The sequence below is a fragment of the Blautia sp. AF32-4BH genome, from assembly GCF_003460565.1.
GTDB lineage: Bacteria > Bacillota > Clostridia > Lachnospirales > Lachnospiraceae > Fusicatenibacter > Fusicatenibacter saccharivorans.
On record NZ_QTVL01000012.1, the window covers coordinates 1 to 44790 of the forward strand.

38 protein-coding genes, 2 tRNA genes and 1 other RNA gene are annotated in these 44790 nt (G+C 47.1%); 7 read left to right on the forward strand and 34 right to left on the reverse strand.

Translation table 11 applies throughout. The features are described from left to right. Nucleotides 1-548: 548 nt before the first annotated feature. From DWZ44_RS13510 to pheA, 11 genes are all read right to left on the reverse strand, one after another. On the reverse strand, nucleotides 549-2105 hold the full coding sequence (locus tag DWZ44_RS13510; RefSeq protein ID WP_117510290.1) for an ABC-F family ATP-binding cassette domain-containing protein: 1557 nt from the start codon (nucleotides 2103-2105) through the stop codon (nucleotides 549-551). A gap of 408 nt (nucleotides 2106-2513) precedes the next feature. Beyond that, nucleotides 2514-3338 carry an HAD-IIA family hydrolase gene (locus DWZ44_RS13515; RefSeq protein ID WP_243002091.1) on the reverse strand — a complete coding sequence of 275 codons (825 nt, stop codon included), beginning with the start codon at nucleotides 3336-3338 and terminating at the stop codon, nucleotides 2514-2516. Then, nucleotides 3335-4063 carry a glycerophosphodiester phosphodiesterase gene (locus DWZ44_RS13520; protein WP_117805100.1) on the reverse strand — a complete coding sequence of 243 codons (729 nt, stop codon included), beginning with the start codon at nucleotides 4061-4063 and terminating at the stop codon, nucleotides 3335-3337. The genes DWZ44_RS13515 and DWZ44_RS13520 overlap by 4 nt, the downstream gene beginning before the upstream one ends. A gap of 320 nt (nucleotides 4064-4383) precedes the next feature. Then, nucleotides 4384-5802: an ABC transporter substrate-binding protein gene (locus DWZ44_RS13525; RefSeq protein ID WP_117761796.1), complete on the reverse strand. Its 1419-nt coding sequence runs from the start codon at nucleotides 5800-5802 to the stop codon at nucleotides 4384-4386. Nucleotides 5803-5855: 53 nt separating this feature from the next. Beyond that, nucleotides 5856-6668 carry a carbohydrate ABC transporter permease gene (locus DWZ44_RS13530; RefSeq protein ID WP_416388118.1) on the reverse strand — a complete coding sequence of 271 codons (813 nt, stop codon included), beginning with the start codon at nucleotides 6666-6668 and terminating at the stop codon, nucleotides 5856-5858. Between the two features lie 101 nt (nucleotides 6669-6769). After that, entirely contained in the window at nucleotides 6770-7597 is an 828-nt protein-coding gene (locus DWZ44_RS13535) for a carbohydrate ABC transporter permease (RefSeq protein ID WP_117802586.1), read from the reverse strand. Nucleotides 7598-7652: 55 nt separating this feature from the next. Continuing rightward, nucleotides 7653-8807: an ABC transporter ATP-binding protein gene (locus DWZ44_RS13540; protein WP_117805076.1), complete on the reverse strand. Its 1155-nt coding sequence runs from the start codon at nucleotides 8805-8807 to the stop codon at nucleotides 7653-7655. 604 nt (nucleotides 8808-9411) lie between these two features. Further along, nucleotides 9412-11598 (reverse strand): RNA degradosome polyphosphate kinase, encoded by a 2187-nt coding sequence (locus tag DWZ44_RS13545; RefSeq protein ID WP_022462391.1) that lies wholly within the window; start codon nucleotides 11596-11598, stop codon nucleotides 9412-9414. Nucleotides 11599-11611: 13 nt separating this feature from the next. Further along, nucleotides 11612-13153 carry a Ppx/GppA phosphatase family protein gene (locus DWZ44_RS13550; protein WP_022462390.1) on the reverse strand — a complete coding sequence of 514 codons (1542 nt, stop codon included), beginning with the start codon at nucleotides 13151-13153 and terminating at the stop codon, nucleotides 11612-11614. 83 nt (nucleotides 13154-13236) lie between these two features. Next, nucleotides 13237-14565, reverse strand: a complete 1329-nt coding sequence (locus DWZ44_RS13555) for an ATP-binding protein (RefSeq protein ID WP_055222098.1) — start codon at nucleotides 14563-14565, stop codon at nucleotides 13237-13239. Between the two features lie 76 nt (nucleotides 14566-14641). After that, nucleotides 14642-15772 carry a prephenate dehydratase gene (gene pheA / locus DWZ44_RS13560; RefSeq protein ID WP_055222099.1) on the reverse strand — a complete coding sequence of 377 codons (1131 nt, stop codon included), beginning with the start codon at nucleotides 15770-15772 and terminating at the stop codon, nucleotides 14642-14644. Between the two features lie 413 nt (nucleotides 15773-16185). On the opposite strand from pheA, the gene pyrB reads away from it, so the two are divergent. Next, a complete protein-coding gene (gene pyrB, locus DWZ44_RS13565) occupies nucleotides 16186-17106 on the forward strand; it encodes an aspartate carbamoyltransferase (protein ID WP_022462762.1) in 921 nt (306 codons plus the stop codon). A gap of 19 nt (nucleotides 17107-17125) precedes the next feature. Further along, on the forward strand, nucleotides 17126-17563 hold the full coding sequence (locus DWZ44_RS13570; protein ID WP_117805077.1) for an aspartate carbamoyltransferase regulatory subunit: 438 nt from the start codon (nucleotides 17126-17128) through the stop codon (nucleotides 17561-17563). Between the two features lie 60 nt (nucleotides 17564-17623). On the opposite strand, the gene DWZ44_RS13575 is transcribed toward DWZ44_RS13570, so the two are convergent. Beyond that, entirely contained in the window at nucleotides 17624-18805 is a 1182-nt protein-coding gene (locus tag DWZ44_RS13575) for an MFS transporter (RefSeq protein WP_117761765.1), read from the reverse strand. Between the two features lie 194 nt (nucleotides 18806-18999). Here DWZ44_RS13575 and DWZ44_RS13580 point away from each other — a divergent pair, with 194 nt between their 5' ends. After that, nucleotides 19000-19284 carry an autorepressor SdpR family transcription factor gene (locus DWZ44_RS13580; RefSeq protein ID WP_022462759.1) on the forward strand — a complete coding sequence of 95 codons (285 nt, stop codon included), beginning with the start codon at nucleotides 19000-19002 and terminating at the stop codon, nucleotides 19282-19284. Continuing rightward, a complete protein-coding gene (locus tag DWZ44_RS13585) occupies nucleotides 19268-19900 on the forward strand; it encodes an SdpI family protein (RefSeq protein ID WP_055267355.1) in 633 nt (210 codons plus the stop codon). Before DWZ44_RS13580 ends, DWZ44_RS13585 begins: the two co-directional genes overlap by 17 nt. 141 nt (nucleotides 19901-20041) lie before the next feature. Here DWZ44_RS13585 and nadC read toward each other — a convergent pair whose 3' ends face one another. From nadC to DWZ44_RS13605, 4 genes are all read right to left on the reverse strand, one after another. Further along, nucleotides 20042-20896 (reverse strand): carboxylating nicotinate-nucleotide diphosphorylase, encoded by an 855-nt coding sequence (nadC, locus tag DWZ44_RS13590; RefSeq protein WP_117761766.1) that lies wholly within the window; start codon nucleotides 20894-20896, stop codon nucleotides 20042-20044. Beyond that, nucleotides 20862-22238, reverse strand: coding sequence for an L-aspartate oxidase (locus tag DWZ44_RS13595; RefSeq protein WP_117761767.1), 1377 nt, complete (start codon nucleotides 22236-22238; stop codon nucleotides 20862-20864). The genes nadC and DWZ44_RS13595 overlap by 35 nt, the downstream gene beginning before the upstream one ends. 40 nt (nucleotides 22239-22278) lie before the next feature. Continuing rightward, on the reverse strand, nucleotides 22279-23187 hold the full coding sequence (gene nadA, locus DWZ44_RS13600; RefSeq protein WP_117761768.1) for a quinolinate synthase NadA: 909 nt from the start codon (nucleotides 23185-23187) through the stop codon (nucleotides 22279-22281). 380 nt (nucleotides 23188-23567) lie between these two features. Next, complete coding sequence (locus DWZ44_RS13605) at nucleotides 23568-24782, reverse strand: AI-2E family transporter (RefSeq protein WP_243002094.1); 1215 nt, start codon at nucleotides 24780-24782, stop codon at nucleotides 23568-23570. A 275-nt stretch (nucleotides 24783-25057) separates the two neighbouring features. On the opposite strand from DWZ44_RS13605, the gene DWZ44_RS13610 reads away from it, so the two are divergent. After that, nucleotides 25058-26212 carry a DUF4317 domain-containing protein gene (locus tag DWZ44_RS13610; RefSeq protein ID WP_022462754.1) on the forward strand — a complete coding sequence of 385 codons (1155 nt, stop codon included), beginning with the start codon at nucleotides 25058-25060 and terminating at the stop codon, nucleotides 26210-26212. A gap of 94 nt (nucleotides 26213-26306) precedes the next feature. Here the strand turns inward: DWZ44_RS13610 and DWZ44_RS13615 are convergent, their stop codons facing one another. From DWZ44_RS13615 to DWZ44_RS13700, 18 genes are all read right to left on the reverse strand, one after another. Next, a complete protein-coding gene (locus tag DWZ44_RS13615) occupies nucleotides 26307-26729 on the reverse strand; it encodes a flavodoxin (RefSeq protein WP_022462753.1) in 423 nt (140 codons plus the stop codon). Between the two features lie 91 nt (nucleotides 26730-26820). Further along, on the reverse strand, nucleotides 26821-27375 hold the full coding sequence (locus DWZ44_RS13620; protein ID WP_117805078.1) for a DUF3793 family protein: 555 nt from the start codon (nucleotides 27373-27375) through the stop codon (nucleotides 26821-26823). An 18-nt stretch (nucleotides 27376-27393) separates the two neighbouring features. Further along, nucleotides 27394-27684 carry a DUF2325 domain-containing protein gene (locus tag DWZ44_RS13625; RefSeq protein ID WP_022462751.1) on the reverse strand — a complete coding sequence of 97 codons (291 nt, stop codon included), beginning with the start codon at nucleotides 27682-27684 and terminating at the stop codon, nucleotides 27394-27396. A 364-nt stretch (nucleotides 27685-28048) separates the two neighbouring features. Then, entirely contained in the window at nucleotides 28049-30136 is a 2088-nt protein-coding gene (locus DWZ44_RS13630) for a heavy metal translocating P-type ATPase (protein WP_022462750.1), read from the reverse strand. A gap of 97 nt (nucleotides 30137-30233) precedes the next feature. Continuing rightward, the gene (locus DWZ44_RS13635) at nucleotides 30234-30545 is read right to left on the reverse strand and encodes a DUF6110 family protein (RefSeq protein ID WP_022462749.1); all 312 of its coding nucleotides are present in this window, start codon (nucleotides 30543-30545) and stop codon (nucleotides 30234-30236) included. Nucleotides 30546-30721: 176 nt separating this feature from the next. Further along, entirely contained in the window at nucleotides 30722-31177 is a 456-nt protein-coding gene (locus DWZ44_RS13640; protein WP_022462748.1) for a transcriptional repressor, read from the reverse strand. Between the two features lie 33 nt (nucleotides 31178-31210). Then, a complete protein-coding gene (locus DWZ44_RS13645; RefSeq protein ID WP_022462747.1) occupies nucleotides 31211-31345 on the reverse strand; it encodes a FeoB-associated Cys-rich membrane protein in 135 nt (44 codons plus the stop codon). 97 nt (nucleotides 31346-31442) lie between these two features. Further along, entirely contained in the window at nucleotides 31443-33593 is a 2151-nt protein-coding gene (gene feoB / locus DWZ44_RS13650) for a ferrous iron transport protein B (protein ID WP_022462746.1), read from the reverse strand. Between the two features lie 116 nt (nucleotides 33594-33709). Continuing rightward, on the reverse strand, nucleotides 33710-33931 hold the full coding sequence (locus DWZ44_RS13655; protein ID WP_022462745.1) for a FeoA family protein: 222 nt from the start codon (nucleotides 33929-33931) through the stop codon (nucleotides 33710-33712). A 19-nt stretch (nucleotides 33932-33950) separates the two neighbouring features. After that, nucleotides 33951-34160 (reverse strand): FeoA family protein, encoded by a 210-nt coding sequence (locus DWZ44_RS13660; RefSeq protein WP_022462744.1) that lies wholly within the window; start codon nucleotides 34158-34160, stop codon nucleotides 33951-33953. A 233-nt stretch (nucleotides 34161-34393) separates the two neighbouring features. Continuing rightward, nucleotides 34394-36568, reverse strand: coding sequence for a M3 family oligoendopeptidase (locus DWZ44_RS13665; RefSeq protein WP_117805079.1), 2175 nt, complete (start codon nucleotides 36566-36568; stop codon nucleotides 34394-34396). A gap of 16 nt (nucleotides 36569-36584) precedes the next feature. Continuing rightward, nucleotides 36585-37181 carry a Maf family protein gene (locus DWZ44_RS13670; RefSeq protein ID WP_117805101.1) on the reverse strand — a complete coding sequence of 199 codons (597 nt, stop codon included), beginning with the start codon at nucleotides 37179-37181 and terminating at the stop codon, nucleotides 36585-36587. A 183-nt stretch (nucleotides 37182-37364) separates the two neighbouring features. Then, nucleotides 37365-37715, reverse strand: an RNA gene (rnpB, locus tag DWZ44_RS13675) — RNase P RNA component class A. A 91-nt stretch (nucleotides 37716-37806) separates the two neighbouring features. After that, complete coding sequence (locus DWZ44_RS13680) at nucleotides 37807-39462, reverse strand: nucleoside kinase (protein ID WP_243002096.1); 1656 nt, start codon at nucleotides 39460-39462, stop codon at nucleotides 37807-37809. A 117-nt stretch (nucleotides 39463-39579) separates the two neighbouring features. Beyond that, nucleotides 39580-40278, reverse strand: a complete 699-nt coding sequence (locus DWZ44_RS13685; protein ID WP_117805080.1) for a tRNA (adenine(22)-N(1))-methyltransferase — start codon at nucleotides 40276-40278, stop codon at nucleotides 39580-39582. 29 nt (nucleotides 40279-40307) lie between these two features. Next, nucleotides 40308-41450 carry an RNA polymerase sigma factor RpoD gene (gene rpoD / locus DWZ44_RS13690; RefSeq protein ID WP_022462739.1) on the reverse strand — a complete coding sequence of 381 codons (1143 nt, stop codon included), beginning with the start codon at nucleotides 41448-41450 and terminating at the stop codon, nucleotides 40308-40310. A gap of 105 nt (nucleotides 41451-41555) precedes the next feature. Next, entirely contained in the window at nucleotides 41556-43334 is a 1779-nt protein-coding gene (gene dnaG, locus DWZ44_RS13695; RefSeq protein ID WP_055228390.1) for a DNA primase, read from the reverse strand. A gap of 16 nt (nucleotides 43335-43350) precedes the next feature. Further along, complete coding sequence (locus DWZ44_RS13700) at nucleotides 43351-44358, reverse strand: deoxyguanosinetriphosphate triphosphohydrolase (protein WP_117805081.1); 1008 nt, start codon at nucleotides 44356-44358, stop codon at nucleotides 43351-43353. Between the two features lie 203 nt (nucleotides 44359-44561). Between DWZ44_RS13700 and DWZ44_RS13705 the strand changes: the two genes are divergently transcribed. Together DWZ44_RS13705 and DWZ44_RS13710 are read left to right on the forward strand one after the other, a co-directional pair. Beyond that, a tRNA-Leu gene (locus tag DWZ44_RS13705) sits at nucleotides 44562-44646 on the forward strand. Nucleotides 44647-44670: 24 nt separating this feature from the next. After that, nucleotides 44671-44755: transfer RNA gene (locus DWZ44_RS13710), tRNA-Leu, on the forward strand. Nucleotides 44756-44790 lie beyond the last annotated feature (35 nt).

Here is a 44790-nt window from a genome sequence, read left to right on the forward strand (position 1 = left end):
TATTCAGAACTTTCGAGGATGTGTTTCACTGTTTAATTATCAAGGATCTTTGCTGTTCCGACTCAGATCAGCTCGTTTATTTTATCACAGAACTTTTCGTTTGTCAAGAACTTTTTTAATTTATTTTTCGAAGCTCTTTCGAACTTTTTTGCTGTTCTCTCGATCAGCAATTCGTTTATTTTATCAAACTCATTTGCTTTTGTCAAGAACTTTTTTCAAGTTTTTTTGAAGCAGTTTTTGTAACCCGCGGCAGCCACCCGGCTCCGAACTAGGTTTTTCTGTTTCAAAGAAACTCATTCGCATCAGCTCTCGCTGACAGCTTAGTTATAATAACACCGCCCAAAGCAAAAGTCAACACCTTTTTTCGAATTTTCTTATTTTTAGAAAAATACATGCAATTCTGTATTTAAAATATATTATCTGATTTTTTAAGTTGCAGTAAAACAGCCACAAACAATCTCGCTCACTCTCTGTTTGTGGCTGTTTTTTTCAATATATAAATGTCAAGCGGATATTCGCAATGGAACCAGAGGACTTACTTGATTCGGTTAAATCACTTTTGTTGTCCACTCCGAGCAGTCCCATACACTCGTTGCCAGACCGTCGTAGAATTCCGGTTCGTGGCAGACCATAAGAATGGTTCCTTTATATTCCTTCAACGCATTTTTTAACTCATCTTTTGCGTCTACATCGAGGTGGTTGGTCGGCTCATCGAGGACAAGAAGATTGGTTTCGAGATTAATCAGTTTGCAGAGGCGAACTTTTGCCTGTTCTCCTCCTGAGAGCACACGCACCAGGCTTTCAATGTGCTGTGTGGTAAGACCGCATTTGGCAAGCGCTGCGCGGACTTCATACTGGGTATAGGATGGAAATTCTTCCCAGATTTCCTGGATACAGCTGTTGGTGTTTCCTTTTGGCATTTCCTGCTCGAAATATCCGATTTCCAGATAATCTCCAAGCTCCACGTCTCCGCCAAGGGATGGGATCAAACCGAGGATGCTCTTTAAGAGTGTTGTTTTTCCGATTCCGTTGGCACCGGTGAGCACGATTTTTTCGCCACGCTCGATCGCAAAGGTCAGCGGTCTGGAGAGCGGTTCTTCATAGCCGATCACAAGTTCTTTTGCAGTCACAACGAAACGGCCCGAAGTGCGCGCAGTGCGAAAATGAAATTCCGGCTTTGGTTTTTCTTTCGCAAGCTCGATCACATCCATCTTATCCAGCTTCTTCTGCCGTGACATAGCCATATTTCTGGTTGCCACACGGGCTTTGTTTCGTGCCACGAAATCCTTCAGCTCACTGATCTCCTGCTGCTGGCGGTTATAGGCAGCTTCCTTCTGCGCTTTTTTGACTGCATAAACCTCCTGGAAGTGGTCGTAATCACCAACATAACGATTCAGCTCTTTATTTTCCATATGATAGATCAGATTGACAACACTGTTCAGGAATGGAATATCGTGAGAGATCAGAATGAAGGCATTTTCATACTCTTCAAGGTATCGTTTCAGCCAGGTGATATGTTCCACATCCAGGTAGTTGGTCGGCTCATCCAAAAGAAGGATGTCCGGTTTTTCCAAAAGTAATTTTGCCAGAAGTACTTTCGTTCTCTGTCCGCCGGAAAGTTCGGTGACATCGCGTTCGAGACCGATCTCTTCAAGGCCAAGCGCGCGGCCAATCTCTTCTATTCTGGAATCCAAAATATAGAAGTCATGTGCATCCATCATTTCCTGGATCACACCAAGTTCCTCCATCATCTGATTCAGCTCGTCCTCGGAGGCATCGCCCATGGAATCGCAGATCGTGTTCATCCGCTCTTCCATCTCGTACAACCAGGAAAAAGCGCTTTTTAACACATCACGGATCGTCATACCTTTTTCCAGAACGGTATGCTGGTCCAGATAGCCGACACGGACGTTTTTTGCCCACTCAACCTTTCCCTCATCCGGCATCAGCTTTCCGGTGATGATGTTCATAAAGGTTGATTTTCCCTCGCCATTTGCGCCTACCAGACCGATGTGTTCCCCCTTTAACAGGCGGAACGATACATCTTCAAAAATCGCACGGTCGCCGAAACCATGAGACAGATGCTCTACATTCAAAATACTCATGCATAAATTCTCCTTCTTCTGTTGTATTGGAATCTTCCGATCTCCTGATCGTTTTCTTTTTCATATGTAACGATTCAGAGCCATGCGAAATGGAAGAAAATTGCGAATCATGCTTGCATGAATGAGCGGTTTTCTTCCTTTTCATATGGCGAGAAGCAACATCGAGATGCAGCGTAAGCGGAATCGAGATGGGGCTCTGAATAGTTACTTTCCTATTATAGTCTGAATCATTATATAGGGAAATTCCCTCTTTTGGCAAGCTTTTTCTATACCGTCCCAGACTTTTATCCCGTATCCGAAAAGTATCCTTTTCCACAACAAAAAAGAAGAGCTCCTTCGGAAAAAGGTTCTCCTCTCAGAATTCTTCTTTTTGTTTTTTTGTTCCAAAACCATAACCATTTCGGAATTTTAAGAGCATTTCTTTTTTTGTCCATACACCCAATCCGCATACATTTCCTTCACGGATGGATAGACATACTCCACAAGATACTGCGAGTTCTGCATTTCTTCGCGTGTAGATTCGCCTGAAAGCACAAGGGCTGCAGAAATATCCGCCATGTTTGCGCACGCAATGTCCGTATAGAGACGGTCTCCCACAAGAACAGCCTCATCGCGGGTTCTGCCTGTCATATCAAGTGCCATCTCAACCATCCGTGTACCTGGTTTTCCGATATAAGTCGGCATACGATGGATCGCATGACCGATCATCTCGCAGATGGAACCGCAATCCGGCACGTAGCCGAATTCAATCGGACAAACATAGTCCGGGTTCGTTGCAGCGTAATCGAGCTCCGGGCGCTCTGTCAACAGCCGACAGATATCCGTCAGTTTTTGATACGTCAGTTCATTGTCATAGCTTGCAAGCACACACGCAATTCCTTCTTTCTCCGGATCGTGGGTGGTACACACACCGAAGCTCTCCAATTCCCGGATCAGAGAGTCCGTTCCCAGCACATAGACGGGACGGGATCCATATTTCTGCTTCAGATAATGCGCTGTTGCAACAGAAGCCGTCAGAAAGTTCGCGCTTGTTGTCGGGATGCCCAGCTTTGCAAATTTTTTCCGGTAATCTGCTACGCTCATCGTCGTATTATTTGTGATAAACACATAATCTCCGCCGTACTCGGACAGTCCGTTTAAAAACCGGTCTGCTCCCGGAATCAGACGGTTCCCCACGCAGATGGTTCCGTCGATATCCAAAAGGAACAGCTTTTTTTCTCCAATCGGTATCACTTCGCGTTGCGGCAGGAAACGGCCACATCCGGATAATTAGTGATGACTGCGTCAACACCGGCCTCCATCAGACGCTCGATCTCCGCCTTATCATTGACCGTCCACACATGCACCGCAAGATCGCTTTCCACATACTGCTGAAGAAAGTCTGCCATCTGCACATGAAAGGTTGCCGGATGAAGAGCTCCTGTTCCGATTTTTTTCGCATAATTCACGACATCATAAATAATATCTGCGTAGAGGATGCCGGTGCTGGCTTTCGGATCCAGTTCCAGAATTTTTGCAATGCTGTAATGGTTAAAGGAAGAATAAATCACGCGATCTTCCATCCCCATCTCTTTTGTCAGCTCGAGTACCTTTTTTTCCAGGTCTTTATACCAGAAAATACCGGTTTTCAGCTCTACATTGATCGTCATTCCCGTTGGTTTTAATGCTTCATATACTTCGCGAAGCGTCGGAATTTTTACATCCTGATACTCCGGATGTGTCTTATTAAAGTTCAGGATCTTTAATTCCGCAAGCGTATAATCTTTGACAAATCCGCTTCCGTCACTGACCCGGTCGATTTCCTCATCGTGGACAACAACCATCTCGCCATCTTTTGTCAGCTGTACATCCAGTTCCACACCGTCTGCTCCCTGCTCTGCTGCAAGAAGAAACGCTTCCAGTGTATTTTCCGGTGCATATGCACTGGCTCCTCTGTGTGCCCATACTTTTGTTTTCATCTCGTATCTGTCCTCCATTTTCCGTTCCCATTTCCAAATCTGCACTCTTTTCTATCTTTTGTCCCGACTGCAGCTTTTTTCCTTTTATCGTAAGCCTGAAAACAAGTGAAAAAAGCGGTGCTGATTTTTTTACATCTTCTGCGGGATTGCTATAGATTCGGAAGCGCGCCGGATTTTTGTCTCCGACGCATTTCCAGTCATATCTGAAAAATCATTTCCGTAACTCGGATCTTCCCCTTCATAGAAACCGTTCAAACACGCTTTGGGAACTCGTTTTTCTTCACTATAGGACGAAATCTTATTTTTGTAAAGCCTGTCTCTTATTCATTTACCAGATTATAGTCCTCGATGGAGCTGTTGATCTGGGAAGCCATTGATTCTACTGCTTTCTCCGGAGTCTCGTTTCCGTTGATCATATTCTCGATTTCTGTTTCCACAATCTGTCTTGCCTCCGGGAATACAGAGAGAAGTGCGCCGGCGTACTGCGGCTTGGAATCGTGCAGCTGGTCGATTGCGGTCTGGAACTGCGGATACTGTGCTACATTATCTTTAAAGGTCTGCTCCTCATCAGCAGCTGTTGTTACCGGGAAGTAACCCGTCTCGGCATTCCAGTATGCCTGAGATTCCGGGGAAATCAGGAATTTAATAAATTTCCAGGTAGCTGCTGCTTTCATATCATCGTTGTTGTTCAATGCCCAGAGAGAGGCTCCTCCGATGGAAACACCGCCCTCATCGCCGTCCTTGATTGTCGGGAAATATGCGGTTCCAACTTCGAAGCTTCCATTGACATCCTGTAAAATCTGCTTCAGAGATGCGGTAGAGCCAAGGGTGATCGCTGCTTTTCCGGAAGTAAAGTCTGTCGTTGCGGTATCACTTCCGGCACGGCCTACGTTTGGTGCAACGTCGGCATCGTTCAGGGCTTTCCACTCATTTAAGATGTTGAGCGCTCCGCCGTTGGAATCAAATTCAACTGCAGTAGCAGCGGCATCACGGCCATTTCCATTATCCGCATAGGAAAGTCCCTGTTTACAGAGCCACTGTTCGAAATACCATCCATAGATGGAGAGTGCCAGCGGTTCACCGGCTCCGCCCTTTGTTTTCAGATCATCACCGATAGCAAGAATTCCTTCCAGGCTTGTCGTAACCTCAGTGATCCCTGCTTTTTCAAACATATCTTTGTTGTAATACAGAATCGGTGTGGACGAATTGAATGGCATCGAGTACAGCTCATTGTTTACCGTATAATAAGCAGCGATATTCGGCTCGATCTGGGAAATGTCATAGCCATCTGCATTAATCAGCTCCTGCATCGGAATGACCCAGCCGGAATCAATCATAAAGCGTGTTCCGATATCATAAATCTGTACCAGGTCTGCTCCCATATTTCCGATCTGTGCACTTTTCAGTTTGTTAATCGTATCATCATATTCTCCCTGATAAACCGCCTCAACGGTAATGCCATCGGTATTCTCTTCATTGAATTTATTGACAAGATAATCCATTGCCTCGCCATTGACACCGCCCATGGAATGCCAGAAGGTAATCGTGGTTCCCTTCGTATCCTGGTTTAAATCCGGTGCTTCTGCGCCATCTGCCGTACTTCCTGCCTCTGTGCTGGCTGTGGTTTCATCTGTTGTCGCACTCTGTGCCTCACTCGTTGTTTTTCCGCCTCCGCATCCGGTAAGCGCCATAGCTGCCATAGAAGCCGCAAGAATCGATGCAATCACTTTTTTCTTCATTTTTTTCTCCTCGTTTTTCATACAGTTTTCTATTCTTTTTTCTGTCACAGGAATCAGCCCTTGACTGCTCCTGAAAACATTCCTTTGATTAAGGCCTTCTGGCCTACGATAAAGATGGAAATGGATGGAATGATAATCATTACCACGCCCGCCAGCATCAGGGTAATCGACTGTGCATCGACGCTGTTCAGCATACTGATACCAATCTGTACGGTACGCTTGCTGTCCGAACCTGTAACCAGCAGCGGCCACATGTACATATTCCATGCATTGATAAAGGTGTAAACCGCCATTGCTCCCATTGCTGACTTTGTCAGCGGCATCAGGATTTTTACGATAAACCGCAGATTCCCGCAGCCGTCCAGCTTCGCCGATTCATAAAGAGAAACCGGAAAAGTCATGTAGAACTGGCGGAACAGGAAAATTCCCATTGCAGAGGTAAGAGAAGGCAGAATCAGAACAATATAGGTATCGAGCAGTCCGAGACTTCCTACCGTCAGATAATTGGAAATAATGGTTGCCTCACCCGGCACCATCATGGTCGCCATGACCAGCATAAACAGAATATTTTTCCCTTTGAAATCCAGGAAAGAGAAGGCAAATGCCGCAAGAGAACACGTTACAATCTGACCCAGCGTAATGCTGCCCGCAACCAAAAATGAGTTCAGGACAAAGCGTACCAGCGGAATTTTATGAAATGCTTCCACGAAATTTTCCAGCGTCGGATGTTTTGGCACGATGTTCATTGCCATTGTGTAAAGCTCGCCGGACGGCATAAACGCTACACTGATGGTATAAAGCAGCGGAAACAGCATAAACAGACAAACGATCAGGTTCATGGTAACCAACGCTGTTTTCTGAAGCATTTTCTTTCTTTTTGCTTTTGCATTCATTGCCAGATGCAGTGCCTGCAGCTCCTCTGCAGAATAAGTTTTTGGTCCGGCAATCGTAGTTGCTATTGTAGACATCAGTATTTTACTCCTCTCTTTTCCATGCGGAACATAACCAGGGTAAGCGCCATGACAATCAGAAACAAAACAACGGACTGTGCGGCTGCGCTTCCAAACCGGTAATTAAAAAACGCATCACGGTATATCGAATATACAATCAGGTTCGTGGATTCTCCCGGTCCTCCCTGTGTCAGGATTTTCACCTGTCCGAATGACTGGAATGCCTGAATAATGTTAACAACCAGTGTGTAGAACATGATCGGAGAAAGCCCCGGCAGTGTCAGCTTAAAAAATTTCTGTACTGCATTCGCTCCATCTACAGAAGCACGCTCATAAATCGAATCATCAATGTTTCCAAGTCCCGCCGAAAAATACAGGAAATTGATGCCACTGTTCAGCCATGCCGTAAGGACAGCCACACAGATCAGCGCATATTTCGGATCACTGACCCAGTTAATGCTCACATGCAGCAATTTGTTTACGATACCGATCGTGGGATTTAAAATAATCTTGAAAATCATGGCGCCTGAGCTCGATGCTACTGCCATTGGGAGTGCATAGGAAGTACTGAATACCCGGATTCCCGGGAAAGCCTTGCTGCAAAGAACTGCTCCCAGAAGGCCAAGCGCCATACTTCCGACTACAACAATCGCCACAAATTCCAGTGTAACCCAGAGACCGTTGTAAAAGGATGGATTCGATAATAAGCTTTTATAGTTGTCCAGTCCCACATACAATTTCGCTTCTCCAAGCTTGTTTGTCTTATACAGGCTCAGATAAATGGTTTTAAAAAACGGATAAAACAGAAAGATGCTAAAGATCACCATACTCGGGATTAGATACATATAAACTTCTGCTTTTTTACACTTTTCGATTACTTTTTTCACTTCTTGCTCCTTCTTATGCTGTTGCACGTTCTTCTTTTTCAACCGGCAGAGATAAAATATTTTCTTCTGTAAACGGATCAAAGATCTGTGCTTTCTCCATATCTGCATACAATGTAATGCTTTCCTTTACAGTAACCGGCACCTCGGAAGGCACTCTTGCTGTAATCAGATTTTTTCCGGTATTCATATGCAGATACGCTTCTGCACCGATCATCTCCCGCAGGTCAACAAATGCCTTCAACTGATTCTCTTCGTAACAGATCCGATGTGCGGAAGCGGTTGTTTCGTCCTGTAAATCCTCCGGTCTCAGACCTAAGATCACCATTTTTCCGAGATAAGCGCGACGAAGCACCATTTCGTTCTCTCCTTTTGCACGAAGGGTAACTCCTCCGTCTGCCTCCAGATAAACCGCTCCGTTTCTTTCCGTCACCATCGTTTCCATAAAATTCATACTCGGAGCTCCGATAAAACCGGCCACAAATTTGTTTGCCGGATGGCGGTAAATCTGCCCCGGTGTATCCGCCTGCTGCACAACACCGTCTTTCATAACAATAATTTTTGTACCAAGCGTCATCGCCTCCGTCTGGTCATGTGTAACATAAATCACCGTCGTTTTCAGTTCCTTATGTAATTTTGCCAGCTCCACCCGCATCTGTGCCCGCAGCTTCGCATCCAGATTCGAAAGCGGCTCATCCATTAAAAATGCTTTCGGCCGTCTCATAATTGCGCTTCCAATCGCAACTCTTTGTTTCTGACCGCCGGAAAGGGCTGCCGGTCTCCGGTCAAGTAAATGCTCAATTCCAAGCATTTTAGCTGCCTCATGTACCTTTTTATCAACTTCATCCTTGGGCTGTTTCCGGATTTTCAGAGAAAACGCCATGTTTTCATATACCGTCATATTCGGATAAAGCGCGTAGTTCTGAAATACCATCGAAAGATCGCGATCCTTTGCTTCTACATAATTACAAAGCTGTCCATCAATCCAAAGCTCCCCGCTCGTAATCTCCTCAAGACCGGCAATCATCCGAAGCGTCGTCGATTTTCCGCAGCCGGAAGGTCCAACAAAAATCACAAACTCCCGATCCGGTATTTCAAGCGAAAAATCCTGAACCGCATAATGTTCCTTATCATAAGATTTACAGACATTCTTCAACACAATATTTGACATTCGTTTTTCTTCCTCCTCGTCTTGTCGAGATTCATTATACCTTTCCTTCCGTAAAGCCCACTACCACCGCTTTGTAAAATACCCGTTAATAAAATAACCGGCTACTTTACAAAAAATGTCCACATTTTCCCTTATCTCCATCCCCTTCTTTTCCAGCCACTCTTCCAGATCACTCTTTGTAAAATCCCCGAAAATCACCCGCAAAACCAATTTTCAAAACAAATTCTGAATAGCCATTCCTTTTCCCAATATCCAACAGATTATTTTTGACACAAAAAAACGCCGCAACTCTCAAAGCTGCAGCTCTTTCTCATCACAACATACCATATTCTTCTTTCATGTCAACGCAGTGGGCGCTCCCGCTCCCACATCCGTGTCCGTCCTTCACACAGCCCCGTAACGCACACAAGGGTGATGCGCGGTTTCGGGAGCGTGTAATTCTTAGGTTCTGGCATTTTGCGTTATGCGCCAAAAATCAACTGTCTGAGCGACAGCGAGTTTTGATTTTTGGCGCATGGTTTTAGCAAAATGACAGAGCCTTAGAATTACTAGCTCCCGAAACCGCGCATCACCCTTGTGTGCGTTACGGGGCGTCCGTCCAAACCTATTCCACCGGTTCCGCCGGCACAAACACCCTGCTGTTTTCCTGTTCTTTCGGTTTTTCCGCTCTTTCCGTTGCCTCCCTGCAGAAATACTCCTGTGAATTCACCAGCATCTTTCCGCGCTTATCCGGCTTTGTATACGTTCCGTCTGCCTGTAAAATACTGGCTTTCACATTATCCTTCATCTGGATATCAAGAATATGCATTACTTCTTTCTTGATCTGCTCATCCTCAACCGGGAACACAATCTCCACCCGTTTTTCCAGATTTCGCGGCATCCAGTCCGCGCTTCCCATAAACACCTCTTCATTTCCACCACTGTAGAAGTAGAAAATCCGCGCATGTTCCAGGAAATTGCCGACAATCGAGCGAACGGTAATATTCTCGCTGACACCCGGGATTCCAACCTTCAGACAACAGATTCCCCGGATAATCAGGTCAATCTTTACTCCGGCTGCCGAAGCACTGTAAAGCGCCGCAATAATATCGCGGTCGCATAACGAGTTCATCTTCGCAATAATATGCGCTTTCTGTCCCTTCTTCGCGTGTTCCTCCTCCATAGCAATCAGATGCAGGAATCTGTCTTTCATCCAGAGTGGCGCAACCACCAGTTTGTTCCAGTGATCCGGCTCCGAATAGCCCGAAAGCATGTTAAATACTGCTGTTGCATCCTCACCGATCTTTGCATTGCATGTCAACAGGCCACAGTCCGTATACAGCTTTGCCGTAGAATCGTTATAGTTTCCCGTGCCAAGATGTACATATCTGCGAATGCCTGTCTCCTCGCGCCGAACCACCAGTGTAATCTTACTGTGTGTTTTCAGTCCCAGAAGACCATAAATCACATGGCATCCCGCCTTTTCCAGCATCTTCGCCCAGACAATATTGTTTTCTTCGTCGAACCGTGCCTTTAATTCCACCAGTACGGAAACCTGTTTGCCATTTTCCGCCGCCTGAGCCAGTGCTGCAATAATCGGAGAATTGCCGCTCACACGGTACAGTGTCTGTTTGATCGCCAGTACATCCGGATCCTTTGCTGCCTGCTGTACAAATTGCACGACCGGATCAAACGTCATATAAGGATGATGCAGTAAGATGTCTCCTTTTCGGATGTTTGTAAAAATGTCATCCTCATTCATCAGCGCCGGAACTGCTGCTGGAATGTATTTTGGAATTTTATACTCATCAAAGCCGTCGAGCCCATACATTTTCATTAAAAACGTCAGATCGAGCGGTCCCGGAATCCGGAACAGATCGTCTTCATCGATGTCAAACTCTTTTTCCAGCATCTTCAGGAGCCGCTTATCCATCTTATCTTCCACTTCCAGACGGATCACTTCTCCCCACTGACGTTTTTTAAGCTGCTTCTGGATCTCTTTTAACAGGTCGGAAGCCTCATCCTCATCGATCGAAAGATCTGCATTTCGCATAACACGGTACGGATGCGCGCAGACCACATCGTAGCTTAAGAACAGCTTTCCAATGTTCCGCTCGATGATCTCCTCCAGAAGAATCACATACCGCTGTCCCGTCTTTTCATCCTGCGGAAGCAGAATAAAACGCGGCAGTACCGAAGGAACCTGAACCGTCGCAAATTCCAGTTCTTTCTCTTTTTCCTTCTCCTTGCCTTTCTTCTCTTTCTTATCCTCCGCACGGCTCAGAAGCGAATCCTCTTTCTTCTGCACCAGTGCACCGATATTCAATGTTTTGTTCCGGATCAACGGGAACGGGCGGGCCGAATCCATGGCCATCGGGGTCAGAACCGGGTAAATGTTTTCCTCAAAATAGGAATCCACATACTCCGCCTGCTCCTTCGTCAGCTTCTCGTGCTCACTGATAATCGTAAGGCCAACGTGCTCCAGAGACGGAACCGCCGAGCGATTGTACGTATTGTACTGCAGCTGCACCAGCTCATGCGTCCGTTTGCTGATTTCGGTAAGCTGCTCCTTCGCATCCATGCCGGACAGATCCTTTTTCGTATAGTTTGCATGCACCTGGTCTTTTAGTGAAGCCACACGAACCATATAAAACTCATCCAGGTTGGAGGAGGTAATGCTGATAAATTTCAGACGTTCAAACAGCGGAATACTCTTATCCCGCGCCTCGTTTAAAACACGCTCGTCGAAGCTGATCCAGCTCAATTCCCGGTTTCGAAAATATTCCGGTTTCTTATATGGTGTTATATCCATCTTGTTCGCCTCCTTACATCTGCCGTTTCATCTTAATAATCGGCTGTATGCTGAATACCTCATTGAAAAAATCTAATTTATCCTGGCACAGTCCCTGCTCCAGTGTGAAATCACGGTCAACCGTCAGAGACAGATGCAGTTCTCTCTCCTTTAAGGCAGCGCGGATCGACTGGATTTTCTGCAGGTGACTCCGATCTAGTGCATTCGCCAGACGGACGATTGCTGTCAGCTCCGATACGGTCAGATACTGTTCTGCACTAAGCGACGATTCCATCACCAGCTCATCGTAGGATGGAAGCACTGCCGTATTGTATTTTGCAATCAGTGCGACCATCTCCCGTTCAATATGGGACAGTCCGATGATTTCGTTTGACATGATAATATTATAGGAAGAATCCGCTACATTATTAAGGCTGATGTATTTTCCGACATCGTGCAGCATCACCGCCATCCGAAGCAGCAGCCGCTCGCGTTCTTTCATGCCGTGCATCTTTTTCGTCGCATCAAACATGGCAAGGGCCGTCATCTCCAGGTTCTGGACGTGCGGGCGATTCACCGCGTACCGTTTTCCGATATTTTTTGCCGCCATCAGAATATCATTTTCGAAATTATGACCGCCTTTCAGCAGTTTCATCTGCTCCGCATACTCGTATGCAATACCACGTGTCATATGCACGCCCGGAATCCAGATATGCTCCGCACCCATCATATCAATCAGACATTTATAAATCACAGCAGACGGGTACATCAGTGAAGCGTTTTCCAGCGGAATACCAAGTTTTACAGCAAGCTCCATCGGTGACTGACGGATAATTTTCTCATACCAGGTATTAAAGTTTTCACGGGAAATGATTTTTGTCGTTTTTTCTTCGATATTCTGATAAACACTGTCGGTGAAAACATCGCCGATCAGCATAATGTTTTCGATTTTACGGTCTTTCAGATACATCTTTTTAAAGCTCGATACTTCATTCCAAATCAGCTCTTCGACCATCTCTTCGTAATGTTCCGTCTCACTCTGAATTCCGGCAAGACGCTCGCGGATGCGAAGACTTCCCATGCGGATGTTCTGTGTTGTGACAAGTGCATCCTTGTCGAACAGGGAAATCTGAAAACTGCCACCGTCAAGATCGAGAATCGCAGTTCCCTTTTCAATGATCTTGTTAAAATTGTCCTCCATCGCCGCGAGCGCTTTATAGCTAAGAAAACGCTGCTCCGAGTTGGAGAGAACAGTGACAGAAAAACCGGTCAGCTGATGAATTTTTCCAAGGACATAGAGACTGTTCGACGCCTCACTGATCGCACTGGATGCCGTTGCACGGTAATCGTCCACGCGATAGCCTTCCATAATCCGCACAAAATCTGCGAGTACACGGCACAGCTCTTCTTCCATTTCAGGGCGAATTTTTCCCAACGTGTACGTATCTTTTCCAAGCTCCATCCGATGACAGATCTTATCCACGCTTCGGATTCCCTGTTTTTTGGAGATCTCGAAAATCTCCAGAATGACGTCGTAGCTGCCGATATCAATGGCAGCAAATGTGGAATACTGCATATATGCTTTTCCTCCTTCTTTTTCAAAGGATATCCCAAAAAGCCCGCTCCCAATACCAAGCGGACTTTTTGACCTTTTTCTTTTTACTGTTTTCCGAGCAGATAATCGATAAACTGCTGTGCGGTACGGCCGGACAGACCGCCGTGGGACAGTTCCCATTTGTTCGCTTCTGCCAAAAGCTCTTCCTCACGCAGCGTCACGCCGTATCGTTCGGCCAGTGTGGAAACAATCTTCTGGAATTCTTTCTTATCCGGTGCACCAAAATAGATGCTGACGCCGAAACGGTATACCAGGGATAGTTTCTCCTGTACGGTGTCGGAAGTATGCATATCCTGTCTTGTTCCTTCTTTATCACTGTAATCCTCTTTAATCAGATGGCGACGATTGGAGGTTGCATAAATAAGAATATTGTCCGGACGTTTTTCCAGGCCTCCCTCAATGACAGCTTTCAGGTATTTGTACTCAATCTCAAACTCTTCAAAGGAAAGGTCATCCATGTAAATAATGAATTTATAATTTCTGTTTTTGATCTGTGCAATCAGCTCATTTAGATCCTGAAACTGATGCTTGTAAACCTCGATCATTCGCAGTCCCTGATCGTAATATTCATTCAGGATACCCTTAATGCTGGAGGATTTTCCGGTTCCGGCATCGCCAAAAAGCAGACAGTTGTTTGCTTTCTTGCCCTCGACAAACGCTTTCGTGTTGTCGATCAGCTTCTGCTTTGGAATTTCGTAGCCGACAAGATCAGAAAGGCGCACATCCGGAATGTTGGTAATCGGGATAATCTCAACGTTCTCTCCTGTATGCGCAATACGAAATGCCTTGTGAAGTCCCAGTTTTCCCACTCCGAAATCTTTGTAAAACTGAACCATATCAGCCATAAATTCATCTGCGGATGCAGCCTTTGCCAGACGGATGGCCAGCTCACAGATACGATCCCGGACTTCTTTGTTGAATAGTTTATTCGGGCTGTCCGTGTTCTCATAGGAACTGATGACAGAGGCATCGCCGGACTCAAAAATCTCATCAAAAACACAGATATCGAAATCGAACAGCTCTTTGAAACGGACAAAATCATGTTTTGCCATCTGGTTGATGCTTCCCTCGACTTTTCCGACAATCTCGCAGGAGGTAGAAAATGCATTTTCTTTGTTGACCAGAAGATATGTCAGATAATCGTGCCAGAGATTTCCGGAGAAGCCGTAGCGGTTTGCCATCTCGACAAGGCGGTTCAGTGCCTCATAAAACTGCGGCTCATATGCGCTCATATTCTCACGGAACCGGCGGTCCTTCAGGGAAATCTGAGCATTGACCAGTTTTTTGTAGGTCTCCACCAGTATCGTCATATCGCGCAGTACCTCCCCCTCTGCGAAATCGCGGTAGAGGATACATTCTTCTATTCTAATCATCTTTTGTCTCTTCCTTCCTGTCATTTTTCATTTTATTTATGCGAAAAGGCCGCTTGGTACGGCCCTCTCTTCTGGATTAATAATTTCCGAAAATCCGGAATTTCGCGGATTCTGCCTGCAATCCGCGCAGTGCGTTTTTGACTGCCGGATCGCTTAAGTTCCCCTCGAAATCCACGAAGAAACGGTACTCCCATTTCCGCTGCGGAATCGGGCGGGACTCGATTTTGGTCATGTTCAGATCGTTGTAAATAAAATGTGCCAGTGCGTTGTAAAGAGAACCGCTCTGATGCGGCAGTTCCATGCATACGCTGATTTTCTGTGCATCTTTTACAAAGCGTTTCTGCCCAGAAATGATAACAAAGCGTGTCGTATTTCCCTGGGCATCAAAAATACCTTCTTTTAAGATCTGCAGTCCGAAATGCTCTGCAGCGTACGGACTTCCGACGGCTGCCATCGTAAGATCACCGCTCTCGGATACTTCTTTTGCAGCGGCGGCTGTATTGAGACGCTCTTCCGTCTTCCAGTTTTCATTGGAATCCAGGAAACGGCGGCACTGCGCCAGCGCCTGCGGATGGGAAATCACGGTGCGGATCTCCTCAGCCTTTGCTCCCGGCAGTGCCATCAGCACATGCTCCACCGGCAATTCCTGCTCACCGACGATGTAGTGCGGATATTCCACCAGAAGATCATAAATATCGGATACAATGCCTGCTGTGGAGTTCTCGATCGGAAGCACGGCATAATCGGCTTCGCCCCTCGTAATCGCCTCCATCGCCTCTTTCCAGGTATCTACGTGAAAGCTTGTAATCGTATCATCGAAAAATTCTTTCATCGCACCGAAACTGTAGGCGCCCTCCACACCCTGGAAAACAACTCTTTTGCCGTGTGTCGGGAGGTGGTCAACCTGCGTGTAATCGGTCATCTCCTCGCCGCCGTTTTCTGTCAGCAGCTGATACTGACGCTTCCGGCTGATCGACATGATCTGCTGGAACAGCTCCTGGATGCCTTTTATATTGAATGCATTTGTTCCCTCGCCTGTCAGCTTTTCCAGCTTCTGGCGCTCACGTTCCGCATCAAAAACGGCTTTTCCTGTCTCTATCTTGTACTGCGCAACCTCCGCCGTCAGCGCCATCCGGTGCTGGAACAGGCGGACGATCTCGTCATCGGTGGCATCGATCTCGTCGCGGATTTTTCCTAAGTCTAGCATATCTGGTCCTCCTGATACTCTGCATTTGTTGCAGATATCAATATTTTACTCCATCTCCGTTTAATTTACAAGAAAAGATCTTCCGAAATTCGGCTTTTGTACAATCTTTTTCCTTTTTGACTGCTATTTCACTTTATTTTTTCACATTTCATATTACTCTGCTTTTCGACCTTTTTCCTGCCATTTTTTATCTTGCATTTATCCTGTTTTTGTGTTAAGGTGGAACACAGAAAAAATAAGTTACTGTTCACTCAGCAGGGAAACACCTGCTGTTTCGCTGCGTAAGAAAGTGATTCAGGCGTGAGCAGCCCTCCTTTTGCGAAGCAAAACTTTAAATGAGGGCTGCGAATGTTACCGTTCGCAGGGAACCTGTGAACGGTAACAAAAATAAGGATCTTCATAGGAGGTAATATATGCGACACTTAATGAGTCCCCTTGATTTCTCGGTCGAAGAACTGGATCAGTTAATGGATCTGGCGAACGATATTGAAAAGAACCCGGAGAAATATGCACATGCCTGCGATGGCAAAAGACTTGCTACTTTATTTTATGAACCAAGCACACGCACCCGTCTCAGCTTTGAGGCTGCCATGATGAATCTTGGCGGTACTGTTCTTGGTTTTTCTTCTGCCAATTCTTCTTCCGCTTCCAAAGGTGAAAGCGTAGCCGACACCATCCGCGTGGTATCCTGCTTTGCAAATATTTGTGCCATGCGTCATCCGAAAGAAGGCGCTCCGCTCGTTGCATCGATGTACTCCCGTATTCCTGTGATCAACGCAGGTGATGGCGGACATCAGCATCCGACGCAGACTCTTACCGATCTTCTCACCATCCGTTCTTTAAAGGGTCGCCTGAACAATCTTACCATCGGCTTCTGCGGTGATCTTAAATTCGGCAGAACGGTTCATTCCCTGATTGAAGCGCTGGTTCGTTATACCGGCATTAAAATTGTATTAATCTCCCCGGAGGAGCTTCGTCTCCCGGATTACATCCGTGATGATGTGCTGCGGGCGAACAATGTTCCATTTGAGGAAGTTATTAAAATGGAAGATGTTCTCCCGAAGCTGGATGTTCTTTATATGACCCGTGTCCAGAAAGAACGTTTCTTCAACGAGGATGATTACATCCGCATGAAGGATTTCTATATTCTGGATCAGTCCAAAATGGATCTTGCTTCTCCGGAAATGCTGGTTCTGCATCCGCTGCCGCGTGTCAATGAGATCTCCGTTGACGTGGATAATGACCCGCGCGCTGCTTACTTTAAACAGGTTCAGTACGGTGTTTATGCACGTATGGCCCTGATTCTGACGCTGCTGAACATCAAAGTCGATTAAGAAAGGAGCATCTTTCGCTATGCTGAACGTAGGACGTATTGAAGAGGGCTTCGTGCTCGACCATATTAAAGCAGGAAAGGCTATGACCATTTACCATGATCTGGGACTGGACAAGCTGGACTGTACCGTAGCCATTATTAAAAATGCCAAAAGTGAAAAAATGGGAAAAAAGGACATTCTGAAAGTTGAGTGTTCGGTTGATAAGATGGATCTTGACATCTTAGGCTTTATCGATCACAATATCACTGTCAATGTCATTAAAGACGGCGAGATTACGGAGAAAAAAGAACTTCATCTGCCGAAACAGGTGGTTGATGTGATTAAATGTAAAAACCCGCGCTGTATCACCTCTATTGAGCAGGGATTAAAACATGTCTTTGTCCTGGCTGACCCGGAAAAAGAGGTTTACCGTTGCAAATACTGTGATGAGAAGTATACAGGAAACAGAAATAAATAAGAGCTGTACGGCAAAGCGCCCGGAACCACGTTCGGTTTCGGGCGCTTTCTTTTATCTTTCCTATGCAGTTTTTGCTTCTTTCGAACCGAGGCACACAATCAGCCAGCCGATGAAGGCCGCAAGAGATGCGCAGATCAGCATCGCGCCAACACCGGCTGCATCGATAAGCCAGCCGCCAAACAGGGAGCTCATTACATTTCCTGCGGTGATGGTCATCGCCATATATGCCTGTCCTTTAATCGAATCCTGCGGCTCCATGATGCCGTCCACGTAATAGACGCAGGCGACGTTGATCAGCGCCCAGCCGAACATCTGGAACGGCTGAACAGCGTAGTATGTCGGAATATTAAAGGCCAGGAAGGTTCCTATGCTTTTCAGGACAAAAAACAGTCCGGAGAGACGGAACCAGAAAACACTGCTCTTCTTTTTCAGCAGATAGCCGAACAGAAACATCGTTGGCAGCTCGGAAACTGCAGAGATGGTCATCGCATTTCCCATCTCACCGCTGCCACCACCTTTTGCCATTGCAATCTGATAATTGAAGCTGTTAATCAGGCTATGTGACATAAAGATCAGAATGCAGCCAAGCAGTACTACCACGAAGGACGGATACCGTTTCAGAAAATCGACCGGACCGGCTGCTCCTGTCTCTTCTTTTTCTGCTTCTGCTTTTTTCCTGTCCTTTTTAAACGGAAAGCGAAATACACAGATGAGGAAAAGAATGGTCAGTGCGATATCCCAGATCGGAATCATGTCTGCTCCAAAGGATGCGGTCAGCCGGCCGAGCAGCCATGATGCAATCGCATATGCAACGGAACCCATGCCGCGCCCGATTCCGTAATCAAGTTCCTCTCCCTGGCGGATCGTCTCCATACCAAGAGAATTAACGAACGGAATCATCAGCATCAGCATCGTAATGCTTGCGCCGTACAGCAGTGTCCTTACCACCATAGAACTGCTTTCTGCCGTTGCAGCAAGGGAAATGATAAGAACAAGCTGAATCAGGTTCGCTCCAAGGAGCATTGTTCGTACGGACGGGCTTTCCGGCCGATCTGCGTAGGATGCCAGCGCAGGCTGCAGAACCGCTGACACGATACAGCCAACTGCCGTCAGAAGGCCGATTTGTGTGTTTGTGAAGCCTTTTTCAAGAAGATAGACGCTGGCATACCCCATCAGTGCCGCGTATCCCATCCAGTAGCAGCCTTGAATCGTGCCGTAGCGCACGGACAGGTGTTTTTTCATGTTTTTGTCCCCCTTTTTCTACAACTTTTCCCTTATCGTAGCGTATTCTACAGAAAATGGCAACTCAAAATCAACAATAAAACTATTTAGATTTTTTTCGAAATGCTTATTGACTTTTCGCTTTCCATGTGATAAAAAGTATTTAGATGAATTTCTAATTAATTTGCATTCATACTGCCGGAAAGGAGGTTTCCATGGCATTCGCAGAAACGTTTAAAGCTCTCTCCGATCCTGTCCGGCGAAGGATTCTGGAGCTTCTGAAAAACGAAAGACTTTCTGCCGGGGAGATCGGATCGCACTTTGATATGGCAGGTGCAACCATCTCCTACCATCTCGGTATTCTGAAAAAAGCAGATCTTGTGCTGGAATCCCGGGAGAAAAATTTTATTTATTATGAACTCAACACTTCCGTCCTGGAAGAAATCATGCTCTGGATTTCAGAGCTCAAAGGAGGCACTTCTGATGTGGAAAAAATATAAAACAACACTGATTCTGACAACACTCATTTCTCTTTTTCCGATGGTGATCGGACTTCTGCTCTGGAATCGCATGCCGGACACCATTGCCACCCATTTTGGCACAAACAATGTTCCAAACGGCTGGAGCAGCAAAACGATGGCAGTGATCGGTATTCCTCTGTTTCTTGCCGCTCTGCAGATTTTTACCGCTGTTCTCACTTTTTCTGATCCGAAGCGGCAGAACATCGGCCCGAAGATGATCCGTCTTGTTCTGTGGATCATACCTGTAACCTCCCTGATAATCTGCTGCTCCATCTACGCAAACGCAGTCGGCATCGCAGTTGATATCGGTTTTGTTAGCAATGGGATTGTCGGCCTTCTCTTTATTCTCATCGGCAATTACATGCCAAAATGCAAACAGAACTACACAACCGGCATCAAGGTTCCATGGACCCTTCACAGTCAGGAAAACTGGAACCGCACTCACCGCCTCGCCGGCTGGGTTTGGATCATCGGCGGCGTTGCCATGATCGTAAACAGCTTTCTGCAGCTTGAATGGATTTTATTTCTCACGATCGCAGCGCTGGTTTTGATTCCGATCGGATATTCCTTTCTCCTGTTTCAGAAAGGAATCTAAACCCGGAGAATTTTTTATAAGAAAATTCAACGAAGTTTCCTGTTTAAAAAAGCTTCTGTTCTTCCCTTTTTCCGGGAGGAACAGAAGCTTTTTTATTTCGCGATTTTTATATCTATAAGGAAATGATTCCTATTTTTATACTTATTCTACTGGATGCAGATTTTTCAATGATACATCAAGAATCGGTGCAGAATGCGTCAGTGCACCGCTGGAAACATAGTCTACGCCGGTGTCGAGGATCGTGGCGATATTTTCTTTTGTCACATTTCCGGAGCACTCGGTTTTTGCTCTGCCGTTGATGACGGCTACCGCCTCTTTCATCTGCGCCGGAGTCATATTGTCGAGCATGATAATGTCGGCACCTGCATCTGCTGCTTCGCGGACCATATCAATATTTTCGCACTCGACTTCAATCTTGCGCACAAACGGAGCATAATCGCGTGCCATCTCGATCGCTTTTGTGACACTGCCTGCAGCTCCAATATGGTTGTCCTTTAACAGAACGCCATCGGACAGATTGTAGCGGTGATTCTGGCCGCCACCGATTTTGACTGCATATTTTTCAAAAATACGCATATTCGGGGTCGTTTTTCTGGTATCGAGAAGGGTCGTTTTGGAACCTTCGAGCAGCTTCGCAACGCTTCTCGTATACGTTGCGATTCCGCTCATCCGCTGCAGATAATTGAGCGCGGTTCTCTCACCGGACAGCAGAACACGGATATCGCCGTTTACGGTTGCGAGCAGATCGCCTTTTTTGACTTCATCGCCGTCTTTCACATACGGAATAATCTCGGTTTTCTCATCGAGCAGAGTAAATACTCTTGCAAATACTTCCATACCGGCAATGACGCCGTCCTGTTTGCAGAGAAGCTGTACCGTTCCCTGGCAGGCTTCTGGCATGACAGCATTCGTGGTTACATCTTCACTGGAGATATCTTCCTGCAGTGCCAAAAGCAGCAGATTATCCACATTTAGTGTTCTTGTGATTGGATTCATATTCATCTTCCTTTCTGATCGCATCCCAGATGCTCTCTTTGCAGCGTTCTGCATATTCTTCCATATTCTGGTAATCTTCTTTTCTAATATCGTACCGTTTTGCAAGGAGCTTCCATTCATCTTCCTTCGGCTCCGTTGCCGTTTCTTTGCGGTCTGCGTTCTCTGTAAGACCCTCTGCGGCCCATTCGGCAGCCATCTTCTTTGCCGCGCGTTCTGCGAATACAAGGCTCTCCAGCAGAGAATTGCTTGCCAGACGGTTTGCACCGTGCACGCCGTTGCAGCTCGTCTCACCTGCTGCGTACAGATGATCCATCGTCGTTTCGCTATTGCTGTCTACCTTGACGCCGCCCATAAAGTAATGCTGTGCCGGTACAACCGGAATCGGTTCTTTCGTGATATCATATCCCTCTTCCAGGCATTTCTGGTAAATATTCGGGAACCGTTCTTTTACATCAAGCGGAATCGTTTTCAGGGAAAGCCATACGTGCTTCGTGTGATCCTTTTCCATCTGGCGGTGAATCTCACGGGATACCACGTCACGCGGCTGCAACTCATTGGTGAAACGCTCACCGTTTTTATCGAGCAAAACAGCGCCCTCTCCGCGGACAGATTCGGAAATCAGAAAACGGCGGCCTTTCTTTTGGGAATACAGCGTTGTTGGATGAATCTGTACGTAATTGACATTTTTCAGTGCTACGTTCCTGTGGATTGCAATTGCAAGTGCATCTCCGGTCAGATGCGGGAAGTTCGTGGAATTATCGTAAATTCCGCCGATGCCACCGCATGCCCAGATCACATCCCTGGCATAAACCGGAATCAGCTTTCCTTCTTCATCCCGGATCAAAACACCCTCGCAGACATTTTTGCAGGAAAGAATATCACACATTTCCGTGTGCGCAAGAAGCGTCACGTTCGGCAGCTTTTTTACCTGCGCGAGAAGCTTGCTCGTAATCTCCTTTCCGGTTACATCGTCGTGGAACAAGATGCGATTGGTAGAATGTGCGCCTTCTTTCGTATAGCAGAGTTCCCCGTTTTCATCGCGGCGGAAATCCACACCCCAGGCGATAAGCTGATTGATGACATTCCGGGAAGAACGGATCATAATGTCGACGGATTCCGGCGTATTTTCATAGTGGCCGGCATGCATCGTATCCTCATAGAACGCATCGTAATCGTCTTCGTTTTTCAGAACACAGATACCGCCCTGTGCGAGGAAGGAGTCGCTGTCCTCGGTATCTGCTTTTGTTATCATCAGAATATCGGCTTCCTGGGGCAGATGAAGTGCCGCAAAACATCCTGCCACACCGCATCCTACAATCACTGCATCATAATACTTTTTCATTTCATTTCCTCTTTTCCGCTTCTGCGTTCTGCTCATTTTGTTACTTTGCAAGCTCGAGCATTCTTAACAGCGGCGCATGTGCGTCTGAAATTTCCTGTTCGCTTAACAGAACTTCATTCTCCTCGTTTTCCAGTGCTTCTATTAATTTGTCCAATGTTACTTTTTTCATATTTGGGCAGATCTGCGTATTTCCCACTGCATAAAACTTCTTATCCGGGCAGCGCTTTTTCAGCTCTGCGAAAACGCCAAGCTCGGTTGCAACGAGAAACTCGGTATTTTTACTTGCCTCGGCATATTTGATGATGCCTGCGGTGCTTCCGACGTAATCGGCAAGTGCAACGACTTCACTTCTGCACTCCGGGTGAACGAGAAGCTTTGCCTGCGGACGCGCTTCCTTTGCAGCCTTTGCAGCTTCCGGACGGATGGCAGCATGTACGTGACAGAAACCGTCATTTAAGATGATATGTTTCTCCGGCACCTGCTCAGCCACATAGGTACCAAGATGCTCATCGGGGATAAAGAAGATGTCGTGGTTCGGCAGTTCTTTTACAATTTTTACTGCATTGGAGGATGTGACACAGACGTCGGAATGACTTTTTAATTCCGCGGTGGAATTGACATAGCATACGACAGCCACATCCGGGTACTCTTTCCGGACTTCCTCGATTTTTTCAATCGCTGCCATGTGAGCCATCGGGCAGTCGGCATGCAGATCCGGGAGCAGTACTTTTTTGCCCGGGTTTAAGATTTTGGCGCTCTCACCCATGAAACGAACGCCGCAGAGAACGATAACACTGGCGTCCACTTTCGTCGCCATGTCGCTTAAGTAATACGAATCTCCGATGTAATCGGCAATTTCCTGCACTTCATCCGGCACGTAATAGTGTGCCATGATGACGGCGTTTTTTTCTTTCTTTAATGCTTCCAGCTTTTCTCTTCTGGTATCCATTGGTTTTGTTTCCTTCCTATTTTTACTATCACGATTCAGAACCCTGAATCGTGATATTTTTTTAACACTTTAGCGCTTAGTATACCACAACTTTTATCATGTGACAAGACAGTTGTAATATCCATTGTCCATTTTTTTCCTGCCTTTTCCCTTCCCAGTGCTCTATAATAGGAAGTACTTGTCTAAGACATGAAAATCTGTGACGCAGTAATTCACGTTCTGCTGCGCTGAATTTTTGCATTATTTTCCGGGATTGCTATAAAAACACCCGGAAATTTGACGGTTGCATAATTATCTACAAAAAAAACGGCCACAATACCCATATTTACTGGGTTTGTAACCGTTTTATCACCATACAGCCGTCAAAGTACGGGATTCTATCATTTCACCTCTGATATGTCACTATTTACCATTTCTTCCGCCGTATCTTCTTCTATTTCTGTCTTTGTCACCTGTTTGATATGCTTTTTTTTCAGATGCAGATATACGAATTCCCGAAAAATAGTATAAAACACGGAAAGCAACGGAATGAAAACAAGCATACCTACAATTCCCATAAGATTTCCGCCGATCGTAACTGCTGCAAGAACCCAAATCGACGGAAGCCCTACAGACTCACCCACAACATGAGGATAGATCAGATTTCCCTCGATCTGCTGCAGCACCAGAAATACTATAATAAATAAAATTGCCTGTTTCGGATTTACCATAAAGATCAAAAAGCTTCCCACTGCACACCCGATGAAGGCTCCGAAAATCGGGATCAATGCCGTAAACGCAATTAAAACTCCAATCAAAAGTGCATATGGCATCCTCAAAATACTCAATATCACAACAAACATACAGCCAAGGATCACGGCTTCCAGACACTGACCTGTAAGAAAATTTGCAAATGTCCGATAAGTCAGAGAGCAGACTTTAAGAAAAGCATCTGCTTTTTCCTTTGGAAGAAAAGCGAAAAATACTTTTCGAATCTGCACCTGCAGCGTTTCCTTCTGAAAAAGGACATAGCAGGCAAAGGAAAATGCAACAAAAAAGGCTGCCAATCCACTAACTATGGAACCCACTGCTGACATTGTGATATTCATCATATTTCCTGCACCATTTCCAAGTAGGCTTATCCCCCACTTGATCGCCTGATCCGGATTAAACTGTACCTGATCTACAAGCTTCATGATTTCCTGGTTATTATGGGAAAACTCCCGGATCCAGCTTTGCATCTGCGGAATAAAATCAGCGATACTCATCATCAGGGTTCCTATTGTCCGCGTAAGCTGCGGAATCACACCAAACATCACCAGTACAATCACGCCAACCGCAAATACGATCGTGAGGAACAGGCTTATTGGTCTTGCCAGTTTTTCGACTATCTTATTTTCTTTTTTTGCCCTTCCAAAAATTTTCTTTTCCAAAAAGCTCATTGGCACGTTGGTCACAAATGCGATCGCTCCGCCAAGTACAAATGGAAATACGATCCCCCATATTGCTTTCAACACATCGAGTACCACATTAAACTTCCACAGCGCGACCACAAGAAATGCTGTAAACACAATAAGTTCCCGGATTTTTTTTACAGATTTTTTACTTATATCCACTGTCATTCTCCTCTTTTTCTTAATTTCATGCGTATCCATTTAAGCAGCTGAATAATCGGAAGACTTGCAAACGCAAATTTTCAAACTTAAATTACTCCCCTTTATTAGACCTAATCGTATAACAGAATCGGTACCTCTGTCAAGATTTTTGAAATTATATTTAAAGTGTAAAAAGATATAGTCGCCATTTTCTTTCTTGCCTTTTCCCTTCCCTATGGTCTATAATAGAAAGTACTTGTCTAAGATACGAAATTGCTGATAAAGGAGCATTTTATATGAACAAAAAGGAAATTGCTGAAATTAAAAAACTGTTTACCCCATCCCACTGTGCGATCACGCGAATCTGCGGATGCTATGTGGATGCGGAAAAGAATATTAAGACAAAATTAAAAGAAGCGTTTCTCTCTCTCGAAGAGGAAGAAATGTTTAAATATTTTAAGATTTTTAAAAGCACCCTCTCCGGTACCATCGGAAAGAATCTGCTGAATATGGAGTTCCCGCTCTCCCAGGAAAGTGAGGGCGGCACACAGGAGTTTCTCTTAAAACTCCGCAACAGTGAGCTGAAGGACGAAGCGCTGATTGATGAATTTTATGAAAAGGTGATGGCGGATTATCTCTATCCGGAAAACTACTATATTATTCTGATCCATGGTGCCTACGATGTACCGGGACGCGCTTCGGATAATCTGGATATGGACGATGCTTCCGATTACGTCTATGAATTTATCCTCTGCAGCATCTGCCCGGTAAAACTCGACAAACCGGGTCTCTGCTACAATGTGTCCCACAATACGATTGAAAACCGCGTGCAGGACTGGGTGGTCGGCGCACCGGAAAACGGTTTTCTCTTCCCGGCCTTCACAGACCGCAACACGGATATCCACAATCTGCTGTATTTCACGAAAAACGCAGAGATGGATCAGCCGGACTTTCTCGACCACTTCCTGGGCTGTCAGGCGCCACTCTCCGCGAAATCCCAGAAAGAAACGTTTCAGTCTATTATAGAAGAAACTCTCGATTCCGCCTGTGATTTTTCTACTGTTATGACCATTCAGGAGAACTTAAATACCATGATTGAAGAGCGGAAAGACGATCCGGAACCGGTGGTGCTCGATAAACACGAGGTAAAACGTCTGCTCGCCAGCAGCGGCGTACCGAATGAACAGCTTGACGAGTTCGACGAGAAGTACGAATCCATTGCGGATGAGAAAGCAAGCTTCGTTGCCTCGAACGTGGCCAGTACACGGAACTACGAGATCCGCACCCCGGATGTTATCATCAAAGTCAGCCCGGAAAAGGCCCAGCTCATCGAAACCCGTACGATCGACGGAACACCGTATATTCTGATCGAGGCAGCCGATGAAGTGGAAATCAACGGAATTCTTTTAAAACCGTCACGGCCATCCGATGCGGATGATACCGAATTTTAACAGCCAAATGACAGCGAGTCTTTCTCCCTGTCCGAAAAGAAAACGGCAGTCCCAGACAAAAGGGCTGCCGCTTTTTCTTCCTTTTTATTTATGCTTAGCAGAGTGCTTTCCCAAGTGCAATGCATGCTGCCTCAGCTTCATCATCTGGCGCGTCTGCGCAGATCACGCTGTCGCATACCAGCTCGGCGCCATCATTTTTGCAGCTTTCTTCCCAGGTGCGCATCCACTCGCCGTCTCCCCATCCATAGGAACCGAACAGAGCGATTTTCTTTCCGGAGAGTTTGGATTCACATGCGGAGAACATTGGCTCGAACTCGGTATCTTCCAGCTCTTCTGCCCCCATAGCCGGGCATCCGAAAGCGATTGCATCGTATGCATCTACATCATCCGCAGAGAAATCTGCGCAAGTCAGAACAGAAACTTCTGCGCCTGCCTCCTTTGCTCCCTCTGCTACTTTCTGTGCCATCATTTCTGTGTTGCCGGTTCCACTCCAATAAACTACTGCTACTTTGCTCATGTTTCAAATCCTTCTTTCTTTATTTTCTGATTCCGGGGGATTTTTCTTTCCCCGATCCTACTGCCCTTTTTATGGTATGCAGGATTTTATGTTAAACAGCTACGGTGAGCTGTAAAACGCTTCTTCCCTGCTTCCAGAGACGCAGATACACGTTTCTGCATTTCTGATAGCGCTGAAATGTTTTCTGTGCTTCGCACTCATTGCAATAGACCTTCCAGCATCCCTTGCATTTATAATTGTGGCCTTTGTTCTCAATAAAACCAATCACATCACCGAGCGGATAGTCGAGAAACACACCGATCTCATGCGGAAATCCTTCTTTACACTCTGCTACCCGGGTTTTCAGGCGATTCAGTGCATAGGCAATGTCTGTATTTTCATATCCATAGGATTTTAAAAACGCTGCATTCTCCGGATTTTCCAGCTCCTTCTGGAGAAGCCCTTCACGGTACACATAGACCAGTGCTCTCGTCTCATGCTCCCGCAATACAAAGATGTGAATTCCTTTTGGTTCCAGACAGGCACTCCAGTATGAAATCTGATCTTCCAGTTCTTCTTTGGATGAAAATGTCATATTACATAAATTTGCGGCTTTGATGGAAGCCAGCGTTGCCGAACAGTGTTCGATCAGAAATCTCTCAATCATGCCTTTTACGTCTCCTTCTTACATTGCTGCTGCGCAGTGCTCATCTAATACCGAGCGAAGTGCGGTGGCACTGCTGGTATGGATTCTTGCGATCGGAATATTGTTTTTCTTTGCTTCCTGGGAAGCAGTGATGACCATTTTGTGGGATACGGTGTTGGTAAAGAGAATCATCAGATCCGGATTCCCAATTTTTTTCTTAACGGAGCCATGCTCTTTCGGGAACACCTTTGCTTTACATCCATAGTCTTTACAGATATCTGTATATTGACACACCATTCTTTCATTTCCACCGATAATTACGACACTCATCTTCTCTACCTGCCTTTCTGTTGTTATCTTATGCTACTTGAAATTAGTTTATTCTAACTCCTGTGTTTTAAGAAAGAATCCCTCTACCGGGATCCCGTATGATTTTTGGTTTTATCCGTTGTACTTTAGTTAGCTACATCTAACTGTTGGGTATATCATACCGTTTTTGTCGGATTTTGTCAAGGATATCCTGCAAATTTTTCCGGCTTTTCTTGAGAAAATTGTATCATTTTCTTTTTCACATCACGCTGGTGAAAGAATATTCGCAATGGAAGCAGAGACTTTCCCTGCTTTTGTTAAAAAGCCGCTGGAATCTTAAGAAGAAGACTCCAGCGGCTTTCCCGTTGCTATTCTGTTCTGTTTTTTATACCGGCTCGTCCAGCAGGTTACCCATACTCTTTAAGCCAATGTAAAGAGTAGATGTATTGTGAAGCAGTGCGGAAGTGGTTGGCTGTAAAATGCCGCCCACGCCGAGCAGAATCAGTCCGGCATTGAACGTAACGATAAAGCGGTAATTCTTATGAATCCGTTTCATCAGACGGTTGCTCAGCATACGAAGCACCAGAATTTCTGCCAGATCGTCTGCGGCAACGGTGATATCCGCGATCTCACGCGCAATCTCTGCGCCCTCGCTGATGGCGATTCCAACGTCTGCGGCAGAAAGTGCCGGTGAATCGTTAATACCGTCACCGATCATAATGACTTTACGTCCCTCTGCTTTTTCTTTCTCCACAAAGTTTGCCTTATCCTCCGGCAGTACCTCAGCATAGTACTCGTCCACGCCGACCTTCTTCGCGATCGCTTTTGCCGTGCGCTCGCTGTCTCCGGTCATCATGACGATCTTTTTCAGACCTGCTTTTTTCAGCTGACGGATAATTTCGGCCGCCTCCGGACGAAGCGGATCCTCAATGCAGATAACTGCTGCAAGTACACCTTCTAAGGCAAGATAGAGATGAGAATACTCCTCCGGCAGATGACGGAACTTCTCTTCCATTCCTTCCGGAATGATACTGTTCTCATCCTCAAATACGAAGTGATAACTTCCAATAATCGCTTTTTCGCCATTGATCGTTGTAGAAATACCGTGTGCAACGATATATTCTACTTTGGAGTGCATCTCCTCGTGATCCAGATGTTTCTCTTTTGCCGCGTCTACTACGGCTTTTGCCATGGAATGCGGAAAATGCTCTTCCAGGCAGGCTGCGATGCGCAGAAGCTCATCCGGGCTCTTTGTTTCGCTGAAGGATACCACCTCTGCTACGGTCGGCTGCGCTTTTGTCAGTGTTCCGGTCTTATCGAAAACGATCGTATCCGCTTCCGCCACAGCCTCCAGGAATTTACCGCCCTTTACGGTGATCTTGTGCTGGTTTGCCTCGCGGATTGCAGAGAGAACGGAAATCGGCATGGCAAGTTTTAACGCACAGGAGAAGTCTACCATCAGAATAGAGAGTGCTTTCGTTGCATTTCTGGTCAGAAGATACGTCAACGCCGTTCCGCCAAGGGAATACGGTACAAGACGGTCTGCCAGATGCTCTGCCTTGCTCTCCAGTCCGGATTTCAGTTTCTCGGACTCTTCGATCATCGCGGTAATCTTCTCGTAACGGCTGGATCCGCCGGTCTGCTTCACAAGAATGGTAAGCTCGCCCTCCTCAAGAACCGTTCCCGCATAGACAACGGAACCTAAGGTACGGCGTACCGGAACAGATTCTCCGGTCAGAGAAGCCTGGTTTACCATACCCTCGCCGTTGGATACCTCGCCGTCGAATGGAATCAGATTTCCCATATGTACGACAATCTCGTCGCCCGCAACAATTTTTTCAGACGGAACGAGAATTTCCTGGCCGTCTTTTTTCAGCCATACCTTTCCGACGTTCAGCGACATGCTGCGTGCCAGATCTCCGACGGATTTTTTATGCGTCCATTCCTCAAGCAGCTCTCCTACGCCGAGCAGGAACATGACAGAGCCTGCGGTTCCATAGTCGCCGCGGAGCATCGAAACACCGATTGCGGTTGCATCAAGAACCGGAACTTCGATCTTTCCCTGTGCCAGTGTCTGGATTCCTTTCCAGATATATTTTACGGAAACAACCGTAGTATAGATGGCACGGATCGGTGCCGGAAGAAGCCATTTTCTTCCAAAGTGGTAAATCACTTTGCTGATCAGCTTTTCCTGATATTCGTTGTTTAACGCTCTGCCGGAGCTCTCAAGCAGTCCGGTCGGCAGCTCTACTTCCTCGTAGTGGAAGAGCTGTATCATCCGAATCACAGCGGCTCGTTCTCCCTCGTAACAGATCACGGCATCGCCGGTTCTGTCATATACCTTCGCGAAAGATACCTGGTTCTGATTCTGCAGATAGTACAGCAGTGTCTCTGCCTGTACGGAGGACATGCGCTTCTGTGCCAGATGGATTCGGATTCTGCCTCTGCTTTCGTGTTTAATATAAAATTTCAAATCTTATGCCTCCTAGAAAAACACCTGCAGAGAATTCTGCAGGCGTTTTGTTTTTTCCGTATGAATACGACGTAAATCAGATGTTGCTGTGTACAGCTTATGCCTCAACCGTATCCTCTGCTTCTGCTTCAACAGCTTCCTCTGCTGTCTCTTCAGCTACATCCTCTACTGCCTCTTCTGCTGCTTCACGCTCTTCGTTGATCTGTTTTGCGTCAGCATAGATGTCCTCCGCATTCTCCTGGATGGTCGTTACCGTATCCATAACAACTTTCTTTGCACGAAGAACAGCTGCGGTGCAGTTGGTGTAAAGTTTTTTCGCATCCTTGCTGGACAGTGCTTTGATACCTGCTGTTCCGAATAATACTCCTGCTGCGAAAAGTCCTGGATGTTTTAAATCTTTGATTGTCATATTACATTTCCTCCTGTTATTAAAATAAATTTTTTCTGAATTTTACATCTTCCCCCGCTGTGGTTCACAGTATAGCACTCACCTGCTCGGTTAGACAATACGTACAGTTCTTTTTGATAATTATTTTCATTAAAACAGGGAAAACGGAAGGAATTTTCACCCGTTTTCCCCGTTTTTCAGCCTTCCACCGCTGAAACAATCACATTTTCAATATCCTGATTCTGAATATAGCCCTTTGCCTTCAGTCCGGATTTCATCACGTCCATCCACATCTCTCCGCTTAAGCGGCAGATGGTATGATCGCTCAGTTCTACGGTACAGCCCTGATCTTTGAAGCATTCTTCTCCACAGGCAATCTTGTAAAAATTTTTGCGGCTGATTGCACCGATGCTCTCCAGTGTATTCACCATGCGATACACCGTAGCAGGCCCGATGCTGCTGTCTTTCTGCAGAGCTTTATAGTAAATTTCTTTACAGCAGGAGCACTCCTCTTCCAGGATAATATCGAGCAGAATCCGTCTCTGTCTGGTTATTCTGCATCCCTGTTCCCGGAGCTTCTGAATAATCAGTTCTCGCTTCATCTGTGTTCTGTGATAATTTCTGGCTTCATGCTTTGTCTGTTCCTGCGGCATACGTTCTACCTCCTGATGATGATTCCTGTCCTGTCAGTCGCAATGTCCCTTGCACTGCCCGCAGTTACCACCACAGCTTCCCTTGCCGCTTTTTTTATCTTTAATCATACTGCGTACTGCAAGTCCTACCAGACCAACAACGACTACAAGTGTGATAAAAGTTCCCATAGAAACAACTCCTTTCTTTTCAAAAGAGTCCGCATCCTGCAGCGGATGCCGGATACGGACTCTTCATTAGATACATGTTCTCTATCTGTCACAGCAATTATTTGCTGAACATTTTGTTGGTGGAAACGCTCAGAGTTGCGCTCTCTTTGTAAGGTCTTACCAGCAGATATACAAATCCGATGATGAGCAGAACAGCAACTACCGTTCCGATTCCAAAACCGCCGCCGATGAACAGGTTACCGATCTGATAGATGCACAGGGATACAACATAGGCAAGCAGTGTCTGATATCCGATTGCAGTAAAAAACCATTTGGTATTGTTCATCTCACGTTTGATTGCACCCATTGCTGCGAAGCACGGTGCGCACAGAAGGTTGAATACCAGGAAGGAATAAGCTGCTACCGTAGATAAGCTTCCTGCAAGCTGTCCCCATATCTCGGCGCCGTCTTCTGCAACTTCGCCAAAGCCGAACAGGATACCGAAGGTACCAACAACGTTCTCTTTTGCGATCAGTCCGGAAACAGCTGCAACAGCCATCTTCCAGTCGCCCCATCCAAGAGGTGCAAACAGAGGAGCGATCACGCTTCCGATGGAAGCCAGGATACTGTCATTTAACTGCTCAGCTTCCAGCATTCCGAAGGATCCGTCAACCCATCCGAAGTTCATCAGGAACCACAGAACGATGGTAGACATCAGGATGATCGTACCGGCTTTTTTGATGAAAGACCAGCCACGCTCCCACATGCTGCGGAGAACGTTGCTTACCGTCGGCCAGTGGTAAGCCGGAAGCTCCATAACAAACGGAGCCGGATCGCCAGCGAACAGTTTTGTTTTTTTCAGGATGATACCGGAGCAGATGATTGCTGCGATACCAACGAAGTAAGCACTTGGCGCAACCCAGGAAGCTCCATTAAACAGGGCACCTGCGATCAGGGCGATGATTGGAAGTTTTGCTCCACAAGGTACAAACGTTGTTGTCATGATGGTCATTTTACGGTCACGGTCATTCTCGATGGTACGGGAAGCCATGATACCAGGAACACCACAACCACTTCCGATCAGCATCGGAATGAAGGATTTTCCGGAAAGTCCAAATTTACGGAAGATACGGTCCATGATGAATGCAACACGCGCCATGTAACCGCAGGACTCCAGAAATGCCAGGAACAGGAACAGTACCAGCATCTGCGGTACGAATCCAAGTACGGCACCAACACCGGCAACAATACCATCCAGGATCAGACCCTGCAGCCAGTCAGCGCAGTGGATCGCATTCAGCAGATTTTCAATGGCCGGCGGAATGATCTCTCCAAAGAGTACATCGTTGGTCCAGTCCGTTACAAAAGTACCTACTGTTGTGACAGATACATAATATACAACCCACATAACAACTGCAAAGATCGGAAGTGCCAGCCAGCGGTTGGTTACGATCCGGTCGATCTTATCCGATGTTGTCATGGCGTTTTTCTTGTTCTTTGTGACACAGTCACCGATGATGCTGGAAATATAAACGTAACGCTCGTTTGTAATAATACTCTCGGTATCGTCATCAAATTTGTCTTCCAGCTGTTTGATCTCGGCAGATACATCCGGAACGGATTTCATCTGCTCTGTGATCTTATCATCTTTCTCCAGAAGTTTGATTGCAAAGAAGCGTTTCTGCTCATTTACAATATCACTTCCGAGTTTGCTCTCAACGGTGCGGATGACTGCCTCCACATCCTTGTCAAACTCATGAACCGGTACAGCAGCACCTTTTTTCTGTGCAATCTGCACTGCTTTATCAGCAGCTTCTTTGATTCCGGTTCCTTTCAGAGCAGAGATGGTTACAACTTCACAGCCCAGCTTTTTCGCCAGTTTGTCGATATGTATTTTGTCTCCGTTCTTCTCAACAATATCCATCATGTTGACAGCCATGATCACCGGAATACCAAGTTCCATGATCTGTGTGGACAGATACAGGTTACGCTCAATGTTGGTACCATCTACGATGTTCAGGATCGCATCTGGTCTTTCATTAATCAGGTAATTTCTGGCTACCACTTCCTCCAGTGTATACGGAGATAAAGAATAGATACCCGGAAGGTCCATGATGGTGACATCTTTGTGGCCTTTGAGCTTTCCTTCTTTTTTCTCGACGGTTACACCTGGCCAGTTTCCTACGAACTGGTTGGAGCCTGTCAGTGCATTGAACAATGTTGTCTTACCGCAGTTCGGGTTTCCTGCGAGTGCAATCTTAATTGCCATTTTTTCCATGCCCCTCTTTCTTTGATTTTTACTGATTTTAATAACTTCACAAGCCTTACCAATATTGGCTACAGCTTGCTTTTGTTAGCATCCGCTAACAAGCAGGCAAAAAAAATTTACTCTACTTCAATCATTTCGGCATCTGCTTTTCTTAAGGATAATTCGTATCCTCTGACGGTTACTTCGACCGGATCGCCGAGCGGAGCAACTTTGCGCACGAATACGTCAACACCCTTGGTGATTCCCATATCCATGATTCTTCTTTTGACCGGACCGGAGCCGTTGAGTTTTACAACTTTAACGGTTTCTCCTACGGAAGTCTCTTTTAAAGTCTTCATCTTCTCTCCTTCTTTCCTATCAAATCAGGATTTTGGCTGCCATATCTTTTCCAACGGCCACCCTGGAATCTTTCACATTCACGATGAGATTGCCGTCGATTTCCGATACGACTGTCACGTTTCCGCCAACGACGAAGCCAAGATTTTCAAGAAATCTTCTGGTCTCTTCTTTTCCGCCGACTTTTCTGATTGTGTAACATTCGCCTGGATTTGCCATCGTTAAAGGCATAGTCAATTACCTCCTGTGTATGATAATGAGTTTCATCTCTATTTCAGTTGTTAGTATATGCTAACGTACGTTAGATGTCAACTGCTTTTTTACTATTTTTTTGTATTTTTTTCTGAAATTTACTCCGTTACTGAGAAAAAGCCTTCGTTAAGAGCCCTGTTTTTTTGAAAAATAAGGCAGAACAGAGAAATTTCGTATCTCCCTGTTCTGCCCTTTTTGCTTTCCATTTCTTTTTAGAAACGGTACATCATCTTATGCCATTTTGCACCGCCATGCGTCGAGTCGGAAAGTTCAATATATTCGTATCCGATCCTTTTGTAGAATGGAATCATATGATCCTTGCACGTAAGAACAACGGCTTTTTTGTCACGCTCTCCTGCGCTTTTTACCATATGACGCATCAGTGCTTCTCCAATGCCCTGTTTCTGGAACTTCGGATTGACGTCCAGTCCGAAAATCATCTGATAATCACCGTCCGGGTTGTGCAGCGTGGCGTCATGGTAGAGTGCATCCGCCAGATAATCGGTATCCGCACAGCAGCCATTGCAGAAGCCTGCGATTTCGCCGTCTTCAGTTTCCGCTACAAAAAAGCTGTTTTTGCAGGTTTTGTACCGCTCCATGAAGTCTTCATAACCTGCCGCCTCGGCAGCCGGGAAACATAGCGCCTCCACCTCGGCTACCTTTTTCAGATCTTCCTCTTTTACCGGACGGATCGTATACTTTACTTTTCGTTTTAAATAGGGCTTCAGTCCCGCAACGACTTCTTCCACCGTTCCATCCACGAACGGATTCTTCAGTCCGGCCAGCTCCAGCAGTGCAAAATATCCCTTGCTTCCGCCTGCTTGGCAGAGACGGTAATAATCGTCCCACGCCTTTTCCGGCTCTTTTTTGGAACGCTCAAAGAACTGGAAAGCACAGATCTGTGCCAGCGCATAATCAATATAGTAGAACGGGTTCACAAAGATATGCTGCTTCTGCATCCAGAAACCGCCCTCCTCGAGGAACTTGTGGCCGTCATAATTTCTCCATGGCATATAGGTCAGCTCTAACTGATGCCAGATCGCACGGCGCTCCTTGGCCGTCATGCCGATATTTTCAAATACCTTATGCTGGAACTCATCCACACATACCATGTACGGAATCACTTCCAGCGCGCTCATCAGGTGCGCATAACGGTAATCATCTGCTTTCTCTCCAAAGAATGCATTCATCCAGGGGTATGCGAAATGCTCCATTGTCATCGAGTGAATCTCCGCCACCTCGCTTGTCGGGAATACCATATCCATAAACGGAATCTGTTTTGCCGCCGTATACGCCTCGAATGCATGGCCCGCCTCATGAGTCAGAACATCAACGTCCGCGCTCGTACCATTAAAGTTGGAGAAGATGAACGGCGCCTTGAACGTATTCAGAAATGTGCAGTAACCGCCTGTCTGTTTTCCCGGCTTCGTCTCCAGATCAAACAGCTCATGCTCCACCATAAAATCAAAGAACTCACCCGTCTCTTTCGACAGCTCATGGTACATCTTCTGCGCCTTCGCAACCAGTTCCTCCGTCGTTCCTTCCGGAACCGCGTTTCCTTCCGGGAAAATCAGCTCCTCATCGTAATAATGCAGCCTGTCCACTCCAAGCCGTTTCTCCTGCTCCTTCCGAAGCTCCAGGCAGAGTGGTACAATCTTCTCCTTCACCTGCGCACGGAACCTTGCAACATCCTCCGCCGTATAATCGTATCTTCCATAGCTCAGGTAAATAAATTCAATGTAAGAAGAAAATCCCAGCTTCTTCGCAATTTTATCGCGCAGCGGAACCATCTTGTCATACAGCGCATCCAGCTCCCCAGAAATCTCTTCATACAAATCTCCCCATGCCGTCATCGCCTCTTTCCGCATCTGGCGGTCCGTACTCTGCATCGCCTTCAGAAGTCCATAAAAATTACACGTTTCGCCCTTAAATTCCGTCGAAGCATTCGCCGTAATTTTACTGTACTGCTGCGTCAGATTCGCCTCTTCGATCAGATCCTCCACGATACAGTCGTCCGCTAATTTTTGGCCAACCTCCATATTCTTCACAAAGAATTCCCCGAACTCCTCTGCAAACTCTTTGATAAACGGAGACTCCAGAATCACCTTCTCTGCCTTTTGTATCAGCAGATGGATCGCCGGAATCGTCTCATTCCAGAACTGAACCTCTCCTTCATAAAACGAATCTCTGGTGTCCACCGTATATCTTACCTGCGCCACTTCCGCCATTGTCGCCCCGGCATCCTCGCGCGTTTTTTCTTCCATAAAAAGTCCGCGCAGCTCCTCATATGATTTTGCCTCTTTGAGCGCCTTCGTATACGCTCTTACTTTTTCCTGCTCTGCCTCCATGTCCGGCCTTACGTATTCAATTTCCGAAAACTTTTTCATCTTCTCTTACCTCCTTCTATTCCAGAACGCCCAGATTTTTCAACTCATGATAAACCCGGGACGCCGGCAGTCCCATCACATTATAATAGTCTCCCTGGATTCCTTTCACAAACTTTGTCCCAAACACCGTCTGAATTCCGTATCCTCCAGCCTTATCCGACCACACAGGAGCCTCCCCCTCTTTCTCAAGAGCAAGATACCCGTTTATCTCCTCCTCTGTCATCGCATAAAACTCTACATCTGTACGGTCACAGAACGATACCACACGCTTTGCGTCCCCCTCTGTTACCGCAATCGTAACTCCAGTATACACCTGATGCACCCTTCCCTGCAACTGCTGCATCATTCTTCTGGCTTGTTCTATCCCCTTCGGCTTGCCAAGGATCTCCCCTTCAAAAGCCACAACCGTATCCGCCCCGATCACAACGGCATCCCCTTCGGTAATCTCCGCAACATCCAGACATTTCAGCCGTGAAAGCTCCTCCACAACCTTCTCCGGTTCCGCAGACGTCACAACTTCTTCCGCCCCTGAAGCCTGAACCTTACACCGTATTCCCAACATCTCCATCAACTCTCTTCTTCTGGGTGACCCCGAAGCCAATATCACTTTCATCCTGCTGTCTCCTTTATTTTTTCTTTCATGACATGCATTTTTTTTCACACCATGCAGCGGTCCGCGGGAATGTGCGGCTTGCGCCAGATGGCCGGATAAAATAAGTACGCCGGGAACAAACACAATCCACTCGTGTCCGTTCCCGGCGTACTTATTTTATCCAGATGCCTGAATTTCCGTCTTATGCAAAGCAAAACGATAAGCCGGGTTATGTCGTGTGTAATCATCTATCCAATGGAACTGTCGCCAGTCCCCTTAAGCGACCCACCTGAAAACATGACGGGCAGCCATATACGTTTTCTATTCGGTCTTGCTTCGGATGGGGTTTACATGGCTTTCTCTGTTACCAGAGAAACGGTAGTCTCTTACACTGCCTTTCCACCCTTACCAGGAAAAACCTGGCGGTATCTCTCTGTTGCACTATCCCTGGAGTCACCTCCGCCGGACGTTATCCGGCACCCTGCCCTGCGAAGCCCGGACTTTCCTCACCTGGCCCCTTTCGGTCCTGCCAGCCGCGATTACATATCTTACTTTGTCAAAAACGGAACATCAGACAGTTAATAATCATATCACAAACTTTCTCTGTTGTCCATCCCCCAAATCACAGATCCCGCAAAGCAGCCTCTCATACATCAAAACAGCTTCCCCCCACAAACTCCCGCAGAATCGAATTCTTGGGAATATCCTCAATCGGCACTCCGACAAAATAATCCAAAAACTTCAGCAGCCGCTTTGCCTCCTGGTACTCCGGCTCTCCCTCCTCAATCTGGAACAGCAGCGGTTCCGCATACAGCTTCAGAACCGAAAGCTCATACACCAGCGCTGAATTGAACATCACATCCGCCTTCTCCTGGTTCGGAAAAATATTCCGATCCTCGCCGCGGCGCACCGACGGCCACATCGCAATCGTCTCCTTCGCCGACGTTGCCCGCGTCCGGCTGTCGCGCACCATCCGCCGGATCAGACGTCCGTCCGTCGTTGGAATCCGGTTGTGTTCATCCACATTAATCTGCGTCAGCGCACTGATATAAATCCGGAATTTACTTTCCGAAGGAAGCGACCACGTCAGTTTTTCATTCAGCCCGTGAATCCCCTCCAGCACCAGCACATCGGTCTCCTTCATCTGAATAAAATTCCCCTTGTACTCGCGCTTACCCGTCTTAAAATTAAAATACGGCAGTTCCACACGCTCTCCGTTCAAAAGTGCTGTCATATCCCGGTTCAAAAGCTCGATATCCAGTGCTTCCAGGCATTCAAAATCATAATCGCCGTTTTCATCCCGCGGCGTATCTACCCGGTTCACATAGTAATTATCAAGGCTGATCGGATGCGGCGTCAGACCATGCGCTGAAAGCTGGATGGAAAGCCGGTTGCAGAACGTCGTCTTTCCGGAGGAAGACGGACCCGCAATCAGCACAAATTTAACCTGCTTTCTTTCCGCAATCTGCTCCGCAATCTTCGCAATCTTCTGCTCCTGCAGCGCCTCCGCAATCAGCATCATCTGCTGGATATTGCCCTTCGTGATGCGTTCATTTAAGTCGGCAACCGTGGAAACTCCCATCTGCTCGCCCCAGCGCTCCGATTCCCGCTGCACCTGGAACACCTTCGGGGAGAGATTCGCCGCCGGCACCGTCTCCGGCGCCTTTTTCTCCGGCATCTGCAGCACAAAGCCGTCATCGTATAAATAGAGATCAAAATACTTCAGATAACTCGTATCATACGTCATAAATCCATAATAATAGTCTTCAAAATCCCCGAGACTGTACAGATTCACACGGGAGACACGGCGGTAACGGAACAAGCGGTCTTTATCCGTCATGCCATGCAGCCGGAACCGTTCTCTCGCCTCGTGCGTATCGACACTCCGCTTATAAATCGGCACCGCCTTTTCCACCTGTTCATGCATATACGCTTTTACTTCGTCCAAAAACGCCTGATTCAGCGTGATATCGCCGTCCACCGTGTAGAAAAAGCCCGAACCCGCCGAAAAATGCAGCATCACATGGCGGATCTTATCGTAGCCTCCCACATGATACACCGCTTTTACCAGCAGAAGAGAAAGACTCCTCTGATACGTTTTATGTCCGATCTCATCCTCCGTTGTCACAAATTCCAGTTCACAGTCTTTTTTCAGCTGTTTGTGCAGCTCCCGCAGCCGTCCGTCCACTTTCACAAGGACAATCGGCGCGTCCATTGTTTTTTCAAAATCCTTTGCAATCTCATAATAAGAGCAATTTTCCGGATATTCGTATCCTTTTCCATCAATTGTTACCTGAATCAATTGTAATTCCTCCTTCTTGCAAAACTTTCTGAAAATTCAGAAGTGACAGAAAAGGCGCGCCCGAAAATTACAACTGCTGAAATTTTCAGACACGCCCCTCTTGTGCAAACGCTGTCGTTACATCGTATGGAAACGCGCAAGCGCAGATTCCAGTACTGCCTCTTTTTCTTTTAATTCCCAAAGGCGCTGTGCTGCCTTTTCACTGGAGTGATCCGAAAGCTGGCGGATCAGCGTCTGGTTCTGCTCCTGCTGTTTCAGAAGGTATTCCCTCAGCACTGGATTTTCCTTTTCCAGAAGGCGCGGTCCATAGAAAAACTCCTCCGCCTTCAGATTCTCCTTTTCCCCTGGCACTGCCCGCAGAATCGGATAATATTTTCCATCCTCCTCTACAAAATTCTCCTGTGCAAGGAAAAATCCGTGTTCCAGAAGCCATGCACGCACGCGGTCGATATCCGACTGCGGCTCCAGGATCAGCTCCCGAAAACCGGACAGCAGCGGCTCACCTTCGCTTAAAATTCTTATGGTAAGCCCGCCGCCCATGCCCGCGATGAGAAGAGAATCACCCTCTCCCGCACGCAGGGCATGGAGTCCGTCGGAAAGTCTTGTTTCTATGTAGTCCCCCATCTGGTACTGCGCAATATGCTCCCTGGCCCGCTCCAGCGGTCCGCGGTTCACATCCATGGCGATTGCGGAGGAAATCTTCTTCTGTTCCAGCAGCGCAATCGGCACATAGCCGTGATCTGTTCCCACATCGACCAGGCAGCCGCCCGGGGTGACAAACTCCGCTACCGCGGAAAGTCTTTTTGATAACTGCATTTTCCTGTCGTCCTTTTCTTCCTCGCAGATTAGTCCAGGTAATCTTTCAGCTTTCTGGAACGGCTCGGATGGCGCAGTTTACGGAGCGCTTTCGCCTCGATCTGACGGATACGCTCTCTTGTAACATTAAACTCTTTACCAACCTCTTCGAGGGTTCTCGCACGGCCATCATCAAGTCCGAAACGGAGACGCAGAACCTTCTGCTCACGGTCGGTCAGTGTGCTTAAGACATCCTCCAGCTGCTCTTTCAGCATCGTGAATGCTGCCGCATCTGCCGGTACCGGCACATTGTCGTCCTGGATGAAATCGCCGAGGTGGCTGTCCTCTTCCTCACCAATTGGTGTCTCGAGTGAAACCGGTTCCTGGGAAATTTTCAGGATCTCGCGGACACGCTCCACAGACATGTGCATCTCCTCTGCGATCTCTTCCGGCGTAGGTTCGCGGCCTAACTCCTGCAGTAACTGACGGGAAACGCGGATCAGCTTGTTGATCGTTTCTACCATATGAACCGGAATACGGATTGTTCTCGCCTGATCTGCAATCGCTCTTGTGATCGCCTGGCGGATCCACCACGTTGCATACGTAGAGAATTTGTATCCTTTGCGGTAGTCGAATTTTTCCACCGCTTTAATAAGACCTAAGTTACCTTCCTGAATCAGATCCAGAAACAGCATACCACGGCCTACGTAACGTTTTGCAATCGAAACAACAAGACGAAGGTTTGCCTCTGCCAGACGTTTTTTTGCTTCCTCATCTCCCTCTTCCATTCTCTGTGCCAGCTTAATCTCTTCCTCTGCAGAAAGAAGCGGCACTTTACCGATCTCTTTTAAGTACATGCGGACCGGATCCTCAATGCTGACGCCTTCCGGAACGGAAAGGTCGATGTTCTCCATATCGATCTCTTCTTCTTCAGAAAGATCGATGTCATCGTCGTCCAGAAGGAGAAGATCACGGTCTGCCGCATTTGGATCCTCGGTCATGTCTGAAAGACGCAGTACATCGATGCCGCTTGCCTCCAGGTATTCAAATACCTTCTCCATCTGCTCCGCATCCAGCGGCATATCGCGGAAAAAGTCGTTGATTTCCTGATATTCCAGGACGCTCTTTTTCTTTTTGCCGTATGCTACCAGTTCTTTTAATTTTTCCATAAATTTTGCTTTATCGAACTCCATTGACTGTCCATCCTTCCATAGCTTGTATATATTCTGTCCCTGCCCTGCGAAATTAAACACGCAGATCAGAAGATTCCAGGGTTTTTCTTTGGTATCCAGGCCTCCTTAAAAAGCGAAATCCGGAAGTTCCCCTGCTTTCCACCGCTCCAGGCTCTTTTTGTCCGCCATCAGCTTCTGCAGCGCCGCCATATCGGTCACATTCATATGTGCCGACTGATACGCAATGCTGTTTTCTTTCATATTGCAGATCACATCATGCAGCGCGCGCCGTTTTTCCTCCTCTGTCTCCAGCGGGATTCTGGCATTAAAAAGGCCTGCAACTTCTTTCTGCTCCTCGGAATCAACAAACTGATTCAAAAGCTTTGCCGGATTCACCCCGCCCTCGTGATACTGCAGCACAATCATCTCTGCAATCTGGCGGTAAAGAGGTGTGGTAAAATCCTCCGGCGTAATATATTTTTCCAGTTTTCCAATGAGCGCCGGATAAGAGGTCATCCATGTCAGCATCAGCTTCTGTGCTTTTTCGACACCGCCCTCTTTCTCTTTTTTGTTTGCGGCTGTATTCCGCGGCTTGACACGCTCCGTCCTTCCGGCTCCTGATAGTGCCATCTGACCGACCTGCTTTCGCAGTACTTCGACGGCAATCCCGTATTTTCCTGCCACTGCCTCAAGATAACTGTTCCGCTCGATCTCATCCTCGATTGCAACGAGACGACGCACCGCCTCATGCAGGAAATCGGATTTGCCCTGCGGGTCGGCAAGGTCGAAATCGCGTTCCTTCATGCGGATCTCATACAAAACGCTGTTCTCCGCCTCTTCCAGACGTTTTTCGAACGCTTCGCAGCCCTCGTGCTGGATAAACTCATCCGGGTCCTTATACGGTCTCAAATTGACGACACGCGTTGTAAGACCAACCCCTTTGAGCATCGGAATCGCACGAAGCGCCGCTTTGACGCCTGCCTCATCGCTGTCATAGATCACAAGAACCTCGTCGGTATACCGTTTCATCAGCCCCGCCTGCAGCGATGTGAGTGCTGTTCCAAGAGAAGCTACCGCGTTATTGAATCCTGCCTGGTGCATGGAGATGACGTCCATATAGCCCTCGCAGATAATCAGATTTTTTCTCCGTGAAGAGCGCGCCAGATGCAGCCCGTAGAGATTGCGGCTCTTATCGAAAATCTTTGTCTCCGGCGAATTCAGGTATTTCGGCTTTCCATCCCCCATCACACGGCCTCCGAAGCCGATGACACGGCTGTTGGCATCCATGATCGGGTAAATGACACGGTTCCAGAACTTGTCCTGCATGCCATGCACCTCGTCCGCCAGAAAAAGGCCCGACTGACGCAGGATTTCATCGTCATACCCTTTTTCTTTTAAGAAACGGTACAGCAGGCTTCCATACTTATCTGAATAGCCAAGGCCGAATTTTCGAATCGTATCATCCGAAAGGCCGCGCCCCTTCAGGTAATCGTAGCCCTGCTTTCCGCGTTCGGTGTGGAGCTGGTAATAATAGAATTTCGCCGCCTGTTTGTTGATTTCCAGCAGCGTGTTCTTTAAATCCGCCTGCTCCTTTGCTTCTTTCGAATACTCCATCTGCGGAAGCTCCACCCCGGCCCGGTCGGCCAGAAATTTCAAGGCTTCCACAAACGTGAAGTTTTCGTATTCCATCAAAAATGTGAAAACATTTCCTCCGGCTCCGCATCCGAAGCAGTAATACATCTGCTTTCCTGGGCTGACGGAAAAGGAAGGGGACTTCTCATTGTGGAACGGGCAGAGCCCGAAGTAAGAGCTTCCTCTTCTTGTCAGCTTTACGTAGCCGGATATCACATCTACGATGTCATTTTTCATACGAATCTCTTCCACTAAATCATCGGAATATCGCATTTTTTCCTCCCTGTATCTAATAAACCGCCCAGGCTTTCGGCACGAACAGCTCCTCGTATTTGTGCATGGAATACTGATCGGTCATACCGGCAATGTAATCGCATACTACCTGTGTCTTGTCCTCGCCGCACCCGATCAGATTCCGGTACTCGCGGGACATCTGTTCCGGGTGCTCCTGGTAGTAGGTGTAGAGGGAAATCAGCATCTTCTTTGCCTTCTCCTCCTCTTTTTTCGCCTCCGGGTTGCGGTAGACGTTCGCGAACATCAACTCCCGCAGCATGCGCATTCCCTCGGCAATCTCCGCCGACTGGCGCACATACTCCGTTCCGCGGCTCTGCTCCACAATATCGTGGATCAGCGTATTGAGCCGCTCGCGGCACGTATCGCCAAGAACAACGCGGATCGTAATCGGGATGTCATCCTCGCTTAAGATGCCGGCACGGATGGCATCGTCCATATCGTGGTGGATGTAGGCGATCTTGTCGCAGAGACGCACAACCTGTCCCTCCAGGGTCGACGGTTTTCCCGCCGTGCGGTGGTTCAGAATCCCATCCCGCACTTCCCAGGTCAGGTTCAGGCCCTGTCCTTCCTTTTCCAGAACCTGCACGACACGGACGCTCTGTTCCGCGTGGCGGAAGCCCCCGGGATGCACCGCATTGAGCGCCGCTTCCCCGGAATGGCCGAACGGCGTGTGGCCGAGATCGTGGCCGAGCGCAATGGCTTCGGTCAGATCCTCATTCAGATTCAGCGCCCGCGCAATCGTGCGGGCAATCTGGGACACCTCGAGTGTGTGCGTCAGGCGGGTCCGGTAATGATCTCCCTGCGCAGCAAGAAACACCTGTGTTTTGTCTTTCATCCTGCGAAAGGCTTTGGAGTGGAGAATCCGGTCCCGGTCTCTCTGGTAGACGGTGCGGATGTCACACTCCGGTTCATATCGGTCCCTTCCTCTGGAATTCCGGCTGTGCGCCGCATAAGGACTCAGCTCCTGAAATTCCCGTTCTTCAAACGATTCTCTCAAGTTCAAACGAAGACCACCTCTTTCCCGGTAATATGCCTGTAACAGTTCTTTTCATTGTCCTCCTATTTCCTATATTCGGTGCCCGATTCCGATTTCCTTTTTTATTTTTCAAATTTTTCAAATTTTTTCAAAAAAAGTGTTGACGGCTTACAACTCTGGTGCTATAATACATCTTGTCGTCAGCGAGATGACAAAAACTTAAAGAACATGCGGAAGTGCTGGAATTGGCAGACAGGCCAGACTAAGGATCTGGTGGTCATTGCGATCGTGTGGGTTCAAGTCCCATCTTCCGCATGAAATTTAAAAACTACATAACATGCGGAAGTGCTGGAATTGGCAGACAGGTCAGACTAAGGATCTGGTGGTCATTGCGATCGTGTGGGTTCAAGTCCCATCTTCCGCAGAACGAAAACCCTTGTGCATGCAAGGGTTTTTTCC

Coding starts and splice junctions, on each gene's coding strand:
- DWZ44_RS13510 (WP_117510290.1), bottom strand. CDS start 2,105: ATGAGTATTTTGAATGTAGAGCATCTGTCTCATGGTTTCGGCGACCGT.
- DWZ44_RS13520 (WP_117805100.1), bottom strand. CDS start 4,063: ATGAAAACAAAAGTATGGGCACACAGAGGAGCCAGTGCATATGCACCG.
- DWZ44_RS13525 (WP_117761796.1), bottom strand. CDS start 5,802: ATGAAGAAAAAAGTGATTGCATCGATTCTTGCGGCTTCTATGGCAGCT.
- DWZ44_RS13530 (WP_416388118.1), bottom strand. CDS start 6,668: ATGCTTCAGAAAACAGCGTTGGTTACCATGAACCTGATCGTTTGTCTG.
- DWZ44_RS13535 (WP_117802586.1), bottom strand. CDS start 7,597: ATGTATCTAATCCCGAGTATGGTGATCTTTAGCATCTTTCTGTTTTAT.
- DWZ44_RS13540 (WP_117805076.1), bottom strand. CDS start 8,807: ATGTCAAATATTGTGTTGAAGAATGTCTGTAAATCTTATGATAAGGAA.
- DWZ44_RS13545 (WP_022462391.1), bottom strand. CDS start 11,598: ATGGATATAACACCATATAAGAAACCGGAATATTTTCGAAACCGGGAA.
- DWZ44_RS13550 (WP_022462390.1), bottom strand. CDS start 13,153: ATGCAGTATTCCACATTTGCTGCCATTGATATCGGCAGCTACGACGTC.
- DWZ44_RS13555 (WP_055222098.1), bottom strand. CDS start 14,565: ATGATTAGAATAGAAGAATGTATCCTCTACCGCGATTTCGCAGAGGGG.
- pheA (WP_055222099.1), bottom strand. CDS start 15,772: ATGCTAGACTTAGGAAAAATCCGCGACGAGATCGATGCCACCGATGAC.
- pyrB (WP_022462762.1), top strand. CDS start 16,186: ATGCGACACTTAATGAGTCCCCTTGATTTCTCGGTCGAAGAACTGGAT.
- DWZ44_RS13570 (WP_117805077.1), top strand. CDS start 17,126: ATGCTGAACGTAGGACGTATTGAAGAGGGCTTCGTGCTCGACCATATT.
- DWZ44_RS13575 (WP_117761765.1), bottom strand. CDS start 18,805: ATGAAAAAACACCTGTCCGTGCGCTACGGCACGATTCAAGGCTGCTAC.
- DWZ44_RS13580 (WP_022462759.1), top strand. CDS start 19,000: ATGGCATTCGCAGAAACGTTTAAAGCTCTCTCCGATCCTGTCCGGCGA.
- DWZ44_RS13585 (WP_055267355.1), top strand. CDS start 19,268: ATGTGGAAAAAATATAAAACAACACTGATTCTGACAACACTCATTTCT.
- nadC (WP_117761766.1), bottom strand. CDS start 20,896: ATGAATCCAATCACAAGAACACTAAATGTGGATAATCTGCTGCTTTTG.
- DWZ44_RS13595 (WP_117761767.1), bottom strand. CDS start 22,238: ATGAAAAAGTATTATGATGCAGTGATTGTAGGATGCGGTGTGGCAGGA.
- nadA (WP_117761768.1), bottom strand. CDS start 23,187: ATGGATACCAGAAGAGAAAAGCTGGAAGCATTAAAGAAAGAAAAAAAC.
- DWZ44_RS13610 (WP_022462754.1), top strand. CDS start 25,058: ATGAACAAAAAGGAAATTGCTGAAATTAAAAAACTGTTTACCCCATCC.
- DWZ44_RS13615 (WP_022462753.1), bottom strand. CDS start 26,729: ATGAGCAAAGTAGCAGTAGTTTATTGGAGTGGAACCGGCAACACAGAA.
- DWZ44_RS13620 (WP_117805078.1), bottom strand. CDS start 27,375: ATGATTGAGAGATTTCTGATCGAACACTGTTCGGCAACGCTGGCTTCC.
- DWZ44_RS13625 (WP_022462751.1), bottom strand. CDS start 27,684: ATGAGTGTCGTAATTATCGGTGGAAATGAAAGAATGGTGTGTCAATAT.
- DWZ44_RS13635 (WP_022462749.1), bottom strand. CDS start 30,545: ATGACAATCAAAGATTTAAAACATCCAGGACTTTTCGCAGCAGGAGTA.
- DWZ44_RS13640 (WP_022462748.1), bottom strand. CDS start 31,177: ATGCCGCAGGAACAGACAAAGCATGAAGCCAGAAATTATCACAGAACA.
- DWZ44_RS13645 (WP_022462747.1), bottom strand. CDS start 31,345: ATGGGAACTTTTATCACACTTGTAGTCGTTGTTGGTCTGGTAGGACTT.
- feoB (WP_022462746.1), bottom strand. CDS start 33,593: ATGGCAATTAAGATTGCACTCGCAGGAAACCCGAACTGCGGTAAGACA.
- DWZ44_RS13655 (WP_022462745.1), bottom strand. CDS start 33,931: ATGAAGACTTTAAAAGAGACTTCCGTAGGAGAAACCGTTAAAGTTGTA.
- DWZ44_RS13660 (WP_022462744.1), bottom strand. CDS start 34,160: ATGCCTTTAACGATGGCAAATCCAGGCGAATGTTACACAATCAGAAAA.
- DWZ44_RS13665 (WP_117805079.1), bottom strand. CDS start 36,568: ATGAAAAAGTTTTCGGAAATTGAATACGTAAGGCCGGACATGGAGGCA.
- DWZ44_RS13670 (WP_117805101.1), bottom strand. CDS start 37,181: ATGAAAGTGATATTGGCTTCGGGGTCACCCAGAAGAAGAGAGTTGATG.
- DWZ44_RS13685 (WP_117805080.1), bottom strand. CDS start 40,278: ATGCAGTTATCAAAAAGACTTTCCGCGGTAGCGGAGTTTGTCACCCCG.
- rpoD (WP_022462739.1), bottom strand. CDS start 41,450: ATGGAGTTCGATAAAGCAAAATTTATGGAAAAATTAAAAGAACTGGTA.
- dnaG (WP_055228390.1), bottom strand. CDS start 43,334: ATGCGATATTCCGATGATTTAGTGGAAGAGATTCGTATGAAAAATGAC.